Origin of the sequence: Novosphingobium sp. Chol11 (genome assembly GCF_900218065.1) — a bacterium.
Taxonomy (GTDB): domain Bacteria; phylum Pseudomonadota; class Alphaproteobacteria; order Sphingomonadales; family Sphingomonadaceae; genus Sphingobium; species Sphingobium agri.
On record NZ_OBMU01000001.1, the window covers coordinates 905,315 to 945,851 of the forward strand.

At 62.3% G+C, this 40,537-nt stretch carries 36 protein-coding genes (1 of these 36 only partly in view); 25 read left to right on the forward strand and 11 right to left on the reverse strand.

Annotated features, from left to right (window positions below; all coding sequences use genetic code 11):
• The 4 genes from NCHOL11_RS04560 to NCHOL11_RS04575 form a co-directional block, all read right to left on the reverse strand.
• Positions 1-96 carry the start of a CarD family transcriptional regulator gene (locus NCHOL11_RS04560; protein WP_097091261.1) on the reverse strand. 432 nt of this gene lie to the left of the window's left edge, so 96 of the gene's 528 nt are visible here — the first part of the coding sequence; it begins with the start codon at positions 94-96; the stop codon falls past the left edge of the window.
• Between the two features lie 322 nt (positions 97-418).
• The gene (gene fdxA / locus NCHOL11_RS04565; RefSeq protein ID WP_097091262.1) at positions 419-757 is read right to left on the reverse strand and encodes a ferredoxin FdxA; all 339 of its coding nucleotides are present in this window, start codon (positions 755-757) and stop codon (positions 419-421) included.
• A gap of 85 nt (positions 758-842) precedes the next feature.
• Positions 843-1,139, reverse strand: coding sequence for an RNA-binding S4 domain-containing protein (locus tag NCHOL11_RS04570; RefSeq protein WP_097091263.1), 297 nt, complete (start codon positions 1,137-1,139; stop codon positions 843-845).
• A complete protein-coding gene (locus NCHOL11_RS04575) occupies positions 1,132-3,735 on the reverse strand; it encodes a helicase-related protein (RefSeq protein WP_176502182.1) in 2,604 nt (867 codons plus the stop codon). The genes NCHOL11_RS04570 and NCHOL11_RS04575 overlap by 8 nt, the downstream gene beginning before the upstream one ends.
• A gap of 228 nt (positions 3,736-3,963) precedes the next feature.
• Between NCHOL11_RS04575 and NCHOL11_RS04580 the strand changes: the two genes are divergently transcribed.
• The 10 genes from NCHOL11_RS04580 to lpdA all read left to right on the forward strand — a co-directional run bounded on the left by NCHOL11_RS04580 (position 3,964) and on the right by lpdA (position 16,814).
• Entirely contained in the window at positions 3,964-5,496 is a 1,533-nt protein-coding gene (locus NCHOL11_RS04580; protein ID WP_255254709.1) for a M23 family metallopeptidase, read from the forward strand.
• Between the two features lie 48 nt (positions 5,497-5,544).
• Complete coding sequence (locus tag NCHOL11_RS04585; protein WP_097091266.1) at positions 5,545-6,327, forward strand: nucleotidyltransferase family protein; 783 nt, start codon at positions 5,545-5,547, stop codon at positions 6,325-6,327.
• A 252-nt stretch (positions 6,328-6,579) separates the two neighbouring features.
• A complete protein-coding gene (locus NCHOL11_RS04590; RefSeq protein WP_097091267.1) occupies positions 6,580-7,368 on the forward strand; it encodes a succinate dehydrogenase iron-sulfur subunit in 789 nt (262 codons plus the stop codon).
• Positions 7,369-7,372: 4 nt separating this feature from the next.
• Complete coding sequence (locus tag NCHOL11_RS04595) at positions 7,373-7,834, forward strand: PaaI family thioesterase (protein WP_255254710.1); 462 nt, start codon at positions 7,373-7,375, stop codon at positions 7,832-7,834.
• Positions 7,831-8,943 carry a cell division protein ZapE gene (gene zapE, locus NCHOL11_RS04600; RefSeq protein WP_097091269.1) on the forward strand — a complete coding sequence of 371 codons (1,113 nt, stop codon included), beginning with the start codon at positions 7,831-7,833 and terminating at the stop codon, positions 8,941-8,943. Before NCHOL11_RS04595 ends, zapE begins: the two co-directional genes overlap by 4 nt.
• 274 nt (positions 8,944-9,217) lie before the next feature.
• Positions 9,218-10,180 (forward strand): malate dehydrogenase, encoded by a 963-nt coding sequence (mdh, locus tag NCHOL11_RS04605; protein WP_097091270.1) that lies wholly within the window; start codon positions 9,218-9,220, stop codon positions 10,178-10,180.
• 99 nt (positions 10,181-10,279) lie between these two features.
• Positions 10,280-11,164, forward strand: a complete 885-nt coding sequence (gene sucD / locus NCHOL11_RS04610) for a succinate--CoA ligase subunit alpha (protein WP_097091271.1) — start codon at positions 10,280-10,282, stop codon at positions 11,162-11,164.
• A gap of 90 nt (positions 11,165-11,254) precedes the next feature.
• Positions 11,255-14,050, forward strand: coding sequence for a 2-oxoglutarate dehydrogenase E1 component (locus tag NCHOL11_RS04615; RefSeq protein WP_097092727.1), 2,796 nt, complete (start codon positions 11,255-11,257; stop codon positions 14,048-14,050).
• Positions 14,051-14,058: 8 nt separating this feature from the next.
• The gene (gene odhB / locus NCHOL11_RS04620) at positions 14,059-15,306 is read left to right on the forward strand and encodes a 2-oxoglutarate dehydrogenase complex dihydrolipoyllysine-residue succinyltransferase (protein ID WP_097091272.1); all 1,248 of its coding nucleotides are present in this window, start codon (positions 14,059-14,061) and stop codon (positions 15,304-15,306) included.
• Between the two features lie 107 nt (positions 15,307-15,413).
• The gene (lpdA, locus tag NCHOL11_RS04625) at positions 15,414-16,814 is read left to right on the forward strand and encodes a dihydrolipoyl dehydrogenase (RefSeq protein ID WP_097091273.1); all 1,401 of its coding nucleotides are present in this window, start codon (positions 15,414-15,416) and stop codon (positions 16,812-16,814) included.
• 57 nt (positions 16,815-16,871) lie between these two features.
• Here the strand turns inward: lpdA and NCHOL11_RS04630 are convergent, their stop codons facing one another.
• Positions 16,872-18,044: a GGDEF domain-containing protein gene (locus tag NCHOL11_RS04630; protein ID WP_097092728.1), complete on the reverse strand. Its 1,173-nt coding sequence runs from the start codon at positions 18,042-18,044 to the stop codon at positions 16,872-16,874.
• A gap of 136 nt (positions 18,045-18,180) precedes the next feature.
• Complete coding sequence (locus tag NCHOL11_RS04635; RefSeq protein WP_097091274.1) at positions 18,181-18,849, reverse strand: HAD family hydrolase; 669 nt, start codon at positions 18,847-18,849, stop codon at positions 18,181-18,183.
• A gap of 154 nt (positions 18,850-19,003) precedes the next feature.
• Between NCHOL11_RS04635 and glmU the strand changes: the two genes are divergently transcribed.
• From glmU to glmS, 3 genes are all read left to right on the forward strand, one after another.
• Positions 19,004-20,296: a bifunctional UDP-N-acetylglucosamine diphosphorylase/glucosamine-1-phosphate N-acetyltransferase GlmU gene (gene glmU, locus NCHOL11_RS04640; RefSeq protein ID WP_441339489.1), complete on the forward strand. Its 1,293-nt coding sequence runs from the start codon at positions 19,004-19,006 to the stop codon at positions 20,294-20,296.
• Positions 20,297-20,322: 26 nt separating this feature from the next.
• Positions 20,323-21,150 (forward strand): metallophosphoesterase, encoded by an 828-nt coding sequence (locus NCHOL11_RS04645; protein WP_441339490.1) that lies wholly within the window; start codon positions 20,323-20,325, stop codon positions 21,148-21,150.
• Between the two features lie 93 nt (positions 21,151-21,243).
• Entirely contained in the window at positions 21,244-23,067 is a 1,824-nt protein-coding gene (glmS, locus tag NCHOL11_RS04650) for a glutamine--fructose-6-phosphate transaminase (isomerizing) (protein ID WP_097091276.1), read from the forward strand.
• 21 nt (positions 23,068-23,088) lie between these two features.
• On the opposite strand, the gene NCHOL11_RS04655 is transcribed toward glmS, so the two are convergent.
• From NCHOL11_RS04655 to NCHOL11_RS04670, 4 genes are all read right to left on the reverse strand, one after another.
• Complete coding sequence (locus NCHOL11_RS04655; RefSeq protein ID WP_255254712.1) at positions 23,089-23,310, reverse strand: KTSC domain-containing protein; 222 nt, start codon at positions 23,308-23,310, stop codon at positions 23,089-23,091.
• A gap of 160 nt (positions 23,311-23,470) precedes the next feature.
• On the reverse strand, positions 23,471-24,844 hold the full coding sequence (locus NCHOL11_RS04660; RefSeq protein ID WP_255254713.1) for an alginate export family protein: 1,374 nt from the start codon (positions 24,842-24,844) through the stop codon (positions 23,471-23,473).
• A 175-nt stretch (positions 24,845-25,019) separates the two neighbouring features.
• A complete protein-coding gene (locus NCHOL11_RS04665) occupies positions 25,020-26,633 on the reverse strand; it encodes a carbon-nitrogen hydrolase family protein (RefSeq protein ID WP_097091277.1) in 1,614 nt (537 codons plus the stop codon).
• A gap of 99 nt (positions 26,634-26,732) precedes the next feature.
• The gene (locus NCHOL11_RS04670) at positions 26,733-27,953 is read right to left on the reverse strand and encodes an NADP-dependent isocitrate dehydrogenase (RefSeq protein ID WP_097091278.1); all 1,221 of its coding nucleotides are present in this window, start codon (positions 27,951-27,953) and stop codon (positions 26,733-26,735) included.
• A 165-nt stretch (positions 27,954-28,118) separates the two neighbouring features.
• Between NCHOL11_RS04670 and NCHOL11_RS04675 the strand changes: the two genes are divergently transcribed.
• Positions 28,119-28,853, forward strand: a complete 735-nt coding sequence (locus NCHOL11_RS04675) for a phosphatidylserine decarboxylase (protein ID WP_097091279.1) — start codon at positions 28,119-28,121, stop codon at positions 28,851-28,853.
• A complete protein-coding gene (locus NCHOL11_RS04680) occupies positions 28,850-29,626 on the forward strand; it encodes a CDP-alcohol phosphatidyltransferase family protein (protein ID WP_097091280.1) in 777 nt (258 codons plus the stop codon). Before NCHOL11_RS04675 ends, NCHOL11_RS04680 begins: the two co-directional genes overlap by 4 nt.
• Before the next feature lie 5 nt (positions 29,627-29,631).
• Here NCHOL11_RS04680 and NCHOL11_RS04685 read toward each other — a convergent pair whose 3' ends face one another.
• On the reverse strand, positions 29,632-29,859 hold the full coding sequence (locus tag NCHOL11_RS04685; RefSeq protein ID WP_097091281.1) for a hypothetical protein: 228 nt from the start codon (positions 29,857-29,859) through the stop codon (positions 29,632-29,634).
• Between the two features lie 247 nt (positions 29,860-30,106).
• On the opposite strand from NCHOL11_RS04685, the gene rpsB reads away from it, so the two are divergent.
• The 10 genes from rpsB to NCHOL11_RS04735 form a co-directional block, all read left to right on the forward strand.
• Complete coding sequence (gene rpsB / locus NCHOL11_RS04690; RefSeq protein ID WP_097091282.1) at positions 30,107-30,865, forward strand: 30S ribosomal protein S2; 759 nt, start codon at positions 30,107-30,109, stop codon at positions 30,863-30,865.
• A gap of 99 nt (positions 30,866-30,964) precedes the next feature.
• Positions 30,965-31,891 (forward strand): translation elongation factor Ts, encoded by a 927-nt coding sequence (gene tsf, locus NCHOL11_RS04695; RefSeq protein ID WP_097091283.1) that lies wholly within the window; start codon positions 30,965-30,967, stop codon positions 31,889-31,891.
• Positions 31,892-32,052: 161 nt separating this feature from the next.
• Positions 32,053-32,778, forward strand: a complete 726-nt coding sequence (gene pyrH / locus NCHOL11_RS04700; protein WP_097091284.1) for a UMP kinase — start codon at positions 32,053-32,055, stop codon at positions 32,776-32,778.
• 6 nt (positions 32,779-32,784) lie between these two features.
• A complete protein-coding gene (gene frr, locus NCHOL11_RS04705; RefSeq protein WP_097091285.1) occupies positions 32,785-33,342 on the forward strand; it encodes a ribosome recycling factor in 558 nt (185 codons plus the stop codon).
• 42 nt (positions 33,343-33,384) lie between these two features.
• On the forward strand, positions 33,385-34,128 hold the full coding sequence (locus tag NCHOL11_RS04710; RefSeq protein WP_097091286.1) for an isoprenyl transferase: 744 nt from the start codon (positions 33,385-33,387) through the stop codon (positions 34,126-34,128).
• A gap of 3 nt (positions 34,129-34,131) precedes the next feature.
• The gene (locus tag NCHOL11_RS04715; protein WP_097091287.1) at positions 34,132-34,902 is read left to right on the forward strand and encodes a phosphatidate cytidylyltransferase; all 771 of its coding nucleotides are present in this window, start codon (positions 34,132-34,134) and stop codon (positions 34,900-34,902) included.
• A complete protein-coding gene (locus NCHOL11_RS04720; protein ID WP_097091288.1) occupies positions 34,899-36,059 on the forward strand; it encodes a 1-deoxy-D-xylulose-5-phosphate reductoisomerase in 1,161 nt (386 codons plus the stop codon). The genes NCHOL11_RS04715 and NCHOL11_RS04720 overlap by 4 nt, the downstream gene beginning before the upstream one ends.
• Complete coding sequence (gene rseP / locus NCHOL11_RS04725; protein WP_097091289.1) at positions 36,056-37,189, forward strand: RIP metalloprotease RseP; 1,134 nt, start codon at positions 36,056-36,058, stop codon at positions 37,187-37,189. Before NCHOL11_RS04720 ends, rseP begins: the two co-directional genes overlap by 4 nt.
• Before the next feature lie 93 nt (positions 37,190-37,282).
• A complete protein-coding gene (gene bamA / locus NCHOL11_RS04730) occupies positions 37,283-39,934 on the forward strand; it encodes an outer membrane protein assembly factor BamA (protein WP_097091290.1) in 2,652 nt (883 codons plus the stop codon).
• The coding region (locus NCHOL11_RS04735) for an OmpH family outer membrane protein (RefSeq protein WP_255254714.1) at positions 39,934-40,537 on the forward strand (604 nt) is incomplete at its 3' end. The genes bamA and NCHOL11_RS04735, both read left to right, overlap by 1 nt.

The window sequence follows — 40,537 nt, forward strand, 5'->3', positions numbered from 1 at the left end:
GATCTGCTCCTTCTGAAGCTCCACCACACGGCCAACGCCATGCTTGGGGTAAACGACATAATCACCAACGTCAAAGGACAGCGCCTTGGCAGCCATTTGAAACCTTTCTAATTCTACCGGAGACGAGCAACCGCCGGTCACAGAAGCGCGGATGAGGCGCAACCGGGGAATCCACGGCGTCACCGTCAGGACATGAGCGAATACTCCAGGACGGATGCGACCATTTCCGCCTCTTGTCCTTCATTTAGCAGATTCGTAACAAAATTGCCACCCCCAGACGCAAAATCCGGGAGTAGGTGCGAGGGTGAGACGCTAGGGCTAGTAAGTTGCTCTTGCCCAGCCGCCGAATTTTCCGGCCGAATGGCAGGGCGCTCCTTGCCATGAGCGCGTCGATGATTTTATCGACGCCACCCTATGATCAGCTGCCGGAACCGGGCTCGGGAGAGAAGAACTTCTCCAGCTTGTTTTCAATGCCCTTCATTTCATCAGCATCGGCGGGTGCGTCGCCCTTGACGGTGATGTTGGGCCATTCAGCGGAGAATTTGGTGTTCAGTTCCAGCCACTTTTCCAGGCCATTTTCCGTGTCGGGCAAAATGGCTTCGGCCGGGCATTCCGGCTCGCACACGCCGCAATCGATGCACTCGTTCGGATTGATGACCAGCATGTTTTCGCCCTCGTAGAAGCAATCGACGGGGCAGACCTCGACGCAATCCATATATTTGCAGCGGATGCAGTTGTCGGTCACGACATAGGTCATGGATCAGCACTCTAAAGGGGTTTCGACAGCGGCGGCCCTGCTATGCCGCGCGCGCGCGAAGGTCAATGAGGATATTGTTGCGGCCCTAATCGCCTAGCTTCAGTTCCTCATAGCAGCTTTGCGCTTCGGGGGCAGGGCCACGGCGGCCGGGGAGCTGGACGACGCGCACCACGCGCACGCCATGATGATGGGGAAAGGTGATGAGGTCGCCCGTCCGCACCGGCGCATGGGCTCGCTCGATGCGGCGGCCGTTCAGCCGGATATGCCCATCCTCTGCCATTTTCTGCGCCATCGACCGACTTTTCGCGAGCCGCACGAACCACAGGAATTTGTCGATGCGCAGGCTCGGCCCATGGTTGCCGGCAGGGGCGCTCTCAGCCATTGCGGCCCAGCAACTCCGCCAGGCCCGCAAAGGCATGGTTGCCATTCGCCGGCGTTGCGCTTGCGGCGGCGGGGCGGGGCGATGCACCGCGCGCAGGCGCGGCGCGCCGATTCGGCCCACGCCCCTGCTGCTGGTCGGGTCGAGCCTTTTGCCGTCCGCGGAACGTCCAGTTCGCGCCGCCTTCCGCCGCTGGTTCGATCGGCCGGAACCCGGCAAGGCGCATCAATTGGAGGAAGGAGGCTTCGTTGAGGCCGAGCGACACGATCTGCGGGCTAAGGGCTGTGAAGGCCTCGCCCTTCGCAATCGCTTCATGCGCCGCTCGCGCCATGCGCTCCGCCATGTCGATCCGCAGCATCTGGGCGTCAAAGCCCCTGAAGCCCGCGATACGCGCGCCCATCTGCTCCGCCCTTTCACCTGCGGGGATCAGCGTCAGGCCGGGAAGGGGAAGCGGAAGGCAAGGCTTGGCGATCCGCGCCGCCAGCAATGCCGACCGCCACCGCGCAGCTCCTGGCTTCAAGAGCCCGGGATGATAGATGTCGAGAACGCCGATATCGATGCCTGCGCGGCGCAGCAGGTGGCGCTGGTCCTTGTCGAGATGATTGAGGGCGGCGTCCAGATCCGTCCGGGCCATCACCCCGCCAGCGTCCGCCAATTGGGCGAAGACCGCGCGCACCACCGCAGGCACGGCCGGATCGGCGGCACTGGCGGCCATTTTGACGAGGGGTAGCAGATGCTTTTCCTTCTGCGCCTCCACCCAGGCGGCAAGGCGCGCAAGAACCTGCTTCTGCACATCCTGCCCAAGCGCCAGGAGCCCGCGATCCAGCCGGATTTCCGGCGCAAGCAGCGAGGACCCAGCAAGCAGCGCCGCGACGGCATTACCCTGCCAGCCGATACCAGGCGCCTGTCCCGGCTCGTCCATCAGCACGAAATCGGTGCCGGGCGCGCCCAGCAATTCGTCAGCCTTCACTCGCAATATCCTTCCAAGACGGCGTTCCGCCGCCGCCAGCAGCATCTTTCTATCCTGATGCCGCGTAGCCGGATCGACCGAGAAACGAAATCCGTCAAGTCGCCCGATCATCTCGCCATCGACGCAGACCGTCCCGTCCTGCTCCACATCGACCGGAAGATTGCTCGCATCCTGCCCCATGTCGCGCAGCAGGACTGAGGTGCGCCGATCCACGAAACGCTGGGTCAACGCTGTATGCAGGGCATCGGAAAGCCGCTCTTCCAGAGCGCGCGTCCGCTCTGCCATCTCGGCGGGATGCGCCAGCCAGTCGGGGCGGTGGGCGATGTAGGACCATGTCCGCGCCGCCGCGATCCGCGCGGACAGGGTATCGATATCACCCTGAACCGAATCGAGTCGCGTCAGTTGCTGGGCGAACCAGTCCCGTGGAATGTGGCCGCTGCCCTCCGACAGAAAGCGCCAGATCCGGTTCACCGTGCGCGCATGATGGTCCGCGCCCAGCTTCTGGAAGTCGGGAAGGCCGCAAGCGGCCCATAGCCGTTCGACCGCTTTCTTGCCCTGAACCCTTTCGATGACCAGCGGATCGTCCGACAGCCGCCGCAGCACGGCAAGGTCGACCGCTTCGGGTGCGGCACGCAGTTCATCCCGGTCAGGCCGCGTCTCCAGTTCCATGATCAGCCGGTTGACGCTGTCCATGCGCGGCTTCCCCTCTCGCCAGAACAGCTGTTCGACAGGCGGGAAATGATGATCTTCGATCGCTTCGATCTCTTCGGGCGTGAACGCCGCGTCGCCATCTTCATGGCCCAGGCTGCCGAAAGTGCCATCCTTGTGATGCCGTCCTGCACGCCCCGCAATCTGCGCCATTTCCGCTATGGTGAGCCGCCGCGTCCGTCGGCCGTCGAACTTGCGCAGCGAAGCGAAGGCGACATGGGCGACGTCGAGGTTCAGCCCCATGCCGATCGCATCGGTGGCGACCAGATAATCGACCTCGCCATTCAGGAACATCTGCACCTGCGCGTTGCGCGTGCGCGGGGAGAGCGCGCCCATCACAACGGCTGCGCCCCCGCGAAAGCGGCGCAGCATTTCCGCGACGGCATAGACTTCCTCCGCCGAGAAGGCGACGACCGCGGACCGCTTGGGCAGGCGTGACAATTTCTTCGCCCCGCCATAGGATAATGTCGAAAAGCGCGGGCGGCTGATGATCTCAACGTCCGGCACCAGCGCCTTCACGACCCGGCCGATGCTGGCAGAGCCCAGGATCATGGTCTCTTCCCGCCCGCGCGCGCGCAGGAGCCGGTCGGTGAACACATGCCCGCGCTCCGGGTCGGACCCAAGTTGCGCCTCATCCAGCGCCACGAAAGCGAAATCCCCATCGACCGGCATCGATTCAGCGGTGCACAGATAATAGAGCGCGCCGGGCGGGAGTATCTTTTCTTCCCCGGTGATCAGCGCGACCTGATGCGCGCCCTTGATCGCGACCACCCGGTCATAGACTTCGCGCGCCAGCAAACGGAGCGGAAAGCCCATCATGCCGCTGGAATGACCGCACATGCGCTCGACGGCCAGATGCGTCTTGCCGGTATTGGTGGGACCCAGCACGGCTGTGACGGGCGATCGGGCAAATTGAGCCATGATCCTCTCTATGTCGGGGATGAGCGCTGCAAGGGCAAGGGGAAGGCAGTGATTCTCCTCGGAGCGGTGGAGCTTGTGTCACTCAACGGCCGAAGGCCACGTTTCGTCGCGTGAAAAGAGTTAAAAAATCCGTCTTTATTTGACTTTAACCCTATGCGTTCACAACAATGCCCACGAACGCGCGGCGGGGGCCGGGCGAAATTGCAGCCCGTGGGGGGCTTTTCCAAAGTGTTTCACGGCAGTCAATTCAGCCCTCAGCAGGGGGGCGCATCCGCATCCCTCTGGGTGACTGACGCGATCGGCGGGCGTCCCTTCGCGGCTGCCGATAGCCGAGACTGGCGCACCCGCCTGCGCGAATGGGCGGACGATGTCGAGCTGGTTCCCGATCTTGGCCAAAATGTCGGCAGCCGCACCTGGTTCCGCGGCCTTGCCACCTGTTTCGGCCTCTGTGCGTCAGCGCTCTACCTCTCGCCGGGCTTCCAGCCGCTGCCGGGCGCACCGCAACCGCTGCTCGACGCTCCGCAGTTCGAGGAAGTGCGCAGCCAGATGATCACGCCGCTTGCCATGGGCGCGGACAGCGGGCGGCGCATGGGGCCCACCGATGCCGTCCAGCCCCTGCGTGAGACGCCGGAGCGCCCGCAGATCGAATTGCGCGCCCAGATCGGGGGGAGTGACTCGCTCGGCCGCGCCTTGTCGCGCGCTGGCGTCAGCAATGCCGACGCCGCGCAGGTGATGGCTCTTGCCAGCGGCGACATTGCCAAGGGCCTGAAGCCGGGTACGCCGCTCGACATCATTCTTGGCCGCCGCGCCAGCCGCGACATGCCCCGCCCGCTGGATCATCTCGCTTTCCGCGCCCGGCTCGACCTCGCGCTCGAAATCAACCGGGTAGGTGGGATGCTTCAGGTAAAGCGCACGCCTATCCATGTCGACAATACGCCGCTGCGCATCCAGGGTGTGATCGGCGACAGCATCTATCAGTCCGCGCGCGCGGCCGGTGCGCCGCCCAAGGCGATCCAGAGCTTCCTGCGCGTTATTGCGCAGCAGGTCGATCTGGGATCGATCCAGAGCGGCGACCGCTACGACATCATCACCGAATATCGCCGTGCGGAAACCGGAGACGTCGAAGTAGGCGACCTGTTGTTCGCGGGCCTGCACCGCGCCAGTGGACGTGGCATCGACATGCTGAAATGGACCAGCGACGGCCGCAGCCAGTGGTTCGAAGCATCGGGCGTCGGCGAACGTCGCGGCGTGCTGTCCGCGCCGGTGCGGGGGCGCATGTCATCCGGCTTCGGCATGCGCCGCCATCCCATCCTCGGCTACACGCGCATGCATGCGGGGATCGACTTCGCCGCCGCCTATGGTTCGCCCATCTATGCGGCCACCGACGGCGTCGTGTCCTATTCCGGCCGCCATGGCGGCCATGGCAATTATGTCCGGCTGGAACATGGCAATGGCCTTGCCACCGGCTATGCGCATATGAGCCGCATCGCCGCACGCTACGGCCAGCGTGTCCGCCAGGGTCAGGTGATCGGCTATGTCGGGTCCAGCGGCCTTTCGACCGGCCCGCACCTCCATTATGAGCTGTATCGCAGCGGCCGCACGGTGAACCCGCTGTCGGTCAAGTTCACCACCACCGCGCAGCTTGCCGGGCGTGAACTGTCCGCGTTCCGCGAGCGGCTGAGGCAGCTCAAGAGCCTGCGGACGGGAATCCCCGTCACGGTCGCGCAGAACAAGCCGCAGGCTGCCGCGCCTGCCACATAGAGCAATTAGCCGCTTCCCGTCCCCGGACCGCTTCGCTAACCCGCCTCCATGACCAAGATCACCGCCCTGCTGCTCGCCGGATCGCGTCCCGGTTCCGATCCTCTGGCGCAGGCGGCCGGGGTCGCGGTCAAGCCTCTCGCTCCGGTTAGGGGCGAACCTATGATCAACTATCCCGCCCGCGCGCTGCTCGCGCATCCGTCGGTCGGACAGCTAGTCATTCTCACCCAAACGCCGGAGCTTTACCGCGCTGATCCCGCCACCGCCTGGCTGGACGAGGACCCGCGCGTCCGCTTCGAACAGAGCGGCAGCGGCATAGCATCCACATTGCTCGAACTCCTGGACCGGCCCGATCTCCCCTTTCCGCTGCTCGTTACCACGGCCGACCATGTTCTGCTCGACGGCGACATGCTCGACCAGTTCGTTGCGGAGGCGGACGGGGCCGACATCGCGGTGGCGATGGTCGAACGCGCAACGCTGCTTGCTCGCTATCCGTCGTCCCGGCGCACCTGGCTCAAGTTCCGCGACGGCTGGTGGTCGGGCGCCAACCTCTTCTGGTTCGGCAGCGCCAAGGCGCGCGCGATCATCTCCCTCTGGCAGGAGGTGGAGCAGGACCGCAAGAAGGGGTGGAAGATCCTCGCCGCATTCGGGCCGATCGCCTTGCTCGGCGCCGTGCTGCGCGTCTCCACATTGCGCGGCGGCATAGCGCGCGTAGGCCGCCGCTTTGATCTCTTCGCCAGACTGGTGCCCATGCGCAAAGCGGAAGCCTGCATCGACGCGGACAAGGTCGAGGACGTCGCCCTCATCGAACAGATATTGGACCGTCGCGGTTAGCTTTAGCGCTATTCGGTCGCGCAACCCTCAATTCCCGTTCGCCCTGAGCCTGTCGAAGGGCTCCACTTCCCCTCTTCGTAAGAAGAGGGCTTCGACAAGCTCAGCCCGAACGGATGGCGTGATTGGGATTGAGCGCAACCCGTCCAAGCTTTTGCCACTTTGATGGGTAGCAAATGGCTGAACGAGGCGCTAAGGGCCTCATGCGCGCGCCCCCATGATGATTATCGGCGCGGACGGAGGACATCTTAAACCATGGCCGAATTCACCCTGCCCAAGAACAGCAAGATTTCCGGTAAGGGCGTGACCCACAAGGCTCCCGACGGCGCGAGCAACGTCAAGAGCTTCAAGGTCTATCGCTACGATCCCGACTCGGGTCAGAATCCGCGCTATGACACCTTTGAGATCGACCTCGACAATTGCGGTCCGATGGTCCTCGACGCACTGCTGAAGATCAAGAATGAATATGATCCGACGCTGACGTTCCGCCGGTCCTGCCGCGAAGGCATTTGCGGTTCCTGTTCGATGAACATGAACGGCAAGAATGGCCTCGCCTGCACCACCGCGATCGAGGATTGCGCGGGCAAGGAAGTGCGCGTCACGCCGCTGCCGCACATGGACGTGATCAAGGATCTCGTCCCCGATTTCACGCATTTCTATGCGCAGTACAGTTCGATCAAGCCGTGGCTGCAAACCGTCACCCCGTCGCCGAGCGGCAAGGAGCGGCTCCAGTCGCCCGCCGACCGTGAAAAGCTCGACGGCCTGTACGAATGCATCCTGTGCGCCTGCTGCTCGACCAGCTGCCCCAGCTATTGGTGGAACTCCGACAAGTTCCTTGGCCCGGCCATCCTGCTCCAGGCCTATCGTTGGCTGGCCGACAGCCGCGACGAATATACCGGCGAGCGTCTGGATGAGCTGGAAGATCCCTTCCGCCTCTATCGCTGCCACACCATCATGAACTGCGCGAATGTCTGCCCGAAGGGTCTCAGCCCTGCCAAGGCGATCGCCGAAACCAAGAAGATGATGGTCGAACGGCAGCTTTGATGCAGTGAGTGACGATACTGGCCCTGTAAGCCTGGTGCTGGAAGGTCCTTGGGCTGACTGGCTGCGCTGGAGCGATCCGGTTTCGGAGACGTTTCTTAGCACATCCGTGGGGCCCAGCTATTCGCAAGGTGCCGGTGATCGTCGCGCCACGGTGATGCTGGAAACGCGCCGCTCGCACGCCAATCGTAACGGCGCGCTGCATGGCGGTTTCCTCGCCGCCTTTGCCGATCATGCCTATTTTGCCGCGCTGGCGGCCATGGGGCGTCCTGAACAGGCCGCTGCCGTCACCGTCGACCTTTCCATGCAATATTGCGGCTCCGGAAAAGTGGGGCATCCGCTGCGGGCGGATGTGGAGGTCTTGCAGGAAACCGGGCGCTTGTTCTTCATGCGTCTGACGCTTCATCAGGAAGACGCGCTGGTCGCGTCCTCCACCGCCACGGTGCGAAAGGTGCCGGTCCCCAAATGAGCAGCGTGATCGAGCGTTATCACGCGCTCGTCGCGGCCGGGGAATTGCGCCCCGATCCGGACCAGCAAGCCGCAGCAGCGCGGCTGGCCGTGCTTCAGCAGGAACTGGAGGCGGCTCCTCCGCGTGGTTCGACCTTGTGGAAACTGCTGCGGAAAGCGCCCGAACCCCCACGCGGCCTCTACATGTGGGGCGGCGTCGGCCGGGGCAAGTCGATGTTGATGGACCTGTTCTTCGACACCGTGCAGGTCCGGAACAAGAAACGCGCTCATTTCCACGAGTTCATGCTCGACGTCCATGCGCGGCTTGCGGAGGTGCGCAAGGCGGAGAAGGGCGATCCCATCCCGCCGGTCGTGGACTCGCTCGCCGAAGAGGCGCGGCTGCTCTGCTTTGATGAGATGGTCGTGAACAACATGGCCGACGCCGCCATCATGTCGCGCCTGTTCACCGGGCTGCTCGACAAGCGCGTGACGGTCGTCACCACCTCGAACCGCGCACCGGACGAACTCTACAAGGACGGCCTCAATCGGCAGCTTTTCCTGCCGTTCATCGACCTCATCAAGGATCGGCTGGACGTTCTGACGCTCGACGGGCCGACAGACTATCGGCTGGATCGTCTGGGCGACGCGCAACTCTGGCATTCGCCCAACGGCCCGGAGGCGACCAGGGCGCTCTCCGACGCCTTCTTCCGCCTGACCGACTATCCGGTGGAAAATCGGGCGAAGGTGCCTGCGGAGGATATTGAAGTGCAGGGCGGGCGCACCCTGCATGTGCCAAAGAGCTTGAAGGGCGTGGCGGTCTTCTCCTTCAAACGCCTATGCGCCGAAGCGCGCGGCGCGCCTGATTATCTGGCGATCGCCCGGCGGTTCCACACCGTCATTATTGTCGGCATCCCGGTACTGGGTCCGGAGAACCGCAACGAAGCCGCCCGCTTCGTCACGCTGATCGACGCCTTGTACGAATATAAGGTCAAACTGCTCGCATCGGCTGATGCAGAACCTGCACAGCTTTATCCCCGTGGCGACGGCGCGTTCGAATTCGAACGCACGGTTTCGCGGCTGATGGAGATGCAGTCGGACGATTATCTCGCGCTTGGGCACGGGCCGAAATAACGCTCTTCGGCGCAGCGGCGCCCTCATCCATCGCATTGAAAATGGCCCGGACGCTTCCTTATGAGAGGAAGCGTCCGGCAGGTGGCCGCTGCGGGACAAGTCAGCGCCAGGGTAGGAGCGCGTAACAAACAGGGGCGGAAACGCTCTTAATGAAACTGCGAATGAATTGCAAAGATAAATCTCCCGGAGGCCTTTTAGTTGGTTGAATCATTAATGAGATCGGCCTAAGCGGGCGGGCAATCCCGTGTTTTCCATGCTTGGAGGATGATTGCATATGGCCCGTAAGAAGATCGCGCTCATCGGCGCTGGCAATATCGGCGGTACGCTCGCGCATCTCGCAGCCTTGAAGGGTCTGGGCGACGTCGTCCTCTTCGACGTGGTCGAAGGCGTGCCCCAGGGCAAGGCGCTCGATCTGTCGCAGTGCGGCCCGGTTGAAGGCTTCGATGCGAAGATCACCGGCACCAACGACTATGCCGACATCAAGGACGCCGACGTCATCATCGTCACCGCCGGTGTCGCTCGCAAGCCCGGCATGAGCCGCGACGATCTTCTGGGCATCAACCTCAAGGTCATGAAGGCCGTGGGCGAGGGCATCAAGAACAATGCCCCGAACGCCTTCGTCATCTGCATCACAAACCCGCTCGACGCGATGGTATGGGCGCTGCGCGAATTTTCCGGCCTGCCGCACAACAAGGTCGTCGGCATGGCGGGCGTCCTCGACTCCGCGCGCTTCAGCCACTTCCTCGCCGAAGAGTTCCAGGTGTCGGTCAAGGAAGTGAACAGCTTCGTTCTCGGCGGCCATGGCGACACCATGGTGCCGGTCGTGCAATATTCGACCGTCGCGGGTATCCCGATCCCCGACCTCATCAAGCAGGGCCGCTCCACCAAGGAGCGCATCGACGCCATCGTGCAGCGCACCCGTTCGGGCGGCGGCGAAATCGTCGGCCTGCTCAAGACCGGTTCGGCCTTCTATGCGCCCGCCACCAGCGGCATCGCCATGGCTGAAGCCTATCTGTTCGACCAGAAGCGCCTGCTGCCCTGCGCCGCGAACCTGACCGGTCAATATGGCGTCGACAATCTCTATGTCGGCGTGCCCGTGATCATCGGCAAGGACGGCGTTGAGCAGGTCATCGAGATCGAACTCGACGACGAAGCCAAGGCGAACCTTCAGGTATCGGTCGATGCCGTCAAGGAACTGCTCGAAGCCTGCAAGGGCATCGACTCCTCGCTCGCCTGAGCCAAAGAGCTGCACCAGTGCGTCCCAGGTGAGTGAGCAGCCTGGGACATGCTGCCTTCCACCTGAAGTGCCACGTCCACAGAATGCAAAGGGACTGACATGTCCATTCTGGTGAACAAGAACACCAAGGTCATCACGCAGGGTATGACCGGCGCCACCGGCACCTTCCACACCGAACAGGCGCTGGCCTATGGCACGCAGATGGTTGCGGGCGTCACCCCGGGCAAGGGCGGCACGAGCCATATCGGCCTGCCCATGTACGATACCGTCGCGGAAGCCAAGTCGAAGACCGGCGCCGACGCTTCGGTCATCTATGTTCCGCCGCCATTCGCGGCCGACTCGATCCTGGAAGCTATCGATGCGGAAATCCCGCTGATCGTCTGCATCACCGAGGGTATTCCGGTACTCGACATGGTGCGCGTCAAGCGCGCCCTGTCCGGCAGCAAGTCGCGCCTGATCGGCCCGAACTGCCCCGGCGTCCTGACGCCCAACGAATGCAAGATCGGCATCATGCCGGGTTCGATCTTCTCCAAGGGTTCGGTCGGCGTCGTCTCGCGCTCCGGCACGCTGACCTATGAAGCGGTGTTCCAGACCACCAATGCTGGCCTGGGCCAGACAACCGCCGTTGGTATCGGCGGCGATCCGGTCAATGGCACCAACTTCATCGACGTGCTGGAACTGTTCCTGGCCGATGACGCGACCGAATCGATCATCATGATCGGCGAGATCGGCGGCGACGCGGAAGAGCAGGCTGCCCAGTTCCTGATCGATGAAGCCAAGCGTGGGCGCAAGAAGCCGATGGCTGGCTTCATCGCTGGCCGCACGGCGCCTCCGGGCCGTCGCATGGGCCATGCCGGCGCGATCGTGTCGGGCGGCAAGGGCGACGCGGAAAGCAAGATCGCGGCGATGGAAGCGGCCGGGATCAAGGTCGCGGCCAGCCCGTCCGAACTGGGCTCGACGCTTGTCGAAGTCCTGAAGGGCTAAGGCAGAACGGACAAGGCGGCCGGGCTGCACCTCGGCCGCTTTACATACCCCGCTCCGCGACTGCACGCGGCAGGCATGGGACTTGAAAGCATGGGTTACGAGAACCAGGACTTTGAAACGGAACGCGGGCCGAGCTGGGCGCGTCCCAATTGGCCGCTGACGGACACGGATGACCTGACCGGTGCGCTCGACCCGACGCAGATGCAGGTGGCGGTGAAGGCCGCAGCCAAGTCTGCGGGCAAGCCCGTTTCGGATGCCGACGCGGTCAGCGCCGCTGACGACGCGATCCGGGCGCAGCTGCTGATCCGCACCTATCGCGTGCGCGGTCATCTTGCGGCCAATCTCGACCCGCTGGGTCTCGTCCAACGTGATCTGCCTGCCGACCTGACCCCGGAATATCACGGCCTCACCGATCCTGAGAAGAAGATATATCTCGGCGGTACGCTGGGCCTGCAATATGCCACGGTGCGCGAGATCGTCGCCATCCTGCGCGCCAATTACTGCGGCAATGTCGGCCTTGAATATATGCACATCGCCGATGTGGAGGAGCGCCGTTTCCTGCAAGACCGCATGGAAGGCAAGGACAAGGAAATCCACTTCACGCCGGAAGGCAAGAAGGCGATCCTGGCCAAGGTGATCCACGCCGAACAATATGAGAAGTTCCTGGGCCGCAAATATGTCGGCACCAAGCGCTTCGGACTGGACGGCGGCGAGTCCATGATCCCCGCGCTTGAAGCCATCATCAAGCATGGCGGCGCGAGCGGTATCCGCGAAATCGTCTATGGCATGGCCCATCGCGGCCGCCTGAACGTGCTCGCCAATGTGATGGCGAAGGGCTTCCGCGTCATTTTCCACGAATTTTCCGGCGGTACGGCCAACCCGGAAGATGTTGGGGGATCAGGCGACGTCAAATATCATCTTGGCACCTCGACCGACCGTGAGTTCGATGGCGTCAAGGTCCATATGTCGCTGGTGCCAAACCCGTCGCACCTTGAGACGGTCGATCCGGTGGTGCTGGGCAAGGTGCGCGCGCAGCAGACCTTCCGCGACGATCTGGAAAAGCATGAGCAGGTCCTGCCGGTGCTGATCCACGGCGACGCCGCCTTTGCGGGGCAGGGCATCGTGTGGGAATGCTTCGGCTTTTCCGGCGTGTCGGGCTACAATACCGGTGGGTGCATCCACTTCATCGTGAACAACCAGATCGGCTTCACCACCAGCCCGCAATTCTCGCGCGGCTCGCCTTATCCAAGCGACGTCGCCAAGGGCGTTCAGGCGCCCATCCTGCACGTCAATGGCGACGATCCGGAGGCGGTCACCTTCGCCTGCAAGCTGGCGATCGAATATCGTCAGACCTTCCATCGCGACATCGTCATCGACATGTGGTGCTATCGCCGCTTCGGCCATAATGAAGGCGACGAGCCAAGCTTCACCCAGCCGCAGATGTACGCGAAGATCCGCCAGCACGCGCCGGTCAGCGACGTCTATTCGGCACGGCTGAAGGCTGAAGGCGTCGTGGATGATGATTTCGTCAGCAAGGTCACGGGCGACTTCGTCAATCATCTCGAAGAAGAGTTCGAGGCTTCCAAGAGCTACAAGGCCAACAAGGCGGACTGGTTCGCAGGCCGCTGGTCCGGGCTTCACAAGCCCGCCGATGCCGAAACGGCGCGACAGAATGTCGAGAGCGCGATCAGCCAGAAGCTGTTCGACAGCCTTGGCAAGACGCTGACTACCGTCCCTGAAGGGCTCAACGTTCACAAGACCCTGAAGCGGGTGATCGAGGCCAAGGCCGAGATGTTCAGGAACGGTGTGAACTTCGACTGGGCGACCGGCGAAGCACTGGCCTTCGGATCGCTCCTGTCGGAAGGCTATGGCGTACGCCTGTCAGGTCAGGACTCGGGACGCGGTACGTTCAGCCAGCGTCACGCCGTCTGGGTCGATCAGGATAGCGAGAACAAATATATCCCGCTTTCGACCGTCCCGCACGGCCGGTTTGAAGTGCTGGATTCGCCGCTGTCGGAATATGGCGTTCTCGGCTTCGAATATGGCTATGCGCTGGCGGACCCCAAGAGCCTGGTACTCTGGGAAGCCCAGTTCGGTGACTTCGCCAACGGCGCGCAGATCGTGTTCGACCAGTATATCGCTTCATCGGAAACGAAGTGGCTGCGTTCCAACGGCCTCGTTTGCCTGCTGCCGCATGGCTATGAAGGGCAGGGACCGGAACATAGCTCCGCACGCCTAGAACGCTTCCTGCAGCTCTGCGCAGAAGGAAATATCCAGGTCGCGAACATCACCACGCCCGCGAACTATTTCCATGTTCTGCGGCGGCAGATGCTGCGCCCCTTCCGCAAGCCGCTCATCATTATGACGCCCAAGTCGCTGCTGCGGCACAAGCTGGCGGTGAGCAAGGCAGAGGACTTTGTTGGCGAGACGCACTTCAAGCGGATCCTGTCCGACCCCAACGGCGCTGCGGATGCCGAGACGAAGCGGCTCGTCCTATGCTCGGGCAAGGTATTCTACGACCTTATGGAAGCGCGCGACGCAGCCGGGGATACGAACGTCCAGATCCTGCGGATCGAGCAAATCTATCCCTTCGCCACCGAGGCGCTCGCCTTGCGCATCAAGCGCATGACGAACCTTGAAGAGGTCATCTGGTGTCAGGAAGAGCCACGCAATAACGGCGCCTGGTTCTTCGTGGAACCTTATGTCGAAGAAGCGCTGGCTCAGGCGGGCAAGGCGCCAATGCGCGCTCGCTATGCCGGGCGCAAGGCGGCCGCGTCGCCTGCCACCGGCCTTGCCAAGCGCCATGTCGCCGAACAGGGCGCGCTCGTCGCCGATGCGCTGGGTCACAGCGTCCGTGAAGAAATCCGCCGCCAGAAGAAAGGCTGACACAGCTCATGGCAACTGAAGTCAAAGTCCCCACGCTGGGCGAATCCGTTACCGAAGCGACCGTTGGCCAGTGGCTGAAGAAGCCTGGCGACGCTGTGAAGGCTGACGAGCCGATCGTCAGCCTGGAAACCGACAAGGTCGCAGTCGATGTGCCTGCGCCGGTCGGCGGCACCTTGGGCGACATCATCGCCAAGGAAGGCGACACGGTGAATGTCGGCGCACTGCTGGCGATGATCAACGAAGGCGCAGCGGCCGCGACAGCTCCCGCAGCGCCGACCGCTCCTGCGCCCGCCGCGAAGGCAGAGGCTGCTACCCCCGCGCCTGCCGCATCGGCGCCAGCGGATGAGGAAGAGGGCGGCAACCTTACGCTGTCTCCCGCCGTTCGGCGCCTGGTGCTGGAGCATGGGCTCGACCCGAGCAAGATCAAGGGCACAGGCAAGGACGGGCGCCTGACCAAGGACGATGTCATGGCTGCCGTGGCCGCTGGCACTGCCAAGGCTACGGCCTCGGCTCCGGCCGCTGCGCCTGCGGTTGATGCCCCTGCGTCAGGCCCCAGCCGCAAGCAGGAACGGGTCAAGATGACGCGTCTGCGTCAGACCGTCGCCAAGCGCCTGAAGGAAGCGCAGAACACCGCCGCGCTGCTCACGACCTATAATGACGTGGACATGACCAACGTCATCGAAGCACGCGCCAAATATAAGGACCTGTTCGAGAAGAAGCATGGCGTCCGTCTGGGCTTCATGGGCTTCTTCACCAAGGCCGTGTGCATGGCGCTGCGGGACATCCCGGGCGTCAACGCGCAGATCGAAGGCGACGAGATCGTCTATAACGATTTCGCTGACATTTCGGTCGCCGTGTCGGCTCCGAACGGCCTAGTGGTGCCGGTCATTCGCAACGCCGAGTCGTTGAGCGTTGCGGACATCGAGAAGACGATTGGCGGCTTTGGCAAGAAGGCCAAGGAAGGCACGCTGACCATGGACGATATGAAGGGCGGCACCTTCACCATCTCCAATGGCGGCGTTTTCGGTTCGCTGCTGTCCAGTCCGATCATCAACCCGCCGCAGTCGGCGGTGCTCGGCCTGCATCGCATCGAAGACCGTCCGGTCGTTCGCGATGGGCAGATTGTCATTCGTCCGATGATGTATTTGGCGCTGAGCTACGACCATCGTCTGATCGACGGTCGTGAAGCGGTCACCTTCCTCGTTGCGGTGAAGAACGCGATCGAGGATCCGACCCGTCTGCTGATCGACCTGTAACTACACCACTTATCGTCACCCCAGCGCAAGCTGGGGTCTCTCTTGTTCTTCTGAAGGAAAAGAGAGATGCCGGTTTCCGCTGGCATGACGGGAAAAGGGAATATCCCATGTCTGAATTCGATTATGACGTCCTGGTGATCGGCGCTGGTCCGGGCGGCTATGTCGCTGCGATCCGGGCAGCGCAGCTTGGCCTCAAGACCGCTTGTGCCGAGAGCCGGGAGACGCTGGGCGGCACTTGCCTCAACGTCGGCTGCATCCCGTCAAAGGCGCTGCTGCATGCGTCGGAGTTTTACGAAGAAGCCGCTGGCGGAGCGCTGGCGAAGCTGGGCGTCAAGATCGACAAGATGAGCCTCGACCTCGACACCATGCAGGGTCAGCGCAAGGATGCCGTGAAGGGCCTGACCGGTGGGATCGAGTTCCTGTTCAAGAAGAACAAGGTTGACTGGCTGAAGGGCCGAGCGAGCTTCACCGGTGCGAACACGGTCGAGGTTGGTGGTCAGACTGTTACCGCCAGGAACATCGTCATTGCGACGGGATCGTCCGTAACTCCGCTGCCGGGCGTGGAGGTCGACAATGACAAGGGGCTTATCGTCGATTCCACGGGCGCTCTGGAACTGGACAAGGTGCCGGATCATATGGTCGTCATCGGCGGCGGGGTGATCGGGCTGGAGCTGGGATCGGTATGGCGCCGTCTGGGTTCCAAGGTGACCGTGGTCGAGTTTCTCGACCAGATCCTCCCTGGCATGGATGGTGAGGTCCGCAAGGAAGCGAACAAGATCTTCAAGAAGCAGGGCTTCGAATATAAGCTCGGCACCAAAGTCACCGGTGCCGAAGCGCACAAGAAGGGCGTTCGCCTGACTGTGGAACCTGCCGCCGGTGGTGCTTCGGAGACGATCGAGGCGGATGTTGTGCTGGTATCCATCGGCCGTCGCCCGAACACCGACGGGCTGGGTCTCGACAAGATCGGACTTGAACTGAACGCGCGCGGGCAGATCGAAACCGATCATGACTTCGCGACGAAGGTGTCGGGCATATGGGCCATTGGCGACGTGATCCCAGGTCCTATGCTGGCGCATAAGGCCGAGGATGAGGGTATTGCAGTCGCTGAGAATATCGCCGGACTGACCGGCATCGTGAACCATGCAGTCATCCCTTCGGTCGTCTATACAAAGCCCGAGATTGCGGGCGTCGGCCTGACCGAGGAAGCTGCCAAGGAGCGCGGTGCTGTCAAGGTCGGCAAGTTCCCAATGCTGGCGAACAGCCGCGCCAAGACCAATCATGAGCCCGACGGCTTTGTGAAGGTGATCGCCGATGCCGAGACCGATCGCGTCCTTGGCGTGTGGATCATCGCGACCGTCGCCGGAACGATGATCGCGCAGGCCGCGCAGGCGATGGAATTTGGCGCGTCTAGCGAGGATATCGCCTATACCTGCCATGCGCACCCGACGCATAGCGAAGCGATCAAGGAAGCCGCGATGGCGGTCACCGGCAAGCCGATCCATATGTGAGCAGCGCCGCTTCTGAAAAGTTCGCAAAGGGCCGCCACCGCGCGGCCCTTTCTTTGTTCAGGCGCTGACGACGCGGGGCATGGACATCCTCTCCCTCTGGGGCGAGGATAAAGCGCGCCGGACGCAGACACGATTTCGTCCCCGCGCCTTCGCCTCGTAAAGGGCTTCATCTGCGCGAGCGATAGTGTCGTGGATGGATCTGTCACCCGATTGCATAGTCGAGAGCCCGAAACTCGCGGTCAGTTGCCGGTCCTGCCCTAGTTGCTGTGCGGCGGATTGGGCGAAAGCTTCGCGCAGCATGTTCGCGATTTCAGCTGCACGCGCCGCATTGGTTTCGGGCAGGAACAGGACGAACTCCTCTCCTCCGAAACGAGCGGCAATCGCGCCCGGAGGTGCTATTTGGGTCAGCAGATTGGCAAGCGCCTTGATCACCTGATCGCCTAGCGCATGCCCATATTCGTCGTTGACGGCCTTGAAGTGATCAATGTCGCAGACAAGGAGGCTGCCTTCCGGCAACCCGTCCGCCCGGCTTCCGGCAATGGCGCTATCGAATCCGCGACGGTTGAACAGGCCCGATAGCGGATCGACCATGGCCTCCCTCTGATAACGGGCCAATATGTCCATGACTTGCGTCGCGAGGGCGGAGAGGGCCAGGAACATGCCGAATATGCAAGCAAGCGCCTGCATCAGGAAAGCATATTCGCTCGTGAGGAAATCGCCATTGTTCGGCAAGGTGAAGGGTACGCTATAGCCCCTAACAAAATTGTCCAAGGCGACGAGCGACGCCGCCGCGAACAGCGTCCGATCGGCGGGATTATGAAGATGGCTTCTTGCTGCGACGAGTGGAATGCTGATCAGCAGGAAGCAGCCGAAATCCGAAGCCACCAGTTCAAGCGGCAGATCACCCCGAACGGAAGCCAGCGCGGAAAGCGATATTGAGCCGCCCCATATCGCCAATCGCACGGGCAGCATCCAGGAAGGGCGCCAGCGCTCCAGCAGCGCTTGGCTGAACAGCAGAAATCCGGTTGCGAACAGGAAATCGGCCAGGATGCTCCACCACGGTCCAGGCATCGCGGCAGCACCGACCGGGACAGAAAATCCCGCAGCGACAGAGAAGAAGGCGGCGCTCCACCACGCAGCAGCGCGCACATGCCAGTTGCAGATGATCAAAAAGGCGATCCCGAAACTCGCCATCATGACCGGAAGGAAGAAAGCGAAATTTTCGCCCATGCTGACTTCCTTTATCTGCTGTTGCCGGGACATGGGCAGGGACAAGGCTGCCGCTCGGGCGGCGTATAAGCCTTTGTTTAACAAATACTTCCAGATCCGATGAAATGTTCATCCGATATGGATTAAACGCTGGTGATCAGCCCGGCCAATTTTGAAGGAGCGGCAGAAGCTCATCGAAATGATCGATGACCGCATCCGCGCCGAGCGTTTCGACGGCTCCATCCAGGAAACCGAAGCTGACCGCAACACTCGGTATGCCAGCGTTGCGAGCGCCCGCAATGTCGTTGATCGTGTCGCCGAGGAAGATCGTGCGGCCGCCGCCTGCGCGCTTGACCATCTCGTGAATGGGCGCGGGGTCGGGCTTTGCAACGCCGAGCGTGTCGCCGCCGACGACGCTGGCAAACCTCTCGAACAGGCCGATCTGGTGGAGCAGGGGAATGGTGAATCGTTCTGCCTTGTTCGTGCAGATCGCCAGCTTTACGCCCGCTTTCTCAAGCCCCTCGATCGCGGCCATGAGTCCTGGATATGGCACGGAATGGATGGCCAAATTCTGTTCGTAGTAATCGAGCAATATCGGCAGCATGCGCGCCAGCAGCGCCTCATCATAACCGCCCGATGCTGACAAAGCCCGTTCCAGCATGACCTTCGCGCCCTTTCCAACGAAGGGCCGGATCGCATCGACGGCAAATGGCGGGCGGCTGTCGGTCGCGATCGCGTAATTGACCGCCGCAGCCAGGTCACCACTCGTATCGAGCAAGGTGCCGTCAAGGTCGAAGCCCACAATATCGAAAGGAATGCTGGTCATCGGCGGCTCATGGGGCCTCTGCGGTGGCAAAGGCAAGGCAAACGTGGCAGAGAGCGATGAGATTCATACCTTTCCATAAAAGAGGACGCGTTCCGCCGTGACCGCCACCCGCCCACTCGCCGTCATCATCCTCGCCGCTGGGCAGGGTACGCGCATGAAGTCAGCAAAGCACAAGGTGCTGCATCCGGTCGCGGGCCGGCCGATGCTGCTGCATCTGCTGGCGAGCGTCGCTGAGCTCCGGCCGGAGCGGCAAGTCGTGGTTGTCGGCGCTGGGCGCGAACAGGTCGAGGCGGCTGTCGCCGGGACGGGCGCAGTAATCGCGGTGCAGGAACAGCAGCAGGGGACGGGCCACGCCGTCGCTCAGGCGCATGACGCGCTTGCCGGTTTCGCTGGCGACATATTGATCCTCTATGGCGACGTGCCGCTGGTGCGGGCGGAAACCATGCGGGCCATGCTCGACCGGTTGAACATGGGTGACGAATTGCGCGCGGTGGTGCTGGGGTTCAGGCCTGAAGACGCCGGTGCCTATGGCCGGATCATCACCAATGGTCAGGGCATCATCGGCAAGATGGTCGAATATAAGGATGCCGATGCCGCTGAGCGCGCGGTGACGCTGTGCAATTCTGGCCTCATGGCTGTGCGGTCGACCGATCTTTTCGTCCTGTTGGACCAGATCGGCAATCATAATGCCGCTGGGGAATATTATCTGCCCGATATCGTCATGCTGCCCGGCGCGCAGAGTGCGGTGATCGAAACGGAGGCCTGGGAAGTCGCTGGGGTCAATAGCCGTCAGGAACAGGCGATGATCGAAGCCGCCTGGCAGGACCGGCGCCGCAGCGAGGTTATGCGTGATGGCGTGACGCTGATTGCGCCGGAAACAGTTTTTTTCGCTTATGATACACAGCTGGGGCGCGATGTCTTGGTGGAGCCGAATGTCGTTTTCGGACCTGGCGTGAAGGTAGCCGATAATGCGGTCATCCGCGCCTTCTCCCATCTTGAAGGGGCGAATATCGGGCAGGGCGCTGAGATCGGCCCCTATGCGCGCCTGCGCCCCGGAGCGAACATCGGCGCCAAGGCGAAGGTCGGCAACTTCGTCGAGATCAAGAAGGCCGAACTGAATGAGGGCGCGAAGGTCAATCACCTTTCTTATATCGGCGACGCCACCATCGGAGCAGGCGCGAACATCGGCGCTGGCACGATCACCTGTAACTATGACGGCTTCTTCAAATATCGGACGGAGATCGGCGCAGGAGCCTTCATAGGATCGAACAGCGCGCTGGTCGCGCCGGTGAAGATCGGCGCGGGCGCGATCGTGGGTGCGGGAAGTGTGGTCACTAGGGAGGTGGAAGCCGAATCACTTTGCCTCGTCCGTCCCGCGCAGGAGGGCAAGCCGGGCTGGGCAGCGCGGTTCCGCGCAGGGATGCAGACGCGCAAAGCGGCCAAGTGAAATCCCTGTCGCGCCGTCGAGGGTGCCTGAGGGCGCTCTTGCTGCTTTTCCTGATCGCCGTGGGCGCGTGCCTGTGGTTGTTCGGCAATGCGCGGGCCATGCCGGTCATGCGCCGGATGGAGATTGCGCTTCCCTTCCCCAAAGATGCGCCTCGAAAGCCGGTGACTATCGCCCTGATGACCGACACGCATCTGTCCGGGCCGGATAACAGTCCCGAAAGAATGGCCCGCATCGTACGGCAAGTGAACGGCCTGAAGCCCGACCTTATTCTTTTGGGCGGCGACTATATCGGGGATGACAAGGGCGGAGCCGTCTACGGACCGCAGGCGAGCATCGCATCCTTTGCGGCGCTGCGCGCGCCGATGGGGGTGCTGGCGGTTTTGGGCAACCATGATGCGCGGCGGCATGCATTGATTGGCCATAAAGAGTGGCGCGCGCTCTTCCGGCGGATTGGCGTCACACTCCTCACCGATCAGGCTGTGCGGCGGGGTCCGCTGGTCATCGGCGGGCTGCGCGATATTTATACCGACCATCCGGATGTCGAAGGTTTAGCACGGAAAATGGCCGATCTGGGCGGAGCTCCGATCATTCTTTCGCATGGGCCGGATGTGTTTCCCACTTTGCCGAACCGGCCGCTGCTGACGCTGGTGGGGCACACGCATTGCGGCCAGGTGGCGTTGCCCTTTGCAGGGATCGTCTATGTGCCTTCCCGTTTCGGCACCCGCTATGCTTGCGGAGCTTTTCGAGAGGGCGAGAAGTCCATGATCGTGTCGGCAGGGGTCGGGACAAGTGGCCTGCCGATCAGACTGCTCTCCCCGCCGGATGTCTGGCTGGTGACAATTCGTCCAGAATGACTCTCTACCCTGTCGCCACCTTGCCGATCATGGCATAGGTAAAGGCCAGGCGGGACTAGCCATTTCTTCGCATAGCTTTGGGGCTCAGGATTCATGTGCGGTATCATTGGTATCATCGGTAAGGACGATGTGGCGGAGCGGCTGGTAGAGGGGCTGAGGCGCCTGGAATATCGCGGCTATGACAGCGCCGGGGTGGCGACCGTTTTTGAGGGCGCGATCGAGCGGCGGCGGGCGGAGGGGAAGCTTGCCAATCTGGTGAAGGAATTAGCGAATAATCCGCTGCCGGGAACGACCGGGATCGCGCATACCCGCTGGGCGACGCATGGGGCGCCGACGACGAGCAATGCGCATCCGCATGCCACCAGGGAAGTGGCGCTGGTGCACAATGGGATCATCGAGAATTTCAAGCCGCTTCGGGAGGAACTGACCAGCCGGGGACGTCGTTTCGATAGCGAAACGGACACTGAGGTCGTCGCGCATCTGGTGAGCGAGCTGGTGGAGCAGGGCGCTTCGCCAAAGGACGCGGTGGCCCAAGTGCTGCCCCGCCTGCATGGCGCTTTTGCGCTGGCCATCCTGTTCCGCAGCCATCCCGGCATGCTGATCGGTGCGCGGCTTGGGTCCCCGCTGGTCGTCGGCTATGGCGAAGGCGAGACATATCTGGGTTCCGACGCACTGGCGCTGGCCCCGCTCACCCAGCGCATTGCCTATCTGGAGGAGGGCGATTGGGTCGTCATCACCTCCGAGGGCGCGGAGATTTTCGACAAGGACAATAATCCCGTCGAGCGGCCGATCACCATTTCCGGCGTGACCGGAGAGCTGATCTCCAAGGGCAATCACCGCCATTATATGCTCAAGGAGATTTACGAGCAGCCGGTCGTCGTCGCGCAGACGCTGAAGTCCTACCTTCAGCGGATGGAGGACCGGGTGTCGCTGCCTATCCCCGACTTTGACCTCGGCGCGATCCGCCGCGTTACCATCGTCGCGTGCGGCACCAGCTATTATGCCGGGATGGTCGCCAAATATTGGGTGGAGCAATTCGCCCGCGTCCCGGTCGATATCGATGTGGCGAGCGAGTTCCGTTACCGCGCGCCGGTGATGGAGGACGGCGGGCTGATGATCGTCATCAGCCAGTCTGGCGAGACCGCCGATACGCTGGCGGCGCTACGCCATGCGCGGAGCGAAGGGCAGAAGATCGCGGCGGTAGTCAACGTGCCCACCAGCACGATGGCGCGCGAGGCTGACCTGCTGCTGCCGACCCATGCAGGCCCGGAAATCGGCGTCGCTTCAACGAAGGCCTTCACCTGCCAGTTGGCAGTTCTGGCGGCGTTTGCTGCAAATCTGGCGCGGGCAAAAGGGCGACTTGATGAAAAGGCGGAGAAGGAACTCGTCCGCCACCTCGCCGAAGCGCCCGCCGCTCTCAACGGCGCGCTTGCCTATGATGAGTCGATCGAGGGCATGGCGCACCTGATCGCGGGCGCGCGGGATGTACTCTATCTTGGCCGTGGCCCGGATTATCCGCTGGCGCTGGAAGGGGCGCTGAAGCTCAAGGAAATCAGCTATATTCACGCCGAAGGCTATGCCGCTGGCGAGATGAAGCATGGGCCGATCGCGCTGATCGACGACAAGGTGCCGGTGATCGTGCTGGCGCCCAGCGGGCCGCTGTTCGAAAAGACCGTCAGCAACATGCAGGAAGTGCAGGCGCGCGGCGGCAAGGTGGTGCTGGTGTCCGACTATGACGGCGTCGCCGCGGCGGGCGAGGGGTGTATCGCGACGATCACCATGCCCAAGGTGCATCCGCTGATCGCGCCGATGGTCTATGCAGTGCCCGTGCAGCTGCTCGCCTATCATGTGGCTGTTGCGAAGGGCACGGATGTGGACCAGCCGAGGAATTTGGCCAAGTCCGTGACGGTGGAGTGAAGGCTGCGCTCCGTTGGAGAGCTAGTTCAGTTTCGTAAAGCGATAGCGGTCGCGGATCTGGCGATTGAAGAAGCTGCCCTTTGACGTTGCATTCCGCATGCCGAGAGCCAGCTTTTCCGGCACATCATGATAGCTGTAGCGCTTGCCGCTGACGAATTGCACGTCGAGCCGATGCTTGGCCGCGTCATATTCGAAGTGACGGATGACCGTGGAGGGCATGGCTGGATAATGATTGGCCGCCATGTTGTTTCCCGGCGACCGATTTACACGTGGCTTTGCTCAGCTTGAACGGGCGTTGATCTAGAGCGCGCTGCGTTCAATCGGACGCAGGTCGCGCGCTCTAGTTTTTTGTTATCGCATCGTTTTAGGCGCAAAACCGGTTCCCACTTTTGCGCACGATGCTCTAGAAAGTCGCCGTCAGCGCCGTCGCGAGATAGTGCGTATTGCCTGTCGCAGGAGCATTGGGCGTCCTTTCGAGGAATCGCCCCTTGGCCAGCCACAGAGCGTTCACCTCGCCGCGCAGGAATTTGGGAATCAGCCAATAGCGTACCCGCGCCTCGATCTGATGCCCGGCGAAACTGCCGCTTCTGCCCGCGGCATCCCTGACGCCCGTGGTGGAGAAGGCGTCTGTACGGCTGGCAAGCCACATCGCCCGGTAAACGGCAAAGGCGTCAAACTTCTTGCCCGGTGCGATTTCAACCCGCAGGCCCGGCGTGCGAATGTTGGCGCGACCGATCGCATTGTAGATGCCCGCAGGCGCAAGGTCGGCCCTGCGCATGCCGAACAGCGTGTCGAAGCGGGTGAATTTGCGTGCCGGGCCATCCCCGCTCGCCTGATCATATTCCAACGAGAGCCGCAGCTTGGCAGGGCCTGGAAAGCTGTAGCCCGTGTCGATGTGGAAGAACCAGGCGCCGACGGGTAGTTGCGCCGCTGATGGCGCAACGCTGGCCCGGATATGTCCGAACTGGTAGAAGCCCTCCGCCTCAAAATCCCAGCGGCCCGGTTGGGGATCGCGGATAAGGCGGCCGCCGACCGTGTGCAGATTGCGGTTGCGGGTAGGGCGATCCGGGCTGTCACGCTCCTGAAGCCTGAAATAGCTGAGTTCCGCCGTTGCGCCCGCAATCATATTGGGCCGCGCCATCAGCCCGCCCCACAGTTTCAGGTCGAAGCTTTCGCGATCCCAACGCACCTTCTCCCGCTGGATTGAAGGCAAGTCGTCGGGCAGCCTGATCTGGGGCAATGTGTAGATCAGCGTTGCCGATCCCCCCTTAAGCTTGATGTCGGCGCGCACGCCTGTGTAGCCGTTGGTCGTGTTGCGGTAATCATCCGCCGCCACCAGCCGCCTTGATCCCAGGTTGAGCATCATGCGCCCGAGTTGCAGCCCTAGCGCGCTATTCGGCCCGAACGGGTTTTTCCAGTCCGCGGCGACATAGGCTTGCACCAGTTCGAAGGTGTTGACCTCGTTCGCGCTGATGGCGCTGCCCGGCTTATCGAGATAGGCGCGGCTGTCGAACAGCTCTCCTCCGATCCGGAACGCTCCCGTCCGATATTCGGCGGCCAAGGTGCTGCGGAGAGCAAGCTGCTCATCCTCGCTTCTGAGGCCAACCCTGGGCTGGCCATCCAGCAATTCATGGCGCACCCGCACGCTGCCAGCGAGCTTGAAATCGGACGGATTGCCAATGGCGGCCTGAAGCGTTGGAACGTCGGCCATCGCCTGGCGTGGCAGGAGGAGGGAGGAGGTAGCGGTGAAAAGCGTAGCGCCCAGACGCCAAACCATAAGACATGCTCCTTCGATCGGCGAAGGCCGATAGAGAAGCAACGCTTGAGCACGCGCTGTGCTTGACCGGGAGGTTGCACTGCCCCGGTGCGGTGCCGATATCATCGGGAAACCTGTTTGCCAAGTTCGGCAATGAGTTGGCGATGTTTGTTACTCGGAGAGGCTGCGTGCCGGGCTAGCCGCCGCCGGGCGCATTATGGCCACCCGCAGGCACCGGACCACCGCTGGGCGCGTGCGTATGATCGGGGCTGCTGTCCCAGTCGATATGGTAGAGGTCGAACCGGCGGTCGCGCAGGTTGCGTACCGTGCCCTCGGCTCTGGCCCAGCTGAGGTCGGCGAGGTTGACGTCCGCCATGGTCAACGTTTCGACATTTTCCGTGGACTCCGCCGCTATGCCGTCGCGGGCAAAGGGCAGGTCGCAGGGCGTCAGGATGGCGCTCTGCGCATATTGGATGTCCATATTGTCGACATTGGGCAGATTGCCGACATTGCCGGACATGACCACATAGCATTGGTTTTCGATCGCCCGCGCCTGCGCACAATAGCGCACGCGCATATAGCCAAGGCGCGAGTCGGTGCAGAAGGGCACGAAGATGATGCGTGCGCCCTGGTCCACTAGGCGGCGGGCGAGTTCGGGAAATTCGCTGTCATAACAGATGAGGACGCCGATCGGGCCGCAGTCGGTCTGGATCACATCGAGCGAATCGCCGCCCTTGATGTTCCACCAGAAGGCTTCGTTGGGCGTCGGGTGGATTTTTTCCTGCGTATGCACCGATCCGTCGCGCAGGGCGACATAGGCGATATTCTGGATGTCGCCATCATCCGCGCGCGTGGGATGGGAGCCGCCGATGATGTTGATATTATATTCCAGCGCCATCCGCGTCAGTTCCTTGGTCAGGCGCGGGGTGTAGGCGGTCAGCTTGTCTATCGCTTCGAGCGGCGAGAGCTTCTTCGTTTCGAAGGACAGCAGCGGCAGCGTGAACAGTTCCGGGAAGATGATGAAGTCGGACCGATAATCCGCTGCAACATCAACGAAATATTCGATGTTGCGGATAAATTCATCGAAGTCCGCGACCGCGCGCGCCTGAAGCTGGCAGGTGGCGAGGCGGACGCTTTCGACGCCGCGCGGCACCCGCATTTCGGGTGCCTCGTCGGGATCGACATAGGGGTTACGCCAGACGAGATGGGCGGCGTGGCCGTCCGACTGCTTGTCCTCGGGCAGATAATTTTCAAGGACGCCGAGTGGTTCGAACTGGTTCTTGAGCTGGAAGCTGATGACCTGGTCACGCAACCTGCCCTGGACGACCTTGTCGAGATAATCCGCAGGGCCATCGACCCGGCGTTTCGCGCGCATGTAACCTGGCATGCGGCCCGCGATGACGATGCCGTGCAGATCCAGCTGTTCGGCCAGTTCCTTGCGCTCGTCATAAAGGCGCTGGCCGATGCGCAGGCCGCGCAGCTTGGGATCGACCGCCATCTCATAGCCGTAGAGCCATTCACCGGCCGCGCTGTGCCGGGTGCCGAAACCGTTGGCGGTGATTTCCTCCCAATCGTGGAAGGAGAATGCCATCGACCGGCTGACCCGCATGGTCGCGCAATAGCCGACGACCTTGTTGTCGTAGAGCGCGACGAAGCAGCCGTCGGGGAAATTGTTGATCTGGCCGCGAAGGGTGGCGAGCGAGTAATTGGCCATGCCGGGATAGACGCGCGCGATCAGCCGCTGAATGCCGCGCACGTCGGAAGGAACCGCAGTGCGGACCTCCAATCGCTTGCGTGTTGCTGTCGTCATCGCCGATCTCCCGCCATGGAAAAGGCGGCGCCGTGGTGCGGCACCGCCTTATTCCGTTTCCGTACTGAATGCCTAGAAGGCTGCATCAGTTCCGAGAAATCAGTTCCACTTGCCCATGGCGGTTTCGAGGTTCGCGCGGATCGCCTCGAAGAACTGCTCGGTGGTCATCCATGCCTGATCCGGACCGATCAGCAGGGCAAGATCCTTGGTCATCGCGCCGCTTTCGACGGTTTCGATGCAGACCTTTTCCAGCGTCTCGGCGAACTTGGTGACGTCCGGCGTGTCGTCGAATTTGCCGCGATAGGCCAGGCCCTGCGTCCAGGCGAAGATCGACGCGATCGGGTTGGTCGACGTCTGCTTGCCTTGCTGGTGCTGGCGATAGTGGCGGGTGACGGTGCCGTGCGCGGCTTCCGCCTCGACCGTCTTGCCATCGGGCGAGAGCAGGACGGAGGTCATGAGGCCGAGCGAGCCGAAGCCCTGCGCCACGGTGTCGGACTGCACGTCGCCGTCATAATTCTTGCACGCCCAGACGAAGTTGCCGTTCCACTTGAGTGCGGATGCGACCATGTCGTCGATCAGGCGGTGTTCGTAGACGATGCCGGCAGCCTTGAACTTGTCGGCGAATTCGGCATCGAACACTTCCTGGAACAGGTCCTTGAAGCGGCCGTCATAGGCCTTGAGGATCGTGTTCTTGGTGGACAGATACACAGGCCAGCCACGCAGCAGGCCATAGTTGAAGCTGGCCTTGGCGAAGTCGCGGATCGATTCGTCGAGGTTGTACATGCCCATGGCGACGCCCGCATCGGGGAATTCGAACACGTCGAATTCCAACTGGTCGCCATTGGTGCCCACCCACTTCATGGTCAGCTTCCCCGGGCCGGGGACGCGGAAGTCGGTGGCGCGATACTGGTCGCCAAAGGCGTGACGGCCGATGACGATCGGGTCGGTCCAGCCGGGGACCAGGCGGGGCACGTTCTGGATCACGATCGGCTCGCGGAAGACGACGCCGCCCAGGATGTTGCGGATCGTGCCGTTGGGCGACTTCCACATCTTCTTGAGCTTGAATTCCTCGACGCGGGCTTCGTCGGGCGTGATGGTGGCGCACTTCACGCCGACGCCATATTGCTTGATCGCATTGGCGCAATCGACGGTGACCTGATCTTCCGTCGCGTCGCGATTCTCGACCGACAGATCATAATATTTGAGGTCGATGTCGAGATAGGGGAGGATGAGGCGTTCACGGATCCACTGCCAGATGATCCGCGTCATTTCGTCGCCGTCGATCTCCACGACAGGGTTTTTGACCTTGATCTTCGCCATGCGCCTCTTCGCCTTCTTCGTTTGGATGGAATTGCGACACGCCCTAGGGAAAGCGGCGGCAATGTTCAACAGCGCAATGGCGGCTGATGGGGCATCGCACTTGCCATGCCCCGGTGCAGGATCGGACGTTGTCACTGCAAGTGACTGTCCCTAAAGACAGGTGCCATGGAAAATGACGAAATCACCGTCGCCTTGGGCGGCAATGTGAAGTGGCGCTTCCCTACGGTCCATCCGGAGGGGATGAAATTCGGCCTGATCGCCGCCGCGATCACGGCAGTGCTGTTCCTGGTGGGGTGGACGATACCCGGCTGGCTGATGGTGATGGTGACGATCTGGGTGTTCGCCTTCTTCCGCGATCCGGTGCGCGCCGTGCCGCAGGATGAAACAGCGATCGTCGCACCCGCCGATGGCCTGGTGACGCTGATCCAGCGCGTGCCGCCGCCGCGCGAGATGGCCGGAGCCGACGGCCTGGGCGACCAGCCGATGATCCGCGTGTCGATCTTCATGAGCGTGTTCGACGTCCACATCAATCGCACCCCGATAGGCGGGACGGTGAAATCGGTCGTCTATATTTCCGGCAAGTTCCTGAATGCCGACCTCGACAAGGCGAGCGAGGATAATGAGCGCCAGCACATATTGGTGGAACGCCATGACGGCTTGCGGGTCGGCTTCACCCAGATTGCCGGGCTCGTGGCCCGGCGGATCGTGCCGTTCGTGAAGCCTGGCGACATGATCGCTGCGGGGCAGCGCATCGGGCTCATCCGCTTTGGCAGCCGCGTCGACGTCTATCTCCCAGCCGGAACGGCGCCGCGCGTCGTTCTGGGGCAAAGGACCGTTGCAGGCGAGACTATCCTCGGCCAGATTGGCGACATGCGGGTCATTTCGGGTATACAGCAATGAGGCAGCGGCGCGCTATCCCCCGTGGGCTTCGCCGGGGCATCACGCTGCGGATGGTTGCGCCCAATGCCGTCACGGCCATGGCGCTATGCTTCGGCCTGACCGGGGTACGCTATGGCATTTCCGGCGAGTGGGAGAGGGCGGTCCTCTCCATCCTGATCGCAGGCGTGCTGGATGGGCTCGATGGCCGCATCGCCCGGCTGCTGCGTGGGGAAAGCCGATTCGGCGCTGAACTCGACTCCTTGTCGGACTCCATTGCCTTCGGTGTCGCGCCAGCATTGATCCTGTACCTCTGGTCGCTGCAAGCGATGCCGAAATTCGGCTGGATCTTCGCGCTGGCACATGCACTGTCCTGCGCGCTCCGCCTGGCGCGCTTCAACGCCAATATCGACGCGGACATACAGCCGCATAAGTCGGCGGGTTTCCTGACCGGGGTCCCCGCGCCTGCGGGCGCAGGGCTGGCGTTCGTGCCGCTCTATCTTTGGCTGGTCACGGGCGAAGAAATATTCCGGGCCTGGTATGTGGTGGCGCCCTGGACAGCCTTTACCGCTTTCCTGATGATTTCGAGCATTGCCACCTACAGCTGGTCAGCGCTGCGGCTGCGCAAGCGGATCAGGCTGGAGGCTATTGCGGTCGCCGGACTGTTGGCGGCGCTGCTGCTCACCGATCCCTGGCTCACCTTGCTGGCGATATGCGCGGTTTATCTGGCGACCATCCCGTTCGGGATCATGTCCTATGCTCGCGTCCGGAGGCAGAGGCTGGCAGCCGCGTCCTGATCAGATCAGGCGGCGAAGACGCCCGACGGCGCCACTGCAGGAACAGTGCGCCGGTCCGGGTTCACGCGGCGGCGGCTGATCCGCAGATGATAGACCGGCGGCTGTTGGGGAATGGGTTCGAACAGCAAGGCGGCCGCCATCTTTTCATGATAAAGTGCGAACATGCCGACGATGACGCCTGCGGCCAGAAGGAAGGCCGCGAAAAATACCGTAGCTGCAACAATGGTGAACATGAGACCGCTCACTCTTCCTGTCCTAAGAACCATGGGTTCTGATTGAAGGAGCAAACCGGCCAAGGCTTCGTTTTGTTCCCATGTTCACTTTATGTTCTAGTTTCCAGCGCCCGTCAAGTCTTGCGTTGCTGCTCGCCACCCGTTAAGGGCCGCGCCATTCCACATGGGAATCGCACATATCCGGTGCTGATGGCGTGATGCTGCCAGTTCCTGATTCCCAGAGGTCAAACCGGAAGGAGATAAGATTATGGCGGCACCTGTCGTCACCATGCACCAATTGATCGAGGCTGGCGCCCACTTCGGCCACCAGACCCACCGCTGGAATCCGCGCATGAAGCCGTACATCTTCGGCGAGCGCAACGGCATCCACATCCTCGACCTGTCGCAGACCGTGCCGCTGTTCGGCCGTGCGCTTGACTTCGTGTCGGCGACTGTCGCTGCTGGCGGCAAGGTGCTGTTCGTCGGCACCAAGCGCCAGGCGCAGGACCCGATCGCTGAAGCTGCCCGCAAGTCGGGCCAGCACTTCGTCAACCACCGCTGGCTGGGCGGCATGCTCACCAACTGGAAGACGATTTCGGGTTCGATCAAGCGTCTGAAGACCCTTGAAGAGAAGCTGTCGGGCGACACCCACGGCTTCACCAAGAAGGAAGTCCTTCAGATGACCCGCGAGCGCGAGAAGCTCGAACTGTCGCTGGGCGGCATCCGCGACATGAACGGCATTCCCGATGTCATGTTCGTGATCGACGCCAACAAGGAAGAACTGGCGATCAAGGAAGCCAACACGCTCGGCATCCCGGTCGTCGCGATCCTCGATTCGAACGTCTCGCCCGACGGCATCGCTTTCCCGGTTCCGGCGAATGACGACGCCAGCCGCGCGATCCGCCTCTATTGCGACGCCATCGCCGCCGCCGCCACCAAGGGCAACCGTGGTGCGCAGCAGGCTTCGGGCGTTGACATCGGCGCGCTGGACGAGCCGGAAGCCGAAGAGGTCGCCGTCCAGGCCTGATCCCGCGGTCTTTGAACTGCAAGATTGACAGGCTAGGGCGCGCTCCACCGGACCGCGCCCTAGTCCATATTTGAACCATTAAACTTTAGGAGCCGAAACATGGCCGAGATTACCGCCGCCGCCGTCAAGGAACTGCGCGACCGTTCGGGCGCGGGCATGATGGACTGCAAGAAGGCGCTCGCCGAAGCCAATGGCGACATGGAAGCCGCCGTCGACTGGCTGCGCGCCAAGGGTCTTGCCGCTGCGCAGAAGAAGTCGAGCCGCACCGCCGCTGAAGGTCTGGTCGGCGTTGCCGTCGCTGGCACCAAGGGCGTTGCCGTCGAAGTGAACAGCGAAACCGACTTCGTCGCCAAGAACGACCAGTTCCAGGATTTCGTCCGCACCGTAGCCCAGGTTGCTCTGCAGAGCGGCGCGACCGATGCCGAGACGCTCTCGTCGCAGGCTCACCCGGCCGGTGGCACGATTTCCGAAAAGCTGGTGTCGAACATCGCCACCATCGGTGAGAACCAGACCCTGCGCCGCGTCGGTCAGCTGGAAGTGAGCCAGGGCGTCGTTGTGCCCTACGTTCACAACGCAGCTGCTCCTGGCCTTGGCAAGATCGGCGTGCTGGTCGCGCTGGAAGGCGATGCGCCTGCCGACGTTCTGGAGCCGCTGGGCAAGCAGATCGCGATGCACATCGCGGCTGCCTTCCCGCTGGCCCTGTCGGCTGCCGACATCGATCCGGCCCTGCTGGAGCGTGAGCGCGCGATTGCCGCGGAAAAGGCAGCCGAATCGGGCAAGCCCGCCGAGATCGTCGCCAAGATGGTCGACGGTTCGGTCGCGAAGTACGCCAAGGAAAATGCGCTGCTCAGCCAGCTGTTCGTGATGGACAACAAGACGCCGATCGCCGACGTCGTTGCCAAGGCAGCGAAGGACGCAGGCAAGTCGATCACGCTGAAGAATTATGTCCGCTTCCAGCTCGGTGAGGGCATCGAGAAGGAAACGAGCGACTTCGCGGCTGAAGTTGCTGCGGCTGCGGGCGTCTGATCCCGGCCTGACCTGACAGAGCGTTCGGTTCGGGCGGCGCGTAGGAAGCAACGCTTCTCGACAAGCGGCTCGAACACGCTAAGGACTTCACAGAATGGCGCGCGCTGCCTAAGGTGCGCGCCATTCCTTTGTCTGCTCGAATAGATGGAATTTTACCCCGCATGACTCGTCCGCCGTTCAAGCGCATATTGCTGAAACTCTCGGGCGAAGTGCTGATGGGGCAGGGGCAGTTCGGCATCGAACCGGAGACGGTGAACCGCGTTGCGACGGAAATCGCGGCGGCCAAGGACGCAGGCTTTGAAATTTGCGTCGTGGTCGGCGGGGGTAATATCTTCCGGGGCCTGGCAGGCGCGGCCAAGGGCTTCGACCGCACCAGCGCCGATTATATGGGCATGCTCGCGACCGTGATGAACGCATTGGCGGTGCAGAACGCGCTGGAGAAGATCGGCTATGACACGCGTGTGCAGTCGGCGATCCCGATGGCGTCGGTGTGCGAGCCCTATATCCGGCGCAAGGCCGTGCGGCACATGGAAAAGGGCCGGATCGTCATCTTCGCGGCGGGTACGGGCAGCCCCTTCTTCACCACGGATACCACGGCGGCGCTGCGTGCGGCCGAGATGAACTGCGACGCGCTGTTCAAGGGCACCAGCGTCGATGGCATCTATAATGCTGACCCCAAGAAGGTTCCGGACGCGGCGCGCTATGATCAGATCAGCTTCGACAAGGTGCTGAACGACAATCTCAAGGTGATGGATGCGAGCGCCATTGCCCTGTGCCGTGAAAACAATATCCCCATCGTCGTTTTCAACATCCGCGAAACCGGCAATCTTGCAAAGGTGCTGGCCGGTGACGGGGTTGCGACGATCGTACAAAATCAGGAGCGCTGAAAGACCATGGCTCAATATGACAAGGCCGACCTCGAACGCCGCATGCACGGCGCTGTCGAATCGCTGAAGGGCGATCTCTCCGGCCTGCGCACCGGCCGGGCCAATATCCAGCTGCTCGATCCCGTGACGGTCGAGGTCTATGGCGCCCACATGCCGCTCAACCAGGTGGCGACCGTCTCTGCGCCTGAACCGCGCATGCTGTCGGTGCAGGTCTGGGACAAGAGCAATGTCGGTCCCTGCGACAAGGCGATCCGCTCGGCGGGGCTTGGCCTCAATCCGATCGTCGACGGGCAGACGCTGCGCCTGCCGATCCCGGACCTCACCGAGGAACGGCGCAAGGAACTGGCCAAGCTCGCCAGCAAATATGCCGAAGGCGCGCGGGTCGCCGTGCGCAACGTGCGCCGCGACGGTATGGACAGCCTGAAGACCGACGAGAAGAAGGGCGAGATCAGCGAAGACGAGCGCAAGCGACTGGAAACCGAGGTGCAAAAGCTGACCGATAGCACCATCGCCGACATCGACGCTGCGGCGGCGGCCAAGGAGAAGGAAATTCTCGGTCACTGAGCCGGGGTCCTTGTCCGTGTCCAACACGCTCCGACACTTCTGATGGCCACCCAAGCCAAATCCGACTTTGCTCATGACGGTGCGCCCGGCCATGGTGCGCGGCACGTCGCCATCATCATGGACGGCAATGGCCGATGGGCAAAGAAACGGTTCCTGCCGCGTATCGCCGGTCACAGGGCGGGGGTGGAGGCCGTGCGCAAGGTGGCGCGCGCGGCGCATGAGCTTGGGCTGGAGTGCCTGACGCTCTACGCCTTCTCGTCGGAAAACTGGAAGCGCCCCGCGAGCGAGGTTGCGGACCTGATGGGCCTGCTGCGGCGCTTCATTGAATCCGACCTCGACGAATTTCATGCCAACGGCGTGCGCTTGCGGGTGATCGGCAACTACCGAGCGCTTGACGCTTCATTGGTCGACATGATTGACGGCGCGGTTGCGCGGACGGCGGGGAACAGCGGCCCGATCGTGGCGATTGCCCTCAACTATGGCGCCCAGGACGAACTGGTGCGGGCGGCACAGGCTATCGCGCTGCGGGTGCGCGCAGGCGAGGTCGATCCGGCCGCCATCAGCCTGGAAGATGTGGCGGCAGGGCTCGATACGGCCGATCTGCCACCTTTGGATTTGCTGATCCGCACTTCGGGTGAGCAGCGGCTGAGCAATTTCATGTTGTGGCAGGCCGCCTATGCCGAGCTTTATTTCACCGACACGCTCTGGCCCGATTTCGACGCGCGGGCACTTGCCAAGGCGCTGGATGCCTTTCGCCTGAGGGACCGCCGTTTCGGCGGGCTTTGACCCATGTCGAATGAGCTTCGTATCCGCGCGGTCGTTGGCCTGCTGCTTATCCTTCTTGCCTCCGCAGCGCTCTATTTCGGCGGCTTCTTCTTCTGGCTTTTGCTCGTAGTGGCTGGCGTGCTGATGCAGGGCGAGTGGGGCGATTTGGCCCGCGCATCGCCCGAGCATCGTCGGCTTTCGATGTTCGCGGTCTCCGTGCCGCTGGCGCTACTTTGCCCCTTGGCGGCGGGGCTGTCCTGGACGGCCTTCACCCTTGCGGTGGCGGCTTTCTTCTTCGTGATCCTCGTCACGCGATCAGGCAGGCTGGCGCTCGGCGTGCTTTACGTCTTCGTGCCGGTCGCGGCGCTGATTTTCCTTCGTGAGCAGCAGCCGGGCGGCTTGCTGCTTGCCTTCTGGGCATTATCGCTGGTGTGGGCGACGGACATTGGCGCCTATTTCGCGGGGCGCGCGATCGGCGGACCCAAGCTCGCGCCTAGGGTCAGCCCCTCCAAGACTTGGGCAGGGCTCGGCGGCGGTGTGTTGGCCGCGCTGGTCCTCGGTTTCGTCCTCCACCGCTTCGCCGGATTGCCGATCCAGCTTGCCGCTGCAAGCGGGCTTCTGGCAGTTGCCGCGCAGCTTGGCGATCTTCTGGAAAGCGCGATGAAGCGCCGGGCGGGGGTCAAGGACAGCGGTAACCTGCTGCCCGGCCATGGCGGCGTGATGGACCGGCTGGACGGCGTAGTGGCCGCCGCGCCGATTGCCGCTCTCTTCTATCTTTTTCTGGTGTTTCCATGACGCGCAAAGTTTCCATCTTCGGCGCGACGGGTTCCGTCGGCATGTCGACGCTCGACCTCATCCAGCGCGATGCGCAAGCCTTTCAGGTGGTCGCCCTCACCGCCCATAGCGATGTCGATGGTCTCGCCAAGCTGGCGCGCGAATGCAACGCGCAGATGGCGGTAATCGGCGACCCGGCGCGCTATGATGCGTTGAAATCGGCTTTGTCGGGATCCGGCGTCGAGGCTGCCGCGGGCGAGGCCGCTCTGGTCGAGGCAGCACAAGCAGGCGCGGACTGGAGCATGGCCGCGATCGTTGGTTGCGCAGGGTTGCGGCCGACAATGGCTGCGTTGCAGGCAGGCGGAACGGTCGCGCTCGCCAACAAGGAATCACTTGTCTCGGCGGGCGCTCTGATGATGGACGCGGCAGTCCAGTCGGGGGCAACCCTGCTGCCGGTCGACAGCGAACATAATGCCATTTTCCAGTGCCTTGCCGGTAGCCGCCTGGATGATGTGGCAAGGATCATCCTGACCGCGAGCGGCGGCCCCTTCCGCACGCGCAGTCGGGAAGAAATGCGCGACATCACGCCAGCCCAGGCCGTGGCGCATCCCAATTGGTCGATGGGCGCGAAGATCAGCGTCGACAGCGCGACGATGATGAACAAGGGCCTGGAACTGATCGAGGCCGCGCATCTGTTTCCGGTGGGGTTGGATCGCATCGAGATATTGGTCCATCCCCAATCGATCATCCACTCTATGGTCGAATATCGCGATCGTTCGACGCTGGCGCAGCTGGGATCGCCGGACATGCGCATTCCCATCGCCAGCGCCCTTGCCTGGCCCGGCCGGATGGAGACACCCTGCCAACCGCTCAACCTCGCGCAGGCAGGGCGCCTCGATTTCGAGGCTCCGGACGAGGTTCGCTTTCCCGCGCTCCGCCTGGCGCGGCAGGCGGCGGAGCAGGGGGGGCTTGCGCCTGCAATCCTGAATGCGGCCAATGAAGTGGCGGTGGCGGCCTTTCTTAAAGAGGCCATCGGCTTCCTTGATATCGCCATGATTGTGGAGGACGTTCTGAACCGCTATAGCGCCCCAGAGCCAAGCGGTATCGACGATGTGCTGGAAGCGGATGCACAGGCGCGACGCATGGCGGGCCAAGTGATGGAAAGATTGACTGCTTGATCCAAAATCCCGGGTTCCTGCTGACGGTCCTCGCCTTTGTAGCGGTCATCGGGCCGCTGGTGTTCGTGCACGAACTCGGCCATTACCTTGTGGGCCGCTGGTTCGGCGTCAAGGCGGAGGCTTTTTCGATCGGCTTCGGCCCGGAACTGGCGGCATGGGTTGATAAGCGCGGCACACGCTGGCGCATCGGTGCACTTCCCCTTGGTGGCTATGTCCGCTTCAAGGGCGACATGAACGCCGCCAGCCAGACGGACCCCGCCTGGCTTCAGCTTCCGCCAAGCGAGCGCGCCGAAAGCTTCCCGGCCAAGCCCTTGTGGCAGAAGGCGGCGATCGTCGCGGCCGGGCCCTTTATCAATTTCCTCTTCGCCATTCTCATCCTGTCCGCATTCGCGTTCGTTTACGGTGAGAGCCGGACACCCGCCGTCGCGGGGAAGGTGCAGGTCGGTAGCGCGGCCGCTGAGGCGGGCATACAGGCTGGCGATCGCATCCTGTCGCTGAACGGCCGGGAGATGACGACCTTCGACGACCTTCGCCTTTATGCGCAGATCCGTCCGGGCGAGCCGGTGACGATGGTCATCGAAAGATCGGGCAAGACGATTGAGAAGCAGGGCCGGGTCGGTGCGGTTCAGGAGCAGGATGGCTTTGGCAACAGGTTCAAGGTCGGGCGGCTCGGCATTGCTCCCGCGCAGCCGGTGATCGAGCCGGTCGAACTTTGGCGCGCGCCTGCCGTTGCGCTCAAGCAGACCGGGCAGATCATTCGCACCATGGTCGAAACGCTAGGGCAGATATTGGGCGGCGGCCGGTCGGTGAAGGAATTGGGCGGCCCGCTCAAGATCGCAGAGGTTTCGGGCCAGGCGGCAACATTGGGGGTGGAGAGCTTCGTGTTCTTCATGGCTCTCATTTCGATTAACTTGGGGTTCATCAACCTGTTGCCAATCCCCATGCTGGATGGCGGACATCTGCTGTTTTACGGGGTGGAGGCGATACAGCGCAGGCCCGTCAGTGCGCGGGTGCAGGAATGGGCGTACCGATCGGGTCTGGCAGTCCTTTTGGCCATGATGATGCTGGTGACTTTCAACGATTTATCTTCTTTCGGGCTCTGGGAACGCCTGTCCGGCTTGATCGGCTAAGCTGTATCGGGCAGGGAGGCGCGATTTAGCGCCGTGTTTCCCGGCGTGAACGAACATATGCTTTTTTGTAAAAGGGTAGAGCGGGTGACAGCGATGATGAGCAGCAAGAGACAGCGCCCGGTTGTCGCGGCCCTTCTGGCAACGACGATGATGGGCGGCCTGTCCGCGGTTCCCGCTTTGGCGCAGGACGCGGCGCAGCCTGCCGCTCCCGTTCCGGCCGTCGCGCCCGCAGCCGGCACCATCCGCAGCATCAGCGTCGTGGGTCAGCAGCGCCTGGAACCCGATACGGTGCTGTCCTACACCAAGCTTCGCATCGGGCAGCCCTTTACCCAGGAATCGCTCGATCAGGCGCTGCGTGATCTTTACGAGACCGAACTGTTCGCAGACGTTCAGATCCGCAACGATAATGGCGCGCTCACCATTGAAGTGAAGGAAAATCCGGTCATCAACCGCATCGTGCTGGAAGGCAACAAGCGGTTGAAGGAAGACAAGATCCGTCCGGAGATCAAGCTCGCCCCGCGCCAGATCTATACCCGGTCCAAGGTCCGCGCCGATGTCGCCCGCATTATCGAACTTTACCGCCGCCAAGGCCGCTTCGCCGCGACCGTCGAGCCCAAGATGGTGCAGCTCGACCAGAATCGCGTCGATATCGTCTTTGAAATTTCGGAGGGGCCCAAGTCCAAGGTCCGCCAGATCAACATCATCGGCAATGACAAGTTCAACGATGGCGAACTGCGCAGCCAGATGGTGACGAAGCAGTCGCGCTGGTTCCGCGTCTTCTCCTCCGGCACCAGCTACGATCCCGATCGCCTGGCCTATGACCAGCAGAAGCTGCGGCAATTCTACCTGACCGAAGGCTATGCGGATTTCCGCGTTATTTCGGCCGTCGCGGAGCTGACGCCCGACAAGCAGGACTTCATCATCACCTATGTGGTCGAGGAAGGGCAGCGCTACAAGTTCGGTGACGTGAAGGTCGAATCCGACATTCGCGACCTGTCGGGCGCGTCGCTCACCAAGACGCTGCCGATGAAGAAGGGCGATTGGTACAACGCCAAGCAGGTCGAGGACACGGTCGATACGCTCAGCCAGACGGCGGGCCTGTTCGGCTATGCCTTTGCCGACGTGCAGCCGGACTTCAACCGCGACAAGGACAGCCTGACGATGGGGATCAATTTCCGCATCGCCAACGCACCGCGCGTCTATGTCGAGCGGGTGGACATCAACGGCAACACGCTGACCCAGGACAAGGTGGTCCGCCGCGAATTCCGACTGGCGGAAGGCGACGCGTTCAACAGCTTCCTCGTCAAGCGGTCGAAGGACCGGATCAACTCGCTTGGTTTCTTCCAGGAAAAGCTGGACATCGAACAGAAGCCGGGCTCGGCGCCCGACCGCATCGTGCTGGAAACCAACGTCCAGGAAAAATCGACCGGCGAGCTGTCGCTGTCGGCAGGCTTCTCCTCGCTGGAGCGCTTCATCGTCGCGGCGTCGATCACGCAGCGCAACTTCCGCGGCAAGGGCCAGGAACTGCGCACCAGCGTCAATTATTCCAGCTATTCCAAGTCGGTCGAAGTGGGCTTCACCGAGCCCTATTTCATGGACAAGAATATCGCGCTGGGCGGCGATATCTATCGGCGCGATCTGAACAGCTTCCGTTATCTCAACAACAATGATCGCGATACAACATACAAGCAGACCACGACCGGGTTTCAGATCCGCGCTGGTGTGCCGATCACCGAATATATGTCGCTGGCGCTGCGCTACAGCCTCAACCTGGATGATGTGAGCCTCGATGAGGACACATATTACACCAACGGGGCTTGCGATCCGATCCTGGCGGGCCGCTATCTCTGCGACGCGATCGGCAAGCGGACGACGTCATCGCTTGGCTATTCGCTGATCTACGACAATCGCGACAACCGCATTCGTCCGACGCGCGGCCATAATGTTGTGTTGAGTCAGGATTTCGCGGGCCTGGGCGGCAGCGTCAAATATATCCGCACGCGTTTCAATGGGTCGAAGTTCTGGCCATTGGGCGGCGGGTTCATCTTCTCGCTTTCGGCTGAGGGTGGATATATTCATTCCCTCGAAGGGGAGCGTCGCGATGCTTCCGGAGCGTTGGTGGACAAGGTGCGCCTGACCGACCGCTTCTTTCTTGGTAATCCGCAAATTCGTGGGTTTGACATTCGTGGGATCGGGCCGCGCATCAAGCGTTACTCTCTGATCCAAGACCCGGATAATCCGGGTGCGTTTATCCGCAACAACGACAATAACAATACCCGGGACGACGCACTCGGCGGCAAGATCTACTATCTTGCGCGTGCGGAAGTGGAAATTCCGCTTGGTTCTGGCGCGCGCGAAATGGGGCTTCGTCCCTCAATTTTCGTGGACGCAGGTGCTGTTGCTGGATTGCGTGATCCTCAAGAGACTAGATTCGGCGGGTTCTGTTCACTCACGCCTCTGCCAAATACCAACAATCCAGCTTTGGCTCCTGTGCGTACGACGAATAATGAACTCGGTAATTGTACCGGGGTTGCCCCTTCGGGATACCAGGCGGCCTATCTCGACGGCACCGGATTTGAAGAAGTTTATCTCGGCGACACACTCAAGCCGCGCGTGTCTGTGGGCTTTGGCGTCAACTGGAACTCGCCGTTCGGGCCGTTCCGCATCGACATCGCCAAGGCCCTGCTCAAGGAACCAGGGGACGATACTCAGCTCATCAGCTTCAACGTAGGGACTCAATTCTAATGAATAAGATGCTCAAGGCCGCGGCGCTTGCTCTTGCGCCCATGACTGCCATCGCGCTCTCCAGCGTGCCTGCCGCAGCTCAGTCTAAGACCGGGATCGCCGTTGCAGACCTGCAGCGGGCAGTCGCCACCAGCTCGGCCTATACCACCGCCCGCTCGCAGATTCAGACCACCTACAAGGCGCAGATCGACAGCTTCACCGCGCGCAAGAATGCGATCGACGCTGATTTGAAGTCGAAGGGCTCTGCGCTCGAAGCGGCCATGAAGGCTGCGGGCAACAAGCCAACGCCCGCCATCCAGACCCAGTATGAGGCCTATCAGAAGGCCGGTCAGAACGGCCAGGCCGAACTGCAGCGCCTGGGCCAGCCGATCGCGCTCGCCAACGCTTATGTCGAAGAGCAGATTTCGGCCAAGCTGTCGGACGCGCTGAAGTCGGCGATGACGAAGGCGAAGGTGGACCTGATCCTCGCCCCCGACGCGACCGTCTCCTACCAGCCGAGCGTGGATATCACGCAGCAGGTGGTGACGGAGCTCAACGCGCTGGTGCCGAGCGTGGGCATCACGCCGCCCGCGGGCTGGCAGCCCGGCGGCGCGCGCGGTAGGC

Bases quoted from the DNA above. Each gene is read 5' to 3' on its own strand.
- fdxA (WP_097091262.1), bottom strand. From the start codon at position 757: ATGACCTATGTCGTGACCGACAACTGCATCCGCTGCAAATATATGGAT.
- frr (WP_097091285.1), top strand. From the start codon at position 32,785: ATGGCTCAATATGACAAGGCCGACCTCGAACGCCGCATGCACGGCGCT.
- NCHOL11_RS04570 (WP_097091263.1), bottom strand. From the start codon at position 1,139: ATGGCTGAGAGCGCCCCTGCCGGCAACCATGGGCCGAGCCTGCGCATC.
- NCHOL11_RS04660 (WP_255254713.1), bottom strand. From the start codon at position 24,844: ATGGTTTGGCGTCTGGGCGCTACGCTTTTCACCGCTACCTCCTCCCTC.
- NCHOL11_RS04675 (WP_097091279.1), top strand. From the start codon at position 28,119: ATGGAAAATGACGAAATCACCGTCGCCTTGGGCGGCAATGTGAAGTGG.
- sucD (WP_097091271.1), top strand. From the start codon at position 10,280: ATGTCCATTCTGGTGAACAAGAACACCAAGGTCATCACGCAGGGTATG.
- NCHOL11_RS04615 (WP_097092727.1), top strand. From the start codon at position 11,255: ATGGGTTACGAGAACCAGGACTTTGAAACGGAACGCGGGCCGAGCTGG.
- glmU (WP_441339489.1), top strand. From the start codon at position 19,004: ATGAAGTCAGCAAAGCACAAGGTGCTGCATCCGGTCGCGGGCCGGCCG.
- NCHOL11_RS04710 (WP_097091286.1), top strand. From the start codon at position 33,385: ATGGCCACCCAAGCCAAATCCGACTTTGCTCATGACGGTGCGCCCGGC.
- glmS (WP_097091276.1), top strand. From the start codon at position 21,244: ATGTGCGGTATCATTGGTATCATCGGTAAGGACGATGTGGCGGAGCGG.
- tsf (WP_097091283.1), top strand. From the start codon at position 30,965: ATGGCCGAGATTACCGCCGCCGCCGTCAAGGAACTGCGCGACCGTTCG.
- odhB (WP_097091272.1), top strand. From the start codon at position 14,059: ATGGCAACTGAAGTCAAAGTCCCCACGCTGGGCGAATCCGTTACCGAA.
- NCHOL11_RS04630 (WP_097092728.1), bottom strand. From the start codon at position 18,044: ATGGGCGAAAATTTCGCTTTCTTCCTTCCGGTCATGATGGCGAGTTTC.
- NCHOL11_RS04680 (WP_097091280.1), top strand. From the start codon at position 28,850: ATGAGGCAGCGGCGCGCTATCCCCCGTGGGCTTCGCCGGGGCATCACG.
- NCHOL11_RS04655 (WP_255254712.1), bottom strand. From the start codon at position 23,310: ATGGCGGCCAATCATTATCCAGCCATGCCCTCCACGGTCATCCGTCAC.
- NCHOL11_RS04575 (WP_176502182.1), bottom strand. From the start codon at position 3,735: ATGGCTCAATTTGCCCGATCGCCCGTCACAGCCGTGCTGGGTCCCACC.
- NCHOL11_RS04590 (WP_097091267.1), top strand. From the start codon at position 6,580: ATGGCCGAATTCACCCTGCCCAAGAACAGCAAGATTTCCGGTAAGGGC.
- bamA (WP_097091290.1), top strand. From the start codon at position 37,283: ATGATGAGCAGCAAGAGACAGCGCCCGGTTGTCGCGGCCCTTCTGGCA.
- zapE (WP_097091269.1), top strand. From the start codon at position 7,831: ATGAGCAGCGTGATCGAGCGTTATCACGCGCTCGTCGCGGCCGGGGAA.
- NCHOL11_RS04665 (WP_097091277.1), bottom strand. From the start codon at position 26,633: ATGACGACAGCAACACGCAAGCGATTGGAGGTCCGCACTGCGGTTCCT.
- rpsB (WP_097091282.1), top strand. From the start codon at position 30,107: ATGGCGGCACCTGTCGTCACCATGCACCAATTGATCGAGGCTGGCGCC.
- NCHOL11_RS04715 (WP_097091287.1), top strand. From the start codon at position 34,132: ATGTCGAATGAGCTTCGTATCCGCGCGGTCGTTGGCCTGCTGCTTATC.
- NCHOL11_RS04685 (WP_097091281.1), bottom strand. From the start codon at position 29,859: ATGTTCACCATTGTTGCAGCTACGGTATTTTTCGCGGCCTTCCTTCTG.
- lpdA (WP_097091273.1), top strand. From the start codon at position 15,414: ATGTCTGAATTCGATTATGACGTCCTGGTGATCGGCGCTGGTCCGGGC.
- NCHOL11_RS04670 (WP_097091278.1), bottom strand. From the start codon at position 27,953: ATGGCGAAGATCAAGGTCAAAAACCCTGTCGTGGAGATCGACGGCGAC.
- mdh (WP_097091270.1), top strand. From the start codon at position 9,218: ATGGCCCGTAAGAAGATCGCGCTCATCGGCGCTGGCAATATCGGCGGT.
- NCHOL11_RS04585 (WP_097091266.1), top strand. From the start codon at position 5,545: ATGACCAAGATCACCGCCCTGCTGCTCGCCGGATCGCGTCCCGGTTCC.
- pyrH (WP_097091284.1), top strand. From the start codon at position 32,053: ATGACTCGTCCGCCGTTCAAGCGCATATTGCTGAAACTCTCGGGCGAA.
- NCHOL11_RS04635 (WP_097091274.1), bottom strand. From the start codon at position 18,849: ATGACCAGCATTCCTTTCGATATTGTGGGCTTCGACCTTGACGGCACC.
- NCHOL11_RS04720 (WP_097091288.1), top strand. From the start codon at position 34,899: ATGACGCGCAAAGTTTCCATCTTCGGCGCGACGGGTTCCGTCGGCATG.